This is a genomic window from Mesorhizobium sp. J18 (genome assembly GCF_007829525.1).
Lineage (GTDB): Bacteria > Pseudomonadota > Alphaproteobacteria > Rhizobiales > Rhizobiaceae > VLJP01.
On the sequence record NZ_VLJP01000015.1, the window covers coordinates 1 to 55,543 of the forward strand.

General features: G+C 61.8%; 57 protein-coding genes (1 of these 57 cut by a window edge). 26 read left to right on the top strand and 31 right to left on the bottom strand.

Annotated features, from left to right (window positions below; genetic code table 11):
- The 9 genes from L598_RS21590 to hemF form a co-directional block, all read right to left on the bottom strand.
- Positions 1 to 203, bottom strand: a 203-nt coding sequence (locus L598_RS21590; RefSeq protein ID WP_210244976.1) for a hypothetical protein, incomplete at its 3' end; no start/stop codon positions are given.
- A 102-nt stretch (positions 204 to 305) separates the two neighbouring features.
- A complete protein-coding gene (locus L598_RS07890; RefSeq protein ID WP_144861433.1) occupies positions 306 to 851 on the bottom strand; it encodes an adenine phosphoribosyltransferase in 546 nt (181 codons plus the stop codon).
- Between the two features lie 106 nt (positions 852 to 957).
- Entirely contained in the window at positions 958 to 1,755 is a 798-nt protein-coding gene (locus L598_RS07895) for a cytochrome c1 (RefSeq protein WP_246658678.1), read from the bottom strand.
- Between the two features lie 79 nt (positions 1,756 to 1,834).
- The gene (locus L598_RS07900; protein ID WP_144861435.1) at positions 1,835 to 3,136 is read right to left on the bottom strand and encodes a cytochrome b N-terminal domain-containing protein; all 1,302 of its coding nucleotides are present in this window, start codon (positions 3,134 to 3,136) and stop codon (positions 1,835 to 1,837) included.
- 13 nt (positions 3,137 to 3,149) lie between these two features.
- Complete coding sequence (petA, locus tag L598_RS07905; RefSeq protein ID WP_144861436.1) at positions 3,150 to 3,713, bottom strand: ubiquinol-cytochrome c reductase iron-sulfur subunit; 564 nt, start codon at positions 3,711 to 3,713, stop codon at positions 3,150 to 3,152.
- A gap of 309 nt (positions 3,714 to 4,022) precedes the next feature.
- Positions 4,023 to 4,331, bottom strand: coding sequence for a DUF6665 family protein (locus L598_RS07910; RefSeq protein WP_144861437.1), 309 nt, complete (start codon positions 4,329 to 4,331; stop codon positions 4,023 to 4,025).
- Between the two features lies 1 nt (position 4,332).
- On the bottom strand, positions 4,333 to 4,707 hold the full coding sequence (locus L598_RS07915) for a helix-turn-helix domain-containing protein (RefSeq protein ID WP_348642741.1): 375 nt from the start codon (positions 4,705 to 4,707) through the stop codon (positions 4,333 to 4,335).
- Entirely contained in the window at positions 4,595 to 4,861 is a 267-nt protein-coding gene (locus L598_RS07920) for a BrnT family toxin (RefSeq protein WP_144861439.1), read from the bottom strand. The genes L598_RS07915 and L598_RS07920 overlap by 113 nt, the downstream gene beginning before the upstream one ends.
- A gap of 53 nt (positions 4,862 to 4,914) precedes the next feature.
- Complete coding sequence (gene hemF, locus L598_RS07925) at positions 4,915 to 5,829, bottom strand: oxygen-dependent coproporphyrinogen oxidase (RefSeq protein WP_144861440.1); 915 nt, start codon at positions 5,827 to 5,829, stop codon at positions 4,915 to 4,917.
- Positions 5,830 to 5,955: 126 nt separating this feature from the next.
- Here hemF and L598_RS07930 point away from each other — a divergent pair, with 126 nt between their 5' ends.
- Entirely contained in the window at positions 5,956 to 6,213 is a 258-nt protein-coding gene (locus tag L598_RS07930; protein WP_144861441.1) for a hypothetical protein, read from the top strand.
- A gap of 33 nt (positions 6,214 to 6,246) precedes the next feature.
- On the opposite strand, the gene L598_RS07935 is transcribed toward L598_RS07930, so the two are convergent.
- Entirely contained in the window at positions 6,247 to 7,176 is a 930-nt protein-coding gene (locus L598_RS07935; RefSeq protein WP_144861442.1) for a transcriptional regulator GcvA, read from the bottom strand.
- Positions 7,177 to 7,388: 212 nt separating this feature from the next.
- On the opposite strand from L598_RS07935, the gene L598_RS07940 reads away from it, so the two are divergent.
- Complete coding sequence (locus tag L598_RS07940) at positions 7,389 to 7,562, top strand: DUF1127 domain-containing protein (RefSeq protein WP_144861488.1); 174 nt, start codon at positions 7,389 to 7,391, stop codon at positions 7,560 to 7,562.
- A gap of 110 nt (positions 7,563 to 7,672) precedes the next feature.
- On the opposite strand, the gene L598_RS07945 is transcribed toward L598_RS07940, so the two are convergent.
- A complete protein-coding gene (locus tag L598_RS07945; RefSeq protein WP_144861443.1) occupies positions 7,673 to 8,140 on the bottom strand; it encodes a tRNA (cytidine(34)-2'-O)-methyltransferase in 468 nt (155 codons plus the stop codon).
- 592 nt (positions 8,141 to 8,732) lie between these two features.
- On the opposite strand from L598_RS07945, the gene L598_RS07950 reads away from it, so the two are divergent.
- From L598_RS07950 to L598_RS07960, 3 genes are all read left to right on the top strand, one after another.
- Complete coding sequence (locus L598_RS07950; RefSeq protein WP_144861444.1) at positions 8,733 to 10,580, top strand: ABC transporter ATP-binding protein; 1,848 nt, start codon at positions 8,733 to 8,735, stop codon at positions 10,578 to 10,580.
- Positions 10,577 to 12,448, top strand: coding sequence for an ABC transporter ATP-binding protein (locus L598_RS07955; protein WP_144861445.1), 1,872 nt, complete (start codon positions 10,577 to 10,579; stop codon positions 12,446 to 12,448). The genes L598_RS07950 and L598_RS07955 overlap by 4 nt, the downstream gene beginning before the upstream one ends.
- 96 nt (positions 12,449 to 12,544) lie before the next feature.
- Complete coding sequence (locus tag L598_RS07960) at positions 12,545 to 12,730, top strand: DUF1059 domain-containing protein (protein ID WP_144861446.1); 186 nt, start codon at positions 12,545 to 12,547, stop codon at positions 12,728 to 12,730.
- A 2-nt stretch (positions 12,731 to 12,732) separates the two neighbouring features.
- On the opposite strand, the gene L598_RS07965 is transcribed toward L598_RS07960, so the two are convergent.
- The 3 genes from L598_RS07965 to L598_RS07975 are packed head-to-tail and all read right to left on the bottom strand — an operon-like array spanning position 12,733 to position 15,261.
- Positions 12,733 to 13,998: a CCA tRNA nucleotidyltransferase gene (locus L598_RS07965; RefSeq protein ID WP_144861447.1), complete on the bottom strand. Its 1,266-nt coding sequence runs from the start codon at positions 13,996 to 13,998 to the stop codon at positions 12,733 to 12,735.
- Positions 13,998 to 14,630, bottom strand: a complete 633-nt coding sequence (locus L598_RS07970) for a CoA pyrophosphatase (protein ID WP_144861448.1) — start codon at positions 14,628 to 14,630, stop codon at positions 13,998 to 14,000. The genes L598_RS07965 and L598_RS07970 overlap by 1 nt, the downstream gene beginning before the upstream one ends.
- Position 14,631: 1 nt before the next feature.
- Positions 14,632 to 15,261, bottom strand: coding sequence for a DUF1285 domain-containing protein (locus tag L598_RS07975; protein ID WP_144861489.1), 630 nt, complete (start codon positions 15,259 to 15,261; stop codon positions 14,632 to 14,634).
- Positions 15,262 to 15,428: 167 nt separating this feature from the next.
- Here L598_RS07975 and L598_RS07980 point away from each other — a divergent pair, with 167 nt between their 5' ends.
- Genes L598_RS07980 through L598_RS07995 form a run of 4 tightly spaced genes read left to right on the top strand, consistent with a single transcriptional unit; the run spans position 15,429 to position 22,281 of the window.
- Positions 15,429 to 16,436, top strand: coding sequence for a MoxR family ATPase (locus tag L598_RS07980; protein WP_144861449.1), 1,008 nt, complete (start codon positions 15,429 to 15,431; stop codon positions 16,434 to 16,436).
- Between the two features lie 22 nt (positions 16,437 to 16,458).
- Entirely contained in the window at positions 16,459 to 17,388 is a 930-nt protein-coding gene (locus L598_RS07985) for a DUF58 domain-containing protein (protein ID WP_144861450.1), read from the top strand.
- Positions 17,385 to 20,210: a DUF4159 domain-containing protein gene (locus L598_RS07990; RefSeq protein ID WP_144861451.1), complete on the top strand. Its 2,826-nt coding sequence runs from the start codon at positions 17,385 to 17,387 to the stop codon at positions 20,208 to 20,210. The genes L598_RS07985 and L598_RS07990 overlap by 4 nt, the downstream gene beginning before the upstream one ends.
- A gap of 1 nt (position 20,211) precedes the next feature.
- Positions 20,212 to 22,281 carry a glutamine amidotransferase gene (locus L598_RS07995; protein ID WP_144861452.1) on the top strand — a complete coding sequence of 690 codons (2,070 nt, stop codon included), beginning with the start codon at positions 20,212 to 20,214 and terminating at the stop codon, positions 22,279 to 22,281.
- Between the two features lie 23 nt (positions 22,282 to 22,304).
- On the opposite strand, the gene L598_RS08000 is transcribed toward L598_RS07995, so the two are convergent.
- Positions 22,305 to 22,823, bottom strand: coding sequence for an N-acetyltransferase (locus L598_RS08000; protein WP_144861453.1), 519 nt, complete (start codon positions 22,821 to 22,823; stop codon positions 22,305 to 22,307).
- A 286-nt stretch (positions 22,824 to 23,109) separates the two neighbouring features.
- Between L598_RS08000 and L598_RS08005 the strand changes: the two genes are divergently transcribed.
- Positions 23,110 to 24,099, top strand: a complete 990-nt coding sequence (locus tag L598_RS08005) for a glutathione S-transferase family protein (protein ID WP_144861454.1) — start codon at positions 23,110 to 23,112, stop codon at positions 24,097 to 24,099.
- A gap of 24 nt (positions 24,100 to 24,123) precedes the next feature.
- Here the strand turns inward: L598_RS08005 and L598_RS08010 are convergent, their stop codons facing one another.
- A complete protein-coding gene (locus L598_RS08010) occupies positions 24,124 to 24,528 on the bottom strand; it encodes an NUDIX domain-containing protein (protein ID WP_144861455.1) in 405 nt (134 codons plus the stop codon).
- A 146-nt stretch (positions 24,529 to 24,674) separates the two neighbouring features.
- On the opposite strand from L598_RS08010, the gene L598_RS08015 reads away from it, so the two are divergent.
- A complete protein-coding gene (locus L598_RS08015) occupies positions 24,675 to 25,595 on the top strand; it encodes a metallophosphoesterase (protein WP_144861490.1) in 921 nt (306 codons plus the stop codon).
- Positions 25,596 to 25,615: 20 nt separating this feature from the next.
- On the opposite strand, the gene L598_RS08020 is transcribed toward L598_RS08015, so the two are convergent.
- From L598_RS08020 to L598_RS08035, 4 genes are all read right to left on the bottom strand, one after another.
- Positions 25,616 to 26,215 carry a hypothetical protein gene (locus L598_RS08020; protein WP_144861456.1) on the bottom strand — a complete coding sequence of 200 codons (600 nt, stop codon included), beginning with the start codon at positions 26,213 to 26,215 and terminating at the stop codon, positions 25,616 to 25,618.
- 63 nt (positions 26,216 to 26,278) lie between these two features.
- Positions 26,279 to 27,046 carry an alpha/beta fold hydrolase gene (locus L598_RS08025; RefSeq protein ID WP_144861457.1) on the bottom strand — a complete coding sequence of 256 codons (768 nt, stop codon included), beginning with the start codon at positions 27,044 to 27,046 and terminating at the stop codon, positions 26,279 to 26,281.
- A complete protein-coding gene (gene leuA, locus L598_RS08030; protein ID WP_186444964.1) occupies positions 27,043 to 28,707 on the bottom strand; it encodes a 2-isopropylmalate synthase in 1,665 nt (554 codons plus the stop codon). Before leuA ends, L598_RS08025 begins: the two co-directional genes overlap by 4 nt.
- Positions 28,708 to 29,108: 401 nt before the next feature.
- Positions 29,109 to 29,714 carry a helix-turn-helix domain-containing protein gene (locus tag L598_RS08035; protein WP_144861459.1) on the bottom strand — a complete coding sequence of 202 codons (606 nt, stop codon included), beginning with the start codon at positions 29,712 to 29,714 and terminating at the stop codon, positions 29,109 to 29,111.
- Positions 29,715 to 29,881: 167 nt separating this feature from the next.
- Between L598_RS08035 and L598_RS08040 the strand changes: the two genes are divergently transcribed.
- The 3 genes from L598_RS08040 to L598_RS08050 all read left to right on the top strand — a co-directional run bounded on the left by L598_RS08040 (position 29,882) and on the right by L598_RS08050 (position 31,922).
- Positions 29,882 to 30,412 (top strand): dihydrofolate reductase family protein, encoded by a 531-nt coding sequence (locus L598_RS08040; protein ID WP_144861460.1) that lies wholly within the window; start codon positions 29,882 to 29,884, stop codon positions 30,410 to 30,412.
- Between the two features lie 112 nt (positions 30,413 to 30,524).
- Entirely contained in the window at positions 30,525 to 31,076 is a 552-nt protein-coding gene (locus L598_RS08045; RefSeq protein ID WP_144861461.1) for a dihydrofolate reductase family protein, read from the top strand.
- 171 nt (positions 31,077 to 31,247) lie between these two features.
- Positions 31,248 to 31,922, top strand: a complete 675-nt coding sequence (locus L598_RS08050; protein ID WP_144861462.1) for a glutathione S-transferase family protein — start codon at positions 31,248 to 31,250, stop codon at positions 31,920 to 31,922.
- Here the strand turns inward: L598_RS08050 and L598_RS08055 are convergent.
- The 4 genes from L598_RS08055 to L598_RS08070 all read right to left on the bottom strand — a co-directional run bounded on the left by L598_RS08055 (position 31,915) and on the right by L598_RS08070 (position 36,982).
- A complete protein-coding gene (locus L598_RS08055; RefSeq protein ID WP_144861463.1) occupies positions 31,915 to 32,790 on the bottom strand; it encodes a cation diffusion facilitator family transporter in 876 nt (291 codons plus the stop codon). The genes L598_RS08050 and L598_RS08055 overlap by 8 nt on opposite strands.
- A 59-nt stretch (positions 32,791 to 32,849) precedes the next feature.
- The gene (locus L598_RS08060; RefSeq protein WP_144861464.1) at positions 32,850 to 35,039 is read right to left on the bottom strand and encodes an anthranilate synthase; all 2,190 of its coding nucleotides are present in this window, start codon (positions 35,037 to 35,039) and stop codon (positions 32,850 to 32,852) included.
- Positions 35,040 to 35,247: 208 nt separating this feature from the next.
- Positions 35,248 to 36,183 (bottom strand): helix-turn-helix domain-containing GNAT family N-acetyltransferase, encoded by a 936-nt coding sequence (locus L598_RS08065; protein ID WP_246658676.1) that lies wholly within the window; start codon positions 36,181 to 36,183, stop codon positions 35,248 to 35,250.
- A gap of 55 nt (positions 36,184 to 36,238) precedes the next feature.
- Positions 36,239 to 36,982 (bottom strand): phosphatase PAP2 family protein, encoded by a 744-nt coding sequence (locus tag L598_RS08070; protein ID WP_144861466.1) that lies wholly within the window; start codon positions 36,980 to 36,982, stop codon positions 36,239 to 36,241.
- Positions 36,983 to 37,119: 137 nt separating this feature from the next.
- On the opposite strand from L598_RS08070, the gene L598_RS08075 reads away from it, so the two are divergent.
- Complete coding sequence (locus L598_RS08075) at positions 37,120 to 38,250, top strand: site-2 protease family protein (RefSeq protein ID WP_144861467.1); 1,131 nt, start codon at positions 37,120 to 37,122, stop codon at positions 38,248 to 38,250.
- Between the two features lie 8 nt (positions 38,251 to 38,258).
- Here L598_RS08075 and L598_RS08080 read toward each other — a convergent pair whose 3' ends face one another.
- The 3 genes from L598_RS08080 to L598_RS08090 form a co-directional block, all read right to left on the bottom strand.
- Complete coding sequence (locus L598_RS08080; RefSeq protein ID WP_144861468.1) at positions 38,259 to 39,938, bottom strand: formate--tetrahydrofolate ligase; 1,680 nt, start codon at positions 39,936 to 39,938, stop codon at positions 38,259 to 38,261.
- A gap of 251 nt (positions 39,939 to 40,189) precedes the next feature.
- Positions 40,190 to 41,302 carry a DUF2333 family protein gene (locus L598_RS08085; protein WP_144861469.1) on the bottom strand — a complete coding sequence of 371 codons (1,113 nt, stop codon included), beginning with the start codon at positions 41,300 to 41,302 and terminating at the stop codon, positions 40,190 to 40,192.
- Positions 41,303 to 41,403: 101 nt separating this feature from the next.
- Positions 41,404 to 42,015: a thymidine kinase gene (locus L598_RS08090; protein WP_144861470.1), complete on the bottom strand. Its 612-nt coding sequence runs from the start codon at positions 42,013 to 42,015 to the stop codon at positions 41,404 to 41,406.
- Between the two features lie 223 nt (positions 42,016 to 42,238).
- On the opposite strand from L598_RS08090, the gene L598_RS08095 reads away from it, so the two are divergent.
- The 4 genes from L598_RS08095 (at position 42,239) to L598_RS08110 (ending at position 45,928) form a co-directional block, all read left to right on the top strand.
- The gene (locus L598_RS08095; RefSeq protein ID WP_144861471.1) at positions 42,239 to 43,186 is read left to right on the top strand and encodes a choline ABC transporter substrate-binding protein; all 948 of its coding nucleotides are present in this window, start codon (positions 42,239 to 42,241) and stop codon (positions 43,184 to 43,186) included.
- Positions 43,187 to 43,306: 120 nt separating this feature from the next.
- Positions 43,307 to 44,161, top strand: a complete 855-nt coding sequence (choW, locus tag L598_RS08100; RefSeq protein WP_144861472.1) for a choline ABC transporter permease subunit — start codon at positions 43,307 to 43,309, stop codon at positions 44,159 to 44,161.
- Positions 44,158 to 45,345, top strand: a complete 1,188-nt coding sequence (gene choV / locus L598_RS08105) for a choline ABC transporter ATP-binding protein (RefSeq protein WP_144861473.1) — start codon at positions 44,158 to 44,160, stop codon at positions 45,343 to 45,345. The genes choW and choV overlap by 4 nt, the downstream gene beginning before the upstream one ends.
- A 157-nt stretch (positions 45,346 to 45,502) precedes the next feature.
- Complete coding sequence (locus L598_RS08110) at positions 45,503 to 45,928, top strand: response regulator (RefSeq protein ID WP_144861474.1); 426 nt, start codon at positions 45,503 to 45,505, stop codon at positions 45,926 to 45,928.
- A gap of 53 nt (positions 45,929 to 45,981) precedes the next feature.
- Here L598_RS08110 and L598_RS08115 read toward each other — a convergent pair whose 3' ends face one another.
- The gene (locus L598_RS08115) at positions 45,982 to 47,010 is read right to left on the bottom strand and encodes an HWE histidine kinase domain-containing protein (RefSeq protein ID WP_144861475.1); all 1,029 of its coding nucleotides are present in this window, start codon (positions 47,008 to 47,010) and stop codon (positions 45,982 to 45,984) included.
- A 153-nt stretch (positions 47,011 to 47,163) separates the two neighbouring features.
- Here L598_RS08115 and L598_RS08120 point away from each other — a divergent pair, with 153 nt between their 5' ends.
- The 5 genes from L598_RS08120 (at position 47,164) to L598_RS08140 (ending at position 51,204) form a co-directional block, all read left to right on the top strand.
- A complete protein-coding gene (locus L598_RS08120; RefSeq protein ID WP_144861476.1) occupies positions 47,164 to 47,925 on the top strand; it encodes a 3-hydroxyacyl-CoA dehydrogenase in 762 nt (253 codons plus the stop codon).
- A 14-nt stretch (positions 47,926 to 47,939) separates the two neighbouring features.
- Complete coding sequence (locus tag L598_RS08125; RefSeq protein WP_144861477.1) at positions 47,940 to 49,106, top strand: CaiB/BaiF CoA-transferase family protein; 1,167 nt, start codon at positions 47,940 to 47,942, stop codon at positions 49,104 to 49,106.
- Positions 49,107 to 49,146: 40 nt separating this feature from the next.
- Complete coding sequence (locus L598_RS08130; RefSeq protein ID WP_144861478.1) at positions 49,147 to 49,908, top strand: HugZ family protein; 762 nt, start codon at positions 49,147 to 49,149, stop codon at positions 49,906 to 49,908.
- Positions 49,909 to 50,059: 151 nt separating this feature from the next.
- The gene (locus L598_RS08135; RefSeq protein ID WP_144861491.1) at positions 50,060 to 50,359 is read left to right on the top strand and encodes a metalloregulator ArsR/SmtB family transcription factor; all 300 of its coding nucleotides are present in this window, start codon (positions 50,060 to 50,062) and stop codon (positions 50,357 to 50,359) included.
- The gene (locus L598_RS08140; protein WP_246658677.1) at positions 50,356 to 51,204 is read left to right on the top strand and encodes an RNA methyltransferase; all 849 of its coding nucleotides are present in this window, start codon (positions 50,356 to 50,358) and stop codon (positions 51,202 to 51,204) included. Before L598_RS08135 ends, L598_RS08140 begins: the two co-directional genes overlap by 4 nt.
- Here the strand turns inward: L598_RS08140 and L598_RS08145 are convergent.
- Entirely contained in the window at positions 51,192 to 52,199 is a 1,008-nt protein-coding gene (locus tag L598_RS08145) for a hypothetical protein (RefSeq protein WP_144861479.1), read from the bottom strand. The genes L598_RS08140 and L598_RS08145 overlap by 13 nt on opposite strands.
- Positions 52,200 to 52,327: 128 nt before the next feature.
- On the bottom strand, positions 52,328 to 52,912 hold the full coding sequence (locus L598_RS08150) for an EipA family protein (protein ID WP_144861480.1): 585 nt from the start codon (positions 52,910 to 52,912) through the stop codon (positions 52,328 to 52,330).
- A 323-nt stretch (positions 52,913 to 53,235) separates the two neighbouring features.
- Between L598_RS08150 and L598_RS08155 the strand changes: the two genes are divergently transcribed.
- Positions 53,236 to 53,865 carry a histidine phosphotransferase family protein gene (locus L598_RS08155; protein ID WP_144861481.1) on the top strand — a complete coding sequence of 210 codons (630 nt, stop codon included), beginning with the start codon at positions 53,236 to 53,238 and terminating at the stop codon, positions 53,863 to 53,865.
- 164 nt (positions 53,866 to 54,029) lie between these two features.
- Here L598_RS08155 and ctrA read toward each other — a convergent pair whose 3' ends face one another.
- Positions 54,030 to 54,725 carry a cell cycle two-component system response regulator CtrA gene (ctrA, locus tag L598_RS08160; protein ID WP_144861482.1) on the bottom strand — a complete coding sequence of 232 codons (696 nt, stop codon included), beginning with the start codon at positions 54,723 to 54,725 and terminating at the stop codon, positions 54,030 to 54,032.
- A gap of 448 nt (positions 54,726 to 55,173) precedes the next feature.
- On the opposite strand from ctrA, the gene L598_RS08165 reads away from it, so the two are divergent.
- Positions 55,174 to 55,543, top strand: the 5' portion of a protein-coding gene (locus L598_RS08165) for a flagellar export protein FliJ (protein WP_144861483.1). The gene runs 2 nt beyond the window's last position; 370 of the gene's 372 nt are visible here — the first part of the coding sequence; it begins with the start codon at positions 55,174 to 55,176; its stop codon straddles the right edge of the window (only 1 of its three bases is visible, at position 55,543).

The following is a 55,543-nucleotide window of genomic DNA, read 5'->3' on the forward strand; positions in this document are numbered from 1 at the left end:
GGGGGTATAAAGCATCCGGCAACGATCATGGAATGGAAAGGATGAGGACTGGTGCGATACTGCCTCAGCCAATCGCGAAGGTCGGCGATCTGCCGATACCGCCCCACCCTCGTCGTCCTCGACCTCGAAGCAAAGCGGAGAGTGTTGGGGACCCAGGTCTCGGCGGCCAATGACGCGTGCCAGCGGCGGGACGAAGCAGCCATGTGCAGCCGTTCCGCAACGCCGCCGGCTCAGGCATGGAACCGCAGGTCAGGCTGGAGAATGACGAAGCATGACATTCCACGAAGAACCGATCCCGGACCCGCTCAGTGCCCTTCATAGGCAATCAGCGTCCGCACCGGCGCGCCCAATGCCTCCAGCTTCGCCCGCCCTCCGAGATCAGGCAGATCGATGACGAAGCAAGCCGCAACGATCTCGCCGCCCATCTGGCGGATGAGCTTGACCGCTCCCTCGGCAGTGCCGCCGGTGGCGATCAGATCATCTACCAGGATGACCTTCTCGCCTTCCGCGATCGCGTCGCGATGCATCTCCATCTCGTCTATGCCGTATTCGAGACTGTAGGCGACGCGCACCGTGTCATGCGGCAGCTTGCCTTTCTTGCGGATGGGAACGAAGCCGGACGAAAGCTGATGGGCAATGGCGCCGCCAAGAATGAAGCCCCGCGCCTCGATGCCGGCCACCTTGTCGATCTTCGAGCCGGCATAGGGATGGACAAGCTCGTCCACCGCGCGGCGGAAGGCACGTGCATTGCCGAGCAGGGTCGTGATGTCGCGGAAAAGGATTCCCGGCTTCGGATAGTCCGGAATCGTACGGATCGCCGAAAGAAGCGTCTCTTCGAGAGTTGATTTCATGGCTTCCGCGTTCCCCTTCGTGCGGCCCATTCATGCAGCTTTCCGGCCGAATGAAAAGGGCGCCTTTCGGCGCCCGGCTCATTTACGGGTCGTCGGACCTGCACGATCAGTGCGGTACCTCGGCCCAGATCTTGCGCTTGGTCAGATAGACCAGTCCGCCGAAAAGGACGAGGAAGACCATTACGGTGAAGCCGGTGGCCTTGCGCTCCTCCAGATGGGGCTCGGCAGCCCACATCAGGAAAGCCGAAACATCACGCGAGTACTGGTCCAGCGTCTCCGGCGCGCCATCGTCATAAGTCACCTGACCGTCCGCCAGCGGGGGCGGCATGGCGAGCGCCGAGGCGTTCAGGAAGTATGGGTTGTAATACGCGCCGTCAGGCACCTCCGTGCCCTCGGGCGGATCCTCATAGCCGGTCAGCAGGGCATGAATATAGTCCGGTCCGGCTTCGGCATATTGGGTGAATATGTCGAAGACGAAAGTCGGAAAACCGCGCTCCACCGCGCGCGCTTTGGCGATCAGCGAAAGGTCGGGCGGTGCTGCGCCATTGTTCGAAGCAGCGGCCTGCTCGGGATTGGCATAAGGCGACGGGAAGTGATCGGAAGGCTTTCCAGGGCGCGTGAACATCTCACCCGCCTCGTCCGGCCCGTCCTCGACTTCATATTCGCTGGCGATCGTCTGAATCTGCGCTTCCGAATAGCCGAGATCCTCAAGCGTGCGGAAGGAGACGAGACTAAGCCCATGACATGCCGCGCAGACCTCGCGATAGACCTTGAACCCGCGCTGAAGCTGGCCCTTGTCATAGGTGCCGAAGGGGCCGGCAAAGCTCCAGTTCTCCTGAGCGGGCTTCTTGAGCGGATAGTGCGGCGTCTCGCCTTCCTCGGCGGCCTGGGCCGAGATCGCCATGGCAAGCCCGAAGCCGAGCACCGCCAATCCATGGAGGATCTTCTTCATTCTCAAAATCCCTTTCGAGCTTTCCGTTCGCTCAACCATTGGTTTCCGGTGCGGCGGCAGCGCCGGCAGGTGTGGCGTCAGCGCCCTTTTTCTTCGCAAGCACCGCTTCGGTGATCGAATTGGGCGTCCGTCGCGGCGTCTCGATCAGGCCGAGCAGCGGCATCAGGATCAGGAAGAAGGCGAAGTAGTAGAGAGTAGCGATCTGGGCCATGGCGACATAGGCGCCTTCCGCCGGCCGCGAGCCGAGCCATCCGAGGAAGATCGAATCGAGCACGAAGAGCCAGAAGAACAGCTTGTACCATGGGCGGTAGACCGCCGAGCGCACCTTGGAGGTATCGAGCCATGGCACCACGAAAAGCACCGCGATCGCGCCGAACATGGCGATCACTCCGCCCAGCTTGGAGTCGATCGGTCCGATATTGAAGGTGATGGCGCGCAGGATCGCGTAGAAGGGCAGGAAGTACCATTCAGGAACGATATGCGCTGGCGTCTTCAGCGGGTTCGCCTCGACATAGTTGTCGGGATGGCCGAGATAGTTGGGAATGTAGAAGACGAAATAGGCAAAGACGAGCAGGAAGACGACCATGGCGAAGCCATCCTTGACCGTCGCATAGGGCGTAAAGGGAACGGTGTCGGTCTTCGACTTTACTTCGATGCCTGTCGGGTTCGTCTGGCCGGTGACGTGCAGAGCCCACACATGCAGCACCACCACGCCCGCGATCATGAAAGGTAGGAGGTAATGCAGAGAGAAGAACCGGTTGAGGGTAGGATTGTCGACCGCGAAACCGCCAAGCAGAAGCTGCTGGATCCAGTCGCCGACAAGCGGGATGGCGGTGAAGAAGCCGGTGATGACGGTCGCGCCCCAGAAGCTCATCTGGCCCCAGGGAAGCACATAGCCCATGAAGGCCGTCGCCATCATCAGGAGATAGATGATGCAGCCGAGGATCCACAGCAACTCGCGCGGCGCCTTGTAGGAGCCGTAATAGAGCCCGCGGAAGATATGGACATAGACGGCCACGAAGAAGAACGATGCGCCGTTTGCATGCAGGTAGCGCAAGAGCCAGCCAGAATTCACGTCACGCATGATCTTCTCGACGGAATTGAAGGCGAGTTCGGTGCTCACCGAATAATGCATGGCCAGCACGACGCCGGTGAGGATCTGGGCCGCCAGCATCAGGGTCAGTATTCCGCCGAAGGTGTAGGCGTAGTTCAGATTGCGCGGCACCGGATAGGCAACGAAGGAATCATAGACCAGGCGCGGCAGCGGGAGACGCGCGTCGAACCAGCGGCCGATGCCGGTCTTGGGTGAATAGGTGGAGTGTCCAGCGCTCATAGAAGTTCCTCCCTCACCCGATCTGGATCGTCGTGTCGGAAACGAATTGGAAAATCGGAATATGCAGGTTCTCTGGCGCCGGTCCTTTGCGGATGCGGCCCGCAGTATCGTAATGCGAACCGTGGCAAGGGCAGAACCAGCCGCCGAAATCGCCGGACTGGCCGAGCGGCACACAGCCCAGATGAGTACAGGAGCCGACCATCACGATCCAGTTTTCCTTGCCCTCGCCTGCCGAGCGCGCCAGATCGGTCGCCTGCTCGTCGGCGGGAAGGTTTTCGTTGCGGGCGGCCGGGTCCTTGAGATCTGCCAGCGGCACTTCCCTGGCCTGTTCGACTTCCTGATCCGTCCGGTTGCGGATGAAGACCGGCTTGCCGCGCCACTTCACCGTTACCGACATGCCGGGCTCGATCGCGGACACATCGACCTGGACAGACGCCAGGGCCAGGGTGGAAGCGTCCGGGCGCATCTGGTCGATGAAGGGCCAGGCCACTCCGGCAGCACCTACGACACCGGCCATGCCGGTTGCCACATAGAGAAAGTCGCGGCGGGTGTGTTCGGTGGATTCGTTTGCGCTCACGGAACCAAGATCCTTTCGCCTCATGCCTGCCGGAGAGACGGAGATGTCATCCGCTCAATGCTGAAGGCCCGCTTCGCTCTCGCGACGGACCATTCCATTCCCCCGGCATTTGGCGATGGTTTCTATGCGTCACATATCCGCTTGTCCAGAGTCACATGGGGGCGATGGGCAGTTTGTCGCGGGCAAAAAACACAGCCCCTGCCGATGCTTCCTCGTCAGCCTGCGCAACAGCCCTCAGGATGAGCGTATCGGACGGCCCTAGGGCGCGAATCAGTACTGGCTGCAGCATTCCAGCGGCAGACGCCACGCCTATCTCGCGCCAAGACGCACCAGCACCTCGCGCGGAATGCGCCATTCCCTGACGATGTCGTCATGGCGGCGCAACCCGCAAAGCTCGCGCTGGATGAAATAGGCATAGACCGCCTCCGCCGCCTCGCGTAGCAGGCGGGGGCGTTGCGCATCGTCAGGAGCGGTCCGGTTGAGATGCGCCACGCAGGATTCGGCCTTGCTGCCGGCCCGTCCGAGCGCGGCTGCCTTTTCGCCCAGTATCTCGTAGTCGAGCGGATTCTGCCCGGCCGTATAGGCGCCGCCGGTAAATTTCCGTGGCACCGTAGGCAATTTAAGCCGCAGTCCTGCGCGCCATGCGGTCGCGCATTCCTTGTGGGTCATCATAGATAAGATCGATGAGCGTCTTGGCCACCGCATCGGGCTCAGTGCGGCGCTGCTCCCAATTGCGCAAGGTGGCCACCGGAATACCAAGCAGGCCGGCGAAATCGCGTTGACTCAAATCGAGCAAAGCACGCGCCAGCACCAGCTTGGCGCTGGCATCAAGCGGGCGGGTGTTGCCTCCATGCCATTCCGGACTGTCATCGAAGTCGAAATCATCTTCGACCATATCTTGCAATCTCCCGATCGTTCGCCTTGCGGACTGAGATGATGTGAAACGTCGTGTCGCGCATGGTGAAGACACAAACGAACAGACGCTCACCCACATATCCGAATGAAATGAAACGGTCTTCGCCGTAATCGTGCCTGTCATCCAAAACGGTATGCACCCGGTTCCGAATGATTTCGGCCCCCAGGGCTAAAGAGAGACCTCGTTCGTGTTTCGTCTTTTCATCCTTGGCCGGATCGAAGGATATCCTCATGGGCTGGATTGGATATACGCTAAAAGCGTATATATTTCAATTTCAATATGGCCTCACGGCCACTTCACTTCCGGCGGCAGGCTGGAAAGGATGGAGGCTACATTGCCGCCGGTCTTCAATCCAAAAATGGTACCACGGTCGTACAGGAGATTGAACTCCACATAGCGGCCACGCCGTACCAGCTGTTCCTCGCGGTCGGCTTCGGTCCAGTTCTTGTTGAAGTTCTGGCGCACGAGAAACGGGTAAAGGACGAGGAAGGCCCGGCCGACATCCTGGGTAAAGGCGAAATCGGCCTCCCAGCCGCCCTTTTCCTCCGGCGAGTTCAGCCAATCATAGAAGATGCCGCCGGTACCGCGCGGCTCGCCACGGTGCGGCAGGTAGAAATATTCGTCGCACCATTCCTTGTAGCGCGCGTAGTCGGCCACCCCCGCATGCTTCTCGCAGACGAAGCGCATCGCCTTGTGGAATGCAATCGTATCGGGATCGTCCTGGCTGCGCCTTCGGTCGAGGACGGGTGTCAGATCGGCGCCGCCGCCGAACCACTGCCGGGTGGTGACAACCATGCGCGTATTCATGTGCACGGCGGGCACATGAGGATTCTGCGGATGAGCGATGAGCGAGATGCCGGAAGCCCAGAAGGCCGGATCTTCCTCCGCGCCAGGGATCTGCTTGCGGAACTCGGGCGAGAATTCGCCATAGACCGTGGATGTATGGACGCCGACTTTCTCGAAGACGCGCCCGTGCATGAGGGACATGACGCCTCCCCCGCCCGCGCCCTCGTCTCGCTTCCAGGGTGCGCGCTCGAACCGTCCCGGGGAGCGCGAGGACAAGGGGCCGCTCACCTCGTCCTCGATCTGCTCGAAGGCAGTGCAGATGCGGTCGCGCAGCTCTTCGAACCAGGCCTTGGCTCTCGCCTTTTTCTCTTCGATCGCCTCCGGCAGACCGGCGGGGATGTCGGGACGTTCCATATTGCTCTTCCAGACGCTGCGGGTGCCCGGCGCGCGGGCGAGCGCCGCGGTCATCCATGACAAATGACTCGTAATTTTCCTTCGCGATCCCTAATCTCCTGACCTGACGGGTCAAGGAGTTCTTTTGTGCGTGTGCCCGCGAAACCACCGCTGGAAAGCCTGAGGCGCAACCTCGAAAAGCAGCGTACCCGCGGCAAGCGCATGCCGCGCGACGGTTTCCTGCGCGAGACCTTCTCCCTGCCGCGCGAAGAGGCGCGGGCCAAGGCGCGCGAATGGTTCGACCGGTGGCCGAAGCAGGCTTACTGGACCGAGATCGAAAGCTGGTGCGAGCGTCCGGGCGACGTGATCGAATTCACCATGCGCCGTCTGCCGAGCGCGGACTGAATGCCGCAGGGTAACTGGTTCTTGCACATGCTTCTAGGCTTCTTCGGGCCGGTCGCCAAAATCGCGTGCAATCTCGTCCTGTAGCCATCGCCGGAACGCATGAACCTTGGGGTGCTCGACGTTTGAGGGCGCACAGACGAAATACCACGAAAACCGTGTTGGCATTTCGGGGCCGAATGGACAGACTAGAATGCCGGCCTTGAGATCGTCCCCCACAAGGGACCGCCGGGCCAAAGCGATGCCCTGACCGGCAGTGGCCGCCTGAAGCGCCATGGCCGTATCGTTGTAGGATGGCCCCTTTTCGGCATCGATGCCCGTCACCTGGGCGCGGTTCAGCCAGTCGCGCCAGTTTGGGCCGTCCCCGTCGCGCGAGACCGAGAAATCGTGCAACAGCACATGGTGGCCGAGATCGGCTGGCCGGCGAAGAGGCTTCGGCCCATCGAGGAGGCGCGGCGAGCAAACCGGGAAGGCCAGATCATCCATCAGCAGCACCGCATGAAGATTGGGATAGTTGCCGCGTCCCGCACGGATGGCGACATCGACCTCTTCCGCCTCAAGCTCGACGAGACGTTGGGAGGTGGAGATCATGGGGTCGATATCAGGGTGCCGCTCGTGGAAGCGCGCCAGGCGCGGGATGAGCCATTTGGTCGCGAAGGATTGCAGCGTGCTGACTTTGAGCTGACCGGATCCGGTGTCTGGCCGCAGTCGGCGCGTGGCAACAGCCATCATGTCAAAAGCGTCACGCAGCGGCGGCAGATAATGTTGGCCAGCCTGCGTCAGTTCGAGCCGGCGATTGTACCGCCGGAACAACCGGACCCCCAGCGTCTCCTCCAAAGACTTGATCTGGTGGCTTACGGCCGCCTGCGTAACGAAAAGCTCTTCCGCTGCCTTGGTGAAGGACAGGTGACGCGCGGCCGCCTCGAAGGCCCGCAGGGCGTTGAGCGGAGGAAGTCGTCTGGTCATTTCCTCTTTCGCATAAATTTACCTCATCTGAATTCTGAGAAATAGTCGTTTGTGATGCAAGCCCTGTTCGGTCAAACTTCAGCGCATGAACAGCTTTGACCCTTTTTCAAGGCTGAAAAGGAGGCTGAATCATGGCCTATTTTGCGTTGAAAGCTTCAGAAACAAAAGTTTTCGAGAGTGACCGATCATCAGAGGATAGATTAGGTTCTCTCATGTTTATCCGGTCCATACTGAGCTGGTCCCGGCGATGGCGGCAACGCGCGCAGGACCGGCGGTACCTTTCCGAACTCGACGATCACGTTCTCTCCGACATCGGCTTGACGCGATGGGATGTCACCCGCGAAACGGCAAGACCGTTTTGGCAGCCGTTGAATCTGCGTTCTTAGGGCCGTCGCTATCCGGACCTGAGAGCCTATCAGATTGTCCTTGCCGCTTCGACGAGGACGACAATGATATTTCAATTCCGGATATTTCAATCCCGCCGGCTCATCGACAGTCACCCGCTCTGCCGCAGTGCCTCACCGGCAGCCATTGCCGCTGCAAGGGCGAGATTGAGACTGCGGCCGCCACCCTTCATTGGGATCAGAAGCCGCGCATCGGCGGCATCATGCACGAAATCCGGGGCGCCGGCCGATTCCCGTCCGAAAAGCAGAATGTCGCCGTCGGCGAAGGAGAAATCCGTGTAGGCGCGCTCCGCTTTCGTGGAAAAAAGGATGGCGCGGCGCCCTTCCTCCTGGCGCCAGGCCTCGAAGGCCTCCCAGGACGGATGCCGGGCAAGCGCGGCGATTTCGATATAGTCCATGCCCGCGCGCCTCAGCGCCCGGTCCGACATGTCGAAGCCGGCAGGCTCGATGATATCCACCACAAGACCGAGACAGGCGGCAAGCCGAAGGATCGCGCCGGTATTGCCGGGTATGTCCGGCTGGAAAAGCGCGATGCGGATTCCCGCCGCATGCTGGTTCATGAAAGATCCGATCTCTGCGTGAAAGCCCCGCGGCCGATGCGTACCGAAAAAACCGGCCATGACCTATGGCCAGAAACGAAGAATCTGGTTATAAGCACCGCCCTGTCAATGCAACTGACGGAGGCTGATATGGATATCCGGATGCTCGCATCCTCCATCTGCCTGCGCCCTTGGCTTTCAGCCGGGCCAGCAGCCTGACGGCGGTTTTCGTCACGACGCTTTCCACCATTCTCCGAAGCCTCGCCTGAGCGGATCCCGCTGGAACCTTTCTCCGGAATTCCAAGGATTCGTTCCATGCATGCGAAATCACAGAAAGGACGTGGATCTGCGTCCTCCATTATCGACGCAGTGACAAGACACGCCGCCACCCTGGCGGCCGGCTCCGATTCCGCCGTCGCTATGTCAGCAGCGTTCAGATCCGCGCTTGGCGCGGGCAACAGCAAATCCCATCTTGCGGCTTTGGCGGACACGCACGCACAACTTTCGAAAAGGCTTTGAAGGCTGACCGGCCCGAGAAACCGATCCAGACCAGGCCTGTACGAAACACGGTCCCGGGACCGCGACAGGGCCACAAATAAGAGAGAAGACGACCATGTTCGCCTGGTTTGAGAAGAGACTGGACCCCTTTCCGCCCGAGGAGCCCGTCGAACCACCGAAATCGCTGGTAGCCTTCTGTCTGCACTACACGAAAGGCGCCTGGCCCTACATCGCTGTGGATGTAGTGTTGGTGGCGGCAATCGCCATCACCGAAGTCTGGATGTTCTCCTTCCTCGGCAACATCGTCGACTGGCTGTCGGTCCAGAACCGCGAGACCTTCCTCTCCACTGAGGGGTGGAAGCTCGCTGCGATGGCGGCAATCGTGCTGGTCGCGCTGCCGCTGACGGTGCTCTTGCAGTCGCTGGTGCACACGCAGACGCTCATGGGCAACTATCCCATGCGCATCCGCTGGCAGGTCCATCGCTACCTGCTGAAGCAGTCCATGAGCTTCTATCAGGACGAGTTTGCCGGCCGCATCGCCACAAAGCTGATGCAGACGGCGCTCGCCGTGCGCGAATGCGTCATCAAGCTCATAGACGTGCTGAACTATGTCTTCGTCTATTTCCTGGGCGTGCTGTTCATCGTCGGCTCCGCGGATCTGCGACTGGCAGCACCCCTCGGCATCTGGCTCCTGCTCTATATCGGCCTGCTTTGCTATTTCGTGCCGCGGCTCGGCAAGGTCGCGGCGGAGCAGGCCGATGCGCGCTCGACCATGACCGGCCGCGTAGTCGACAGCTACACCAATATCCAGACGGTGAAGCTGTTCAGCCATGCGCGCCGCGAGGCCGCCTATGCCAGGGAAGGCATGGCCGACTTCATGGATACGGTCTACCGCTCCATGCGGCTGGTCACCGGTCTCTATGGCCTGCTTTATCTTCTGAATTCCATGCTCCTGGTCACGGTGGCCGGTCTTGCCATATGGCTCTGGCTCGGCGGCCTCATCTCCATCGGCGCAGTCGCCGTGGCGCTCGGCCTCGTGCTGCGGCTCTGGGGCATGTCGCAATGGATCATGTGGGAGGTTTCGGCCCTGTTCGAAAACATCGGCACGGTGCGCGACGGCATCAACTCGATCTCGCTGCCACGGCTCGTCGAAGACAAGCCGGGAGCCAGTGAAATCACGGTGGAACGGGGCGAGATCGCTTTCGAGAACATCCGCTTCCATTACGGCAAGCGGGGCGGCGTCATCGACAACCTGTCGCTTGTCATCAAGCCCGGCGAGAAGGTCGGGCTCGTCGGCCGCTCCGGTGCGGGCAAATCGACGCTCGTCAACCTGCTCCTGCGCTTCTACGATCTGGAAGCAGGCCGCATCCTGATCGACGGGCAGGACATCGCCGAAGTCCGCCAGGACAGTCTCCGCGCGCAGATCGGCATGGTCACGCAGGATACCTCGCTCCTGCACCGGTCCGTCAGGGACAACATCCTCTACGGCCGGCCGGATGCCGACGAGGCCATGACCGTGGAGGCGGCCCGGCGCGCCCAGGCGCTCGATTTCATCGCCGGACTGACCGACCCCAAGGGCCGCAAAGGCTTCGACGCCCATGTGGGCGAGCGCGGGGTGAAGCTTTCCGGAGGTCAGCGGCAACGTATCGCCATCGCGCGTGTTATGCTGAAAGATGCTCCGATTCTGATTCTGGACGAGGCGACCTCGGCGCTGGATTCGGAGGTGGAGGCGGCCATACAGGAAAACCTCTACAGGCTGATGGAGGGCAAGACCGTGATTGCAATTGCCCATCGTCTTTCGACAATCGCCGCCATGGACAGGCTTGTGGTGATGGATCAGGGACGCATTGTGGAAGAAGGCGCGCACGAGGACCTGATCAGGCGCAAGGGCCTGTATGCGCAGCTCTGGCAACGACAGTCCGGCGGCTTCCTCGACCTGGCAGCCGCGGAGGCAGCCGAGTGAGAAGCGAGGCAGGTTTCCGCGAACGCCTCTGGCGCAGCGCCGAGGAGGTGATCGACCCTTTCGGCGATACCGAACGGGACGTTCTCCCGAAGACAGCGCATGAATTCATCCTGTTCTTCGCCGGACAGGCGAAATGGCCGTTCGCACTGCTCCTTATCGCCGGCGGCCTGTCCGGTGCGGTGGATGCCGCGCTCTACTGGTCGCTGGGCTGGCTGATCGACCTGCTCGACGCCTCCTCCCCGGCCACGCTCCTGGCTGATCACTGGCCGGAACTGGCCGCCCTGCTCGCCCTCATCCTGGTCGTGCGGACCGTGGTGATGATCGGCAATGCGGTCGTCGAGCAGCAGATCATTGTTCCGCATTTCTATCAGCTCGTGCGCTGGCAGGCCTTTCGCAGGGTCATCGAGCAGCCTTACGAATTCTACCAGAACGACTTCGCCGGCCGCATCGCCACCAAGATCCTGCAAGGCGGAGAAGCGACGGGCGACTTCATCATCTCGTCGCTGCAAACGCTCTGGAGCTTCCTGACTTTCCTCATCCTGGCCGCCACGATCCTGAGCGCGCTCGACCCGATGATGGGGGCCGTGCTCGCCATCTGGCTTGCCGCCTATCTTGCGGCCGCGCGTTATCTCCTCCCGCCCCTGCGCCGCGCCGGCCGGCGCACCGCCGACGAGCGTTCGGTGCTTAATGGACGGCTTGTGGACGCCTTCACCAACATCATGGCGGTCAAGCTGTTCGACAGCGGACGCCGTGAGCACGCTTTCGTGCGCGACGGCATGAGCCGTTTCCTCGATGCGGTGAAAACCTTGACCCGTGCCATCACGCGCGTGCGTGCCGCCGTCGCCATCATCAATGGACTTATGATGAGCGCCGTCATCGCGCTCGCGGTGAACCGCTGGATGCAGGGCGCGGCCACCACCGGGGAAATCGCGGCCGCGATCGGCCTCGTCTTTCGGCTGAACCAGATGTCGAGCTACATGATGTTCAACATCAATGGCCTGATCCGCTCTTACGCGACCGTCCAGGACGCCACGGGCACGATCTCGGTCGAACCCGCCATCCGCGATGCCGCGGATGCCGACGTGCTGCAGCGCGTCCATGGGGACATCCGCTTCGAGAACGTGTCGTTCCATTATGGCAAGGAAGGCGGGATCATCGAGAATCTCGACCTGCATATCAGCCCCGGCGAGCGGGTTGCCCTCGTCGGCCCTTCGGGTGCGGGCAAGACGACCATCGTCAACCTGATGCTGAGGCTCTTCGATGTCGAATCGGGCCGCATCCTGCTCGACGGGCGGGATATCCGCTCCGTCACCCAAGGCTCCCTGCGCGCCCAGTTCGGCGTCGTTAGCCAGGAGCCGATCCTAATGCATCGCTCGATCCGCGACAATATCGGCTACGGCCGGCCCGGCGCGACGGAGGAGGAAATCATCCAGGCGGCTAAGCGCGCCTCCGCCCACGATTTCATCATGGGCGTCGAGGATCTGAAGGGCCGCAAGGGCTATGACGCCTTTGTCGGAGAGCGCGGCGTGAAGCTTTCCGGCGGCCAGCGGCAACGCATCGCGATCGCCCGCATGATCCTCAAGGACGCCCCGATCCTGATCCTGGACGAGGCCACCTCAGCGCTCGATTCGGAGATCGAAGCAGCCATCCAGGAGAACCTGGAGCAGTTGATGGAAGGCAAGACAGTGATCGCCGTAGCGCACAGGCTTTCCACCATCGCCGCGCTCGACCGGCTGATCGTGCTCGACCATGGCCGCATCGTCGAGGAAGGCAGCCATGCCGAGCTCGCGTCCCGCGACGGCCTCTATGCGCAGCTCTGGAAACGTCAGTCCGGCGGCTTCCTCGGCGGCCGGCTGGCGGCGGAATGAGCGCTCCCGCAAAATTCCGGCAACCTCTGGCCCCATTTCTGCGTTACACTCTTTCCCGCATCTGACGGAACATGGATCGATGAGGAGGACTGAAGGATGAAGGAATTTCATTGCGGTTCGCTGGTTCCCGGCTGCGACTGGCATACCCGCCATGAGGAGGAAGCCGAGGTGATGCGCCGGGCGGTCGAGCATCTGCGCACCACCCATGGCGAGGACACGATCCGCGAATCCATGATCGAGGCGATCCGCTCCCGTATCGTGGAGGCGAAGGACGCGGCCTGACTTTATCTGCCGATCATTTGCGCGGCGCGTTCCAGAAGCGCGTCGCGTGACATGGTGAAACCGGAATCCACCCATTCCGCTTCGAGCTTTCGCAAGGTTTCACCAAGCTTCTTTCCGGGCTTGGCCCCGATTGCCGTCAGATCGTCGCCGCCGATCGGAAAGCGCGGCTTTTCCCATTTCGCCAATATGTCCAGAAGACGCGAATAGCCGGCCGCCTGGGCCAAGGCTTCGCCGTCGCTGACAGCGCGCGAACGGGCCGAGACCAAGGCCAGCCGCAGACGGTCCTCGACCGCTTTTTCTTCCGCGTGATAGAGTAATTTCACGAATTCCCGTTCCGCCATCTGCGGCTCGGGAACCACGGCGAATGCCCATTGCCGCAATCTTTCGGCTTCGGCCTTTGAGAGTTTCAGCCGTTGTGACAGCGCTATCATTCTCGCCGCGTCGGGCGGAACGATGGCCTCCAGCCGCAGCAAAGTGTCGGGTTTCCAGCCGAGAGCCTGCTCCGTCGCCATGAGACCGTGCACGCTGTCGATGCCCCATTTCTCCGTCTCGGGAAGAACGAAGGTCAGCACCCCGGTCTGGCGCATCCACAGAAGAGCGCGCGCCGGATCGGGGGCGGAAAGCAGCTTCTTGAGTTCTCCCCATACGCGTTCGGCCGAAAGCCTTGCGACCCCGTCCTTCAGCCTCGCGCAGGCCTTCACGCCGGCAGCGTCGGGCCGCCCTCTCCCATACCAGGCGAAGAAACGGAAAAAGCGCAGGATTCTCAGGTAATCCTCGCGGATCCGGTCTTCCGGATCGCCAATGAAGCGCAAGGTACGGCTTTCCAGGTCGGCCAGCCCGCCGACGAGATCGACAACCGTGCCATCGGCCTCGGCATAAAGCGCGTTGATCGTGAAATCGCGCCGCGCGGCGTCCTGCTCCCAGTCCTTCCCGAATCTCACTCTCGCCCGGCGTCCGTCAGTCTCGACATCGGCGCGCAGGGTGGTCACCTCATGGCCCCTGCCCTTGACGACGACCGTTATCGTTCCGTGCTCATAGCCGGTGGGGACGGTCTTGAAGCCGGCCGCCTGCGCCCGCCTGACCGTCTCGTCCGGCAGCGTCGTGGTGGCAATATCGATATCCGTGACCGGCTGGCCGAGAAGAGCATTGCGCACCGCCCCCCCGGCAATCCGCGCCAGTTCCCCTTCGGCTGAAAGGGCTGCCAGCAGCTTCTGCAGGCCGGCATCGGCCAGCCATTTTGCGTGACCGGCAATGGAGGCTGCGGCCATCAGGCGTAAAGCCTTTCATAGAGGGTGCGGATGATTCCGGCGGTGACGCCCCAGATAAGGCGATCGCCGAAAGGCATGGTGTAGTAGAAACGCTCGTTTTCCTGCCAGAGGCGGCTCTCGCGCCGATGATTGGCCGGATTCATCAGAAAGGCGAGCGGCACTTCGAAGGCCGCATCGACCTCCGCCGGGTTCAGAGCCAGCCTGAAGCCCGGACGCACGATCGAAAGCACCGGAGCGATCCGATAGCCGCTGCCGGTGACGTAGTCGGGTATCCTGCCGACGATCTCGATGCGGTCCCGCTCAAGGCCGATCTCTTCCCAGGTCTCGCGCAGCGCGGCTTCTTCCGGCGTCCTGTCCGTGGGGTCGATGCGTCCGCCCGGAAAGGCGACCTGCCCGGAATGGCGGCGCAAGGCCTCTGTCCGCTTGGTCAGGATGACGGTGGCGCCTTCCTCGTGATCCACCACCGGTACGAGCACCGCCGCATCGCGCAGGCCTTCGCGGACGATCAGGTGCCTCAGATCCGGATTCATGCGGTGGTCGCCATATTCGTCGCCGCCGAAAGGACCGCTTTCGAGAGCGGCGCGGCGGCGGAAATCCGCGGCAGAAAAATCCGTTACTGCGCGGGCGTCCATGTCAGGCGCTCAAATGCTTGAGCCGGTCGGCCGACATGATGGAAAAGACCGCTCCCCTTGAGCGTATGGCGAACATAATCCGTCCATCCACCTCGATTTCCTCGCCGATTTCCACCAGTTCATACATGACGGAGCGCGCGACAAGGGCCTCCAGCCGTCCGCGCACATGAAGATAGGGCTTAAGGCCGTCCGTGCCCTCCTTGTCGACAAATCTGATTGGATGATCCGGCCCGGCCTCGACGACGTCACCGACATTCGTCCGAAAGGTGAGCTTCTGCTCGCAACCCTTTCCTTCAACTGCCATTTCGACTGCGACGAAAGGAGCATCCTCGACACGGATGCCGACCTTTTCCACCGGCGTGACCAGATAGGTCCTGCCGTCCTCGTCCTTGCGCAGCACGGAGGAGAAGAGTTGTACCAGTGGCATGCGGCCGATCGGTGTGCCGAGATAGAACCAGGTTCCGTCTGCCTTGATCTCCATATCGAGATCGCCGCAGAAGGGCGGATTCCAGCGCTCTACGGGGGCCGCGCCCTTGCCGGCGCGCGCCGCCCGCGAGATCAGCGCCTCCAGCCCGCCGGCGTCGCGGACGGCGGTCAGACCGCTTTTTCTCACAGTGCTTTGATCGTTCATGGTCACGAAATAGTCACTGTTGTTGCGCTTGTCAGCAAGGTTCAGTGTTTTAAGTTTCACTGGCAGCGTGACGATGGCACGATGACAGTGCGGCAATGGCACGATTCGTTGTTCGCAAAAATCGTCGCCGGCAAGCGTGTCATGCAAAGCACAAGGATCGAGGCGGCATGAGCATCATCGTGAAGGAGAAGGCGGGCAGCGAAAAGGAGATGATTGCTGAGGCCGAACGTGCCCTTGGCGACATTTCGAAGGTCCGCGAAGGCGTCGGCAAGGTTATCTTCGGCCAGGAAGCCGTGGTCGAGCGGGCGCTTGTGGCCATCATGGCCGGTGGCCATGCCTTGCTCGTCGGCGTTCCGGGCCTTGCCAAGACCAAGCTCGTCGAAACATTGGGGACCGTGCTCGGCCTCGATGCGCGCCGCATCCAGTTCACGCCCGACCTCATGCCTTCCGACATTCTGGGTTCGGAAGTGATGGAACAGGATGCCAAGGGCAAGCGCTCCTTCCGTTTCATTCCCGGCCCGATCTTCGCCCAGCTCCTGATGGCGGACGAGATCAACCGCGCCAGCCCGCGCACCCAGTCCGCCCTGCTCCAGTCCATGCAGGAATATCACGTCACGGTCGCCGGCGCCCGGCACGATCTTCCGGCTCCCTTCCATGTGCTGGCGACGCAGAATCCGCTTGAACAGGAAGGCACCTATCCCCTGCCGGAAGCCCAGCTCGACCGCTTCCTCATGCAGATCGACATCCTCTATCCCGAGATAGAAGCAGAACGCCGCATCCTGCTGGAAACGACCGGCGTGGACGAAGCGCAGGCGACCAATGTCCTGTCGCCCGAACGCCTGCGCGAGATCCAGTCGCTCATCCGCCGTATGCCGGTGCCGGAGAGTGTCGTGGAAGCCATCCTCAACCTCGTGCGCTCGGCGCGTCCGGGCGTTGGCAATGCCGAGACCGACAAGCATATCGCCTGGGGTCCCGGCCCGAGAGCCAGCCAGGCGCTGACGCTTTGCGCCCGCGCCCGCGCCCTTTACGACGGCCGGCTGGCGCCATCGGTCGACGATGTCTACGCCTTGGCCGAGCCTGTCCTGCAGCATCGCATGGCGTTGACCTTCGCCGCCCGCGCCGAGGGCATGGGCGTGCGCGACGTGATCGCGCGGCTTGTCAAGGCCGCGGGCTGATGGCAGGGCGGATTCCGATCTGATGGCACGCATCGGCGAAGTCACAACATCCGTCGCGACCACTGATGCACTTGCACGCGCTCGGATTCGGGCTTCGCTCATCCCCGACCTCCTGGTGGAGGCCCGGCGGGTGGTCAACAATGTCATTGCAGGCTGGCATGGACGCCGCAAACGCGGCATTGGCGAGAATTTCTGGCAGTTCCGTCCCTATGTCGAAGGCGAGGCCTATTCTCGCATCGACTGGCGCCGCTCAGCGCGCGAAGAGCACCTCTACGTACGCGACCGCGAATGGGAAGCGGCCCACACCGTATGGCTATGGGCCGATCCGTCACCCTCCATGCTTTATAAATCGAGCTATGCGTCCGTCTCCAAGGAGGCGCGCGCACTGGTGCTGATCCTGGCGCTGGCCGAACTGCTGTCGCGCAGCGGCGAGCGCATCGCCTGGCCCGGACTCACCGACCCTTTCGCGGCGCGCAACGGAGCGGAGCGGCTGGCCTCCCATCTCGCCCACGCGCCGGCCCTGCCCGCCCGTCCCGACCTGGTCCATGTCAGCCGCTTCTCCGATGTCGTCATCGCCAGCGACTTTCTCGACCCAGCCGAGGAAGTGATGGAATGGCTCGACATACTCGCCCGGCAAGGCGCGCGGGCGCATCTGATCGAGGTGGCCGATCCGGCCGAGGAAAGCTTTCCCTATTCAGGCCGTACCGAATTCCGTGATCCCGAGACCGGCGACAAGCTCACCGCCGGCCGGGCAGAAACCCTGGCCGATGATTATCAACGGCTTTACATCGCAAGGCGCGAGGCGCTCGCCGCCTGGTGCAAGCGGCTCGGCTGGAGCTATACGGTGAACCATACGGACCGCCTCGCCTCCGAGGCGCTTGTCCGCATCCATATGGCGATGACGGTCGAGACGGACAATCTCGCTGGAGGATGGGCCGGAGGGGTCGCATGAGCTGGTTCCCCATCGCTTTCGGCGCGCCGATGGTCCTCTGGGGCCTCATTGCCCTGCCGGTCATCTGGTGGCTCTTGCGGCTGACGCCGCCGCGGCCGCAGACGGAGACATTCCCGCCGCTGCGCATCCTCGCCAATGTTCTGAAGAAGGAGGAGACGCCGCATCAAAGCCCATGGTGGCTGACGCTTCTGCGCCTGCTCATGGCAGCGCTGATCATCCTCGCGCTTGCCGCCCCCGTCTTTAATCCGCGCGAGAAGCTTGCCGTATCCGGCAGCGCTCTGGCGCTCGTCATCGACAATGGCTGGGCGAGTGCGCCCGACTGGGAGCGCCGCGCCGCGACCGCCGAGCGGCTGATCACCGATGCCCGCGACAGAGGCGTTCCCGTCCTGCTGGCGCTGACGGCGGAAAAGGAAAATGCCGATATCGGTCCCTTCGACGCCGAAACGGCGCTACAGAGATTGAACGCGGTGGAGCCGCGCCCGGTGCCGACCGACCGGCCGGCCATTTACCAGCGCGTCGCGACCGCGTTACAGGATCTGCCGGGCGCGAGCGTCGCAGTCCTGGCCGACGGCCTGGCGGCGGAAGGCGACGAGCAGGCCTTTGCCAACCTCTTCCGCAACGCCCCATCCAACATCGTCTGGATCGAGCCGGAACGGCTTTCCGCCATTGCCGTCACCAATGGCCAGAACGAGCCAAATTCCTTCATCGTCACGGCGGTGCGAACCAATGACGATCCGGCGCCGAGACAGGTCACCGCCTACGCCTCCGACGACAGGGGCCGCCGCATCGCGGAGACGATACTGAATTTCGGCCCCGGCGAAACGGAGGCGCAGGCCGAGATGAACGTGCCCTTCGAGCTTCGCAACGACTTCACCTCGGTAGGCATCGACGGCGAGAGACATGCCGGCGCCGTGCGCATGCTGGACGAGAACTCCAAGCGCCGCCGTGTCGGCCTCATCTCGCAGGGAGAAGCCGACCAGGCACAGCCGCTGCTTTCGCCGCTCTATTATATCCGCCGGGCGCTCGGCCCCTATGCCGATCTGGTCGAGCCTTCGACCGCCGATCTCAGCGAGGCGATCCCGCAGATCATCGAACGCAAGCCGGCGGTCATCGTGATGGCCGATGTCGGCACGCTGCCGGAGGCAGCGCGGCAGCAACTCGTGGAATGGGTGCGCGACGGCGGCACGCTCCTGCGCTTCGCAGGACCGCGCCTGGCAGCCGCAGGCAATGACGAGGATTTGTTGCCGGTTCGCCTGCGTGTCGGCGAGCGGTCGCTTGGAGGCACACTGTCATGGACGGAACCCCAGGCGGTCGCGGAATTTCCGCAAAGCGGCCCCTTCGGCGACCTGACGCCACCGCGGGAAGTCACCGTCAGCCGGCAGATCCTGGCCGAGCCCTCCCCCGACATCGTGGAGCGCACCTGGGCGAGCCTCGCCGACGGCACACCGCTGGTCACCAGCGCCCCGCGCGGAGACGGCACGGTGGTTCTGTTCCACATCACGCCAGAGGCCACCTGGTCGAATCTGCCGATTTCCGGCAGTTTCGTGGAGATGCTGCGGCGGGTGGTGCAGCTTTCGCGCAATCAGGGAAGCGTGGAGACCAATCAGGAAGAAAATGGCGGCGGCCTTGCGCCATACCGTATGATCTCGGCCACCGGCGAACTCGTCCCGCCACCGCCCGATGCCCGGCCGCTGCCGGCATCGGGAGCGGCCGAGGTAAATATAGACAATCCGCCCGGCCTCTATGGCAGCGAGGACGGTGTGGTAGCGCATAATCTTTTCGATCCAGGCGACGCGCTTGCGCCGCTTCAGCGGCCCGAAGCCCCGGTGGCGATGGCGCAGGCGAGCTACGCCTATGACGAATCGCGCGACCTGAAAGGCCCATTGATGGCGGCTGCTCTTCTCCTGATGCTCCTCGACACGCTGGCGGTGCTCTGGATGGGCGGGCTCTTCACCCGCCGTCCGAGACGGGCGACGGCAGCGGCGACAACCGTCATTGCCATCGTCGCGGCCGGTTGCGTATTCCTGTTGGCCTCGCAGCCCGCTTCCGCCCAGGAGCAGCAGGTGGCCGACGCGGATGCGATCGACGCCATCTCCGTCACACGCATCGCCTATGTGATCACCGGCGATTCCTCGGTCGATTCGGTCAGCCGCGCAGGCATCGAGGGCCTGTCACGCTTCCTTGCCGAAAAGACGGCGCTGGAGCCGGGTGAACCGGCCGGCGTCGATCTCGCGGAGGACGAGCTCTCCTTCTATCCGCTGATCTACTGGCCCATAGACGAAAGCGCTCCCATGCCTTCGGAGCAGGCGATCGCACGGCTCGACGCCTATATGAGGCAGGGCGGAACGGTTCTTTTCGACACGCGGGATCAGTACTCCTCCGATTTCGGTTCGCAGGGCTCGGCCAGCCCGACCACCATGCGCCTGCGCGAGATCCTTGCCGATCTCAACGTGCCGCCGCTGGAGCCTGTGCCGGAGGATCACGTCCTGACGAAATCCTTCTACATCATGACGGAGTTCCCGGGCCTCTATCGGGGCGGTCCGCTCTGGGTGGAAGCTTCGATGAATGCCGAGACCCGCTCCGACCGGCCGGTGCGGACCGGCGACGGGGTGACACCGATCATGATCACCGGCAACGACTTCGCCGGCGCCTGGGCCGTGGATGCCAATGGCGAGCCCCTGCTGCCGACCGTTCCCGCCGATCCGATGCAACGGGTCTATGCCTACCGCGCCGGGGTCAACATCATGATGTATATGCTGACCGGCAACTACAAGTCGGACCAGGTGCATGTGCCGGTCCTGCTCGAGCGCCTGGGGCAGTAACATGAACTGGTCCATCAGCCTCGAACCGCTCCTGTCCTGGCCGCTGCTTGCCCTGTTCCTCGTGCCGGTGGCATTGCTTGCGATTGCAGGGCTGTGGTTGCGCCAGCGCGGCGCATGGCTGCGGCTGGCCGCTTTCGCCGCCCTCGCCGTCGCGCTTCTCAATCCCGTGCTACTCGACGAGGAGCGCGAGCCGCTGAAAAGCGTCGTGGCGCTGATCGTCGACCGCAGCCAGAGCCAGGAGATTGACGACCGCACCGAGACCACCGAAAGAACCGCAGAGGCATTGAAGGAGCGGCTGTCCCGCTTCCGGCAGTTCGACCTGCGCGAGGTGGAGGCCGGCAGGGCCAATGCGGCCGACGAGCGCACCGAGACGCGCCTGTTCGAGGCACTGGAAAGCGCCTTCCGCGACGTGCCGCCATCCCGCATTGCCGGCGCCATCATGATCACCGATGGGCAGGTCCATGACGTGCCGCAGAATGCGGCCTCGTTCCATGCGCCGCTGCATGCCCTGATTACCGGCAATGAGGACGAGCAGGATCGGCGGATCCGCTTCGAGCGCGCGCCGCGCTTCGGTCTGGTCGGCAAGCCGCTCGAAATGACCTACCGCGTCATCGCCACCAATCAGGAAACGGGCACGGTGGATGTGCGCGTCAATGTGAATGGCGAGCAAGTGGCCGTGGAGCAGGCGATCATCGGGGAGGAAACCCCGCTTCAGATCACCATTCCCAATGCCGGGCGCAATATCATCGAACTGGCGATCGATCCGGTCGAGGGGGAACTCACCGAGACCAACAACCGCGCGATCGCCATGGTTGACGGTATCCGCGAGAACCTGCGCGTGCTCCTTGTCTCAGGCGAACCGCATGCCGGCGAGCGCACCTGGCGCAACCTCCTGAAATCGGACGCCTCTGTCGATCTCGTCCATTTCACCATCCTGCGGCCGCCGGAAAAACAGGACGGAACGCCGATCAATGAATTGTCGCTGATCGCCTTTCCGACGCGCGAGCTTTTCGTCGAGAGGATCGACGACTTCGACCTGATTATCTTCGACCGCTACCAGCATCGCGACGTGCTGCCGATCCTCTACTACGACTACATCGCCGAATATGTCGAAAAGGGCGGCGCGCTTCTTATCGCGGCGGGACCGGAATATGCCGGAGTGCAGTCGATCGCCAACACCCCGCTGATCTCTGCCCTGCCCGGCATGCCGAGCGGCGACGTGATCGAGGAAGGCTATCTGCCGCGCCTGACGGAAACCGGCGAGAGGCATCCGGTCACGCGCGGACTCGAAGGCTCGGCTGCGGAACCGCCGCGCTGGAGCCGCTGGTTCCGACTGGTCGGCATCGACAATCCGCAGGGCGAAGTGGTGATGAAGGGCGCGCAGGAACAGCCGCTGCTCATCCTCAACCGCCATGGCGAGGGCCGCGTCGGCATGTTCCTTTCCGACCAGGGCTGGCTGTGGGCACGCGGCTTCGAGGGCGGAGGGCCGCATGTCGACCTCTACCGCCGCATCGCCCATTGGCTGATGAAGGAGCCGGAACTCGAGGAAGAGCGCCTGACGGCCGAGGGCCGCGGCATGGTGCTGGACATCAGGCGCCAGACCATGAGCGACGAAGCGGGGCCGGCCCGCGTCATCACCCCGACCGGCGAGACGCGCAATGTTGAGCTCACGCAATCGGAGCCCGGTCTTTTTACGGGCAGCATGGAGACCGACGAGATCGGTCTTTACCAGATCGCCAATGGCGACCTTACCGCGCTCGCCCATGTCGGGCCGGTGAATGCGCCGGAATTCGCTGATGTCGTTTCCACGACCGAGGTGCTGCAGCCCTTCGCGGACGAAACCGGCGGCAGCGTGCGGCGGCTTGCCGGGTCGGGCGGAGGACTGGACGTTCCCGACATCCTGCCGGTGCGCGGAACGGCTGCCACTTCGGGGAATGACTGGCTGGGTCTCAGGACCACCGATGACAGCATCCTGAAGTCCGTCAACCGTGTGCCGCTCTTCGCCGGCTTCTTCGGCCTTGCCCTGCTTCTTCTGGCGCTGGGCTCCATGTGGTACCGCGAGGGCCGGTAGGCTGAGCTACCCCAAAAAGGAATCTACGCGCCTTCCCTGACAAGGTTCTCGTGGACGACTTCGCCCCTGAATTTCTCCAATGCCCCTTCGATCAGTTCGGCGGCGAGCAACCTGTTCGGATCGACCGGCCGCGGCATGGATAGCTGGCCATATGGAATGCGGCTGAAACCGAGCGGGCCGTAATAGGGCTCATCGCCGACGAGCACGACCAGGCCAAAGCCTTTGTCGCGGGCTGCCTCCAGCGCGATTTTCACCAGCTTGCGGCCGATGCCGATATTCTTGTAGGCGGGCCGGACCGCGAGCGGGCCGAGAAGCAGTGCCCTGCCTTCGCCTGCCGCAATCCGCGTCATGCGGACGGAGGCGATGACCTTTTCGCCATTGGTCGCCACGAAGGAGAGATCGCGCTCATGCGGCCCGCCCTCGCGGATCTTGTAGGCAGCACGGGTGAAGCGGCCTGGCCCGAAGGCTTCTTCGTTGATGAGTTCGATTTCAGCGTCGTGGGCCTGCTCTTCCGGCAGGTAGGCGATATCGGCAAGTGACATGGTGTCGGCAAATCCGGTGCGAGTGGAAAGCGGTTTTCAGGCGCGCGCATGCGCCGCCCGCGCCTTTCAGGCGCGGCTCCGCTCTCGTCGTCGATCGAACCGGTAAAGTGCCATGATGCCTCCCAGAGGGATTTTCCCGTTACCATCATTCGCTGCCGCCGTCTACGGGAATTCGCTCGCACCTACACTTTCCAATGACGGACTGTTCATGCCCTCCAGGATTGGGCAAAAGCCTCGATGCGCCTACATTGCCCAAGGGCGGGGCGGACAAGAAGAAAGGACGATCATGGGTTTGCTTGTCGAAGGCGTGTGGCGCGACCAGTGGTACGATACGAAGAAATCCGGCGGGCGCTTCGTGCGCTCCGAATCCGGCTTCCGCAACTGGATCACGAAGGACGGCTCCCCGGGCCCCAGCGGCAAGGGCGGCTTCAAGGCCGAGCCGGGGCGTTATCATCTCTATGTCTCGCTCGCCTGCCCCTGGGCACACCGGACCCTGATCTTCCGCAAGCTGAAGAAGCTCGACGACCTGATCTCGGTCAATGTCGTGCACCACTTCATGGGAGAGAACGGCTGGACCTTCCTCGCCGAGGACGGCGCCACCGGCGACGAACTCTACGGCTCGGATTTCCTGCACCAAATCTACACCAAGGCGGACCCTAAATATTCCGGCCGCGTGACCGTGCCCGTGCTGTGGGACAAGCACAACGAGACGATCGTCTCGAACGAGTCCGCCGAGATCATCCGCATGTTCAATTCGGCCTTCGACGAATGGGGCGATGCCTCGCTCGACTTTTGCCCCGAGAACCTGCGGGCCGAGATCGACGCCATGAACGATTTCGTTTATCCGGCGATCAATAACGGCGTCTATCGCGCCGGTTTCGCCACCACGCAGGACGCCTATGTGGAAGCCTTCGGCGAGCTCTTCGGCGCTCTCGACAAGGTGGAGGACCGCCTGTCATGCCAGCGCTATCTCATCGGAAACCGGCTGACCGAGGCCGACTGGCGGCTCTTCACGACGCTGGTGCGCTTCGATGCGGTCTACTATTCGCACTTCAAGTGCAATCTGCGCCAGATCGCCGATTATCTTAACATTTCCAATTACCTGCGCGATCTTTATCAGGTGCCGGGCGTGGCCGAAACCGTGAACATGCACCACATCAAGTGGCACTATTACGGCAGCCATACGACGATCAATCCGACACGTATCGTGCCGGTTGGCCCGGAGCTCGATTTTGACGCTCCGCATGATCGGGACCGCTTCGCCAAGGCGGCTTGATGGAGCATGCCGGAACGGCCGCCGTCACCACTCCGCCGCCACTTCTGCTCCCTCGAAGACTTCGGCCAGCCGCCGGCGCGTGGCGGACGTGATCTCCGGCGGCAGAGCCTCAAGAGGGAAGAACCTCGCCTCTGCGATTTCCCGGTCAGGCACATGCTCCCCGATCCGGCGAAAGTTTTTCACCAGATAGAGTGCGACATGGTCACGGCTGGTGGCAGCCTTGTTGAAATGCAGGGAACGCAGTTCCGGCCGTCCAAGAAGCTCGATATTGCCTTCTTCCAGCACCTCCCGTCTGAGCGCGTCCTCGACGGTTTCGCCCGCCTCGACGCCGCCGCCCGGCAACTGCCAGCCGGGCACATAGGTATGACGTACCAGAAGGACGGCATTTTGAGCTTCGTCGAAGACAATGGCCCGCGCGCCGAGGGTCATCGGCCTCCGCAGCAGGAACCAGAGGTGAAAAAGCCTGATGACAAGGCGCGAAGGCCGGCGGGAAGCCGCGGACGACGAAGACGGATTGCTCACGCCGGATTACCGAAAAGGTGGAAACCCGGTTCCGCGTGGACTACAGAGATTCCATGTTCAGGCTCGCGCATTTCTCCGATATCCATCTTGGCCCTCTACCCCGCATATCCTATCGCCAACTGATCTCGAAGCGTATCACGGGCTATATCAACTGGCACCGCAGGCGCCGTATCAAGCTCGACAATGGCATCATAGACCGGCTGACGGACGACATGGTGGCGGCCGCACCCGACCACATCGCCTTGACCGGGGACCTTGTGAACCTGGCCCTCGACAGCGAGATCGAGATGGCGCGCCTGTGGCTCGAGGGGTTGGGCGAGCCGGACCGGATCTCGGTCGTTCCAGGCAATCACGATGCCTATGTTCCCGGCGCTCTCGACAAGGCCTGTCGCGCCTGGGGCCCATGGATGAGAGGCGACGGTCATAACGGCCCGATCGACCGCCATTCCTTTCCCTATATGCGCGTGCGCGGGCCGGTCGCGCTGATCGGCATATCCTCGGCGCGCGCCACGGCTCCCTTTCTCGCCAGCGGCTATTTCCAGGAAGAACAGGCCGAACGCACGGCTGCCTTCCTCAAGGAGGCCGGCGAACGCTCGCTTTTTCGCGTGATCATGATCCATCATCCGCCGATCCGCGGCGCAACCAGCCCGCACAAGCGCCTGCTCGGCATTTCCCGCTTCAAGAAGATGCTGAAGGCCTATGGCGCGGAACTCGTCCTCCACGGACACACGCATCTGGCCACGGTGCACTGGCTCGACGGCCTCGAAGGCAGCGTCCCGGTCGTTGGCGTGGCCGCTGCCGGACAGAGCCACGGCAGCCGCAAACCGGCCGGCCACTACAATCTTTTCGAGATCGTCGGCGCACCCGGCGCCTGGCAGGTGCGGCTGACCCGGCGCGGAAGCAATGGAAAATCGCCCGAGATTTGCGAACTGTCCTCGCAGCTCCTTGTATCCGGCGACCGCATCCCGGCTTGAGCAGCGATCGTGAGCGGCGGTCAGAAGCCGATCCCGAGCTCCGGATATTTCAGCGACAGGTAGAAAAGCATCGCCACCACGCCGACCGCTCCGCCCGCTATCACCAGCACGAGCCCGGAGAAGAACGCGCCCAGCGCGCTCGAACGCGAATTTGCCGGAGTCACATAGCCCAGCAGTTCATTGCGGATATGGCTTTCCAGATCCCCTTCGAGGAAGCGCTCGCGCTCCACGATGCGCTCAGCTATGTAACGGGTGACCTGCTCGGCCACCGCGTGGAGATCGGTCGATTCCGCCAGCACGATCCGGCCGAGACGGGTGTCGCGCAGGAAGCGATAGGTGCGACGGTCGCGCCCCATGGTGACATGGCTGACGGCATCGATCCACAGTCTGGGCTGTTCGCCGGAGGAAATGGCAAAATCGAAATTCGGATTGTCCTCGGGCACCTCGGCGAAGACGGGCGCCAGTTCCTGCGCCAGAAGTTCCAGCCGTGTGCGCTGCGCCTCGCGCAGATCGACCACCACGTCGTCGCGATCCGCCGTCGCGACACGCACCTCGCGTATCGCATCGGAGAGCCGTTGTGGCTGCTCCCCAATATTTGGACTCGGAATCGGATCACTCATCGAAGGGTACCCCACGCACAAGCGGCAACCTTTATTAGCATGATCGTGGGGCCAATGCCACGCTTACGAGGCGCCTCGGACCGTGCCGCGGATGACGGTCGTCACGAGCTTGCGCGCCTCCACGGGCAGCATGTGCCCGGCATCCGGCACCACATGCAGCTTGAAGCCGGCCGGCAATCCAGCGGATTGCGTGAAGGGCAATACAGGGTCCTCAGTACCCCAGATCACCGAAACGGGCATCTCAAGGCCGGCAAGGCTTTCGCGCGAGATTTCCCCCTGCCGGCTGTCCTTGGCGATGACGGCGACGATCTCCTCAAGCTTCTCCCTCTGGCCGGGAAGCGAGCGGACGGCGGCAACCGCCGCCACGTTTTTGGTCGGCATGGAGAAATCAGGCGCCGTCATGTCGTTCATCGCCGCCCGCAATTCATCGGCACTGGCAGGAGAGGCAAAGCGGCGCAGCAGCGGCTCGCTGATTTCCGGCCCGAAGCCGCCAGGCGCGATCAATGTGAGGGAGGCAACCGTGTCCGGCGCTCTCAACGCGATAAGGGCGGCAACGGCGCCGCCCATCGAAAACCCCGCAATATGCGCGCGGGCAATGCCGCGCCGGGCAAGATCGGCAAGCACCGCCTTGGCCGCTGCCGTGGCGGAGCCGGCTCCCGGAACGCCGAGAGAACGGCCATGCCCCGGAAGGTCATAGGCGAGCACCAGCCCGTCCCGCGCCAGATTGGGCTGGATGTCGGTCCATTCGGAGTGATCTCCGCCGAAGCCGTGCAGGAGGACGATCGTCTGACCGCCCTTCCCCTTTTCCCGCGCGTAAAGGACGTCGCTCACGCGATGATCCGATTGGCCGCCGATACCACCGCCTCGAGCGAGGCAGTGACGATATTGGTGTTGATGCCGACGCCGAAAAGCCGGCCGCCAGGATGCTCGATCTCGACATAGGAGATGGCCGCGGCATTGGAGCCGCGCTGGATGGAATGCTCGGAATAGTCGTGCACGGTCATCTCCTTGCCGATGTGGCGGGAAAGCGCGTCGACGAAGCCGTCGATCGGCCCGGTGCCGGTGCCGGTCACCGTGATCTCCTTGCCATTGTCGGTGATGGTCGCCTCCACCACCCGCCGGCCCTTCACCTCGGCATCAGGATAGGTGCGGTGATCGACGAATTTCAGGCGTGCGCCAGGCTGATCGACATAGAGTTCGAGGAAGCGGTCATAGATCTGCTTCGACGGCAGTTCCCTGCCCTCTGTGTCGGTGATCGCCTGGATGTCCTCGCGGAACTCGATCTGCAGGTTGCGCGGCAGATTCAGCCCGTAATCGGCCTGCATGATATAGGCGATGCCGCCTTTGCCCGACTGCGAGTTGATGCGGATGATCGCCTCGTAGCTGCGGCCGACATCCTTCGGGTCGATGGGCAGATAGGGAACTTCCCACAATGTCTTGTTCGCCCTGGAAAGAGCCTTCATGCCCTTGTTGATGGCGTCCTGATGCGAGCCGGAAAAGGCGGTGTAGACCAGTTCGCCCACATAGGGGTGCCGTTCCGGTATGCGGAGCTGGTTGGAGTATTCGAAGACATCCTTCATGCGATTGATGTCGGAGCAGTCCAGTTCGGGATCGACGCCCTGCGTATACATATTGAGCGCCAGCGTGACCACATCGACATTGCCGGTGCGCTCGCCATTGCCGAACAAGGTGCCCTCGACGCGATCGGCGCCGGCCATCAGGCCCAGTTCCGTCGCCGCCACGCCGGTGCCGCGATCGTTGTGAGGATGCAGGGAGACGATCAGGCTGTCGCGCCGGTCGAGATTGCGGCACATCCATTCGATCTGGTCGGCATAGATGTTCGGCGTGGCCATCTCGACGGTCGAAGGCAGGTTTATGATCAGCTTGTCCTGCGGCGTCGGATTGACGATCTCGATGACGGCATTGCAGATTTCCAACGCCACCTCGAGTTCCGTGCCGGTGAAGCTTTCCGGCGAATATTCGAAACGGTAGCCGCCGCCCGCCTTCGCCGCCATGTCGGTGATCATCTTGGCCGCGTCGGTCGCGATCTGCTTGATGCCTGCCACGTCCTTCTCGAACACCACGCGCCGCTGCAGTTCGCTTGTCGAATTGTAGAAATGCACAATCGGGTGGTGAGCGCCTTCCAGCGCCTCGAAGGTACGCGCGATCAGCTCCGGTCGGCACTGCACCAGCACCTGCAGCGAAACGTCGTCGGGGACATTGCCTTCGGTGATCGCCCAGCGCGCAAAGTCGAAATCGGTCTGCGAGGCGGAAGGAAAGCCGATCTCAATCTCCTTGAAGCCCATCTCCAACAGAAGCTGAAACATGCGCGCCTTGCGGTCATGTCCCATGGGATCGATCAGGGCCTGGTTGCCATCACGCAGGTCCACGGAACACCAGATCGGGGCCTTTTCGATGCGTTTGGATGGCCAGGTGCGGTCGTCCAGTCCGACGAGGGGATACGGGCTGTATTTGCGGGCCGCATCCGGCATGCCCTTGCGCTGCATAGTCCGCGGAGCGTCCGATCGGTCTTGAGGTTCGATATTTGCGTCCATCTGCTCTTTCTCCCGGCGCCTGGCGCATCACACGAGCCGGCTGCCTTTCAGGTCATCAATCGGATGTGTTCGGGAAGGAGCATTCCGCTGCCGCGGCGACATCGATCGCCGGGCGCCCCTTCAACGGACCCGGCGATCGCCGCTAAGGCCGAGAAGAAGGAGCGAGGAAAGCGCATGCGCCGGCGCGCCCTTGGCGGCGGTGCGGCAAATGAACTGCATGCGCTGGTCGATCGTCATGGGCGCAACTGATAGCCGAGCCTCGGCTTAGAGGCAAGAGGCAGGATCTTCCTTGCAGGTTTCATCATGTCTTGTGACTTCTTGCGGAGGCGAGCCCGGACTCAGATTGCTGCCTTCCGACGCATCACTTCCTCATAAGCCGCCTGCAGCCGCTCGCGGACCGAAGATGGCATGCCGAGATGCTCCTCGCGCAGATCGGCNCAGATTGCTGCCTTCCGACGCATCACTTCCTCATAGACCGCCGGCTGCCCCTCCGGGCGGGAAGATGGCATGCCGAGATGCTCCTCGCGCAGATCGGCCATGAAATCCTCCCACAAAGCCGGCCCGCCCTCCTCCAACAGCTGCGCGCGAATCGACAATTCCTCGCTGACCGGCAGCCATTTGCGCCCCCAGGCGCCGATGGCTGCGAATACGGGAACAAGCTCGATCCCCATCTCCGTCAGGCTGTAGATCGCCTTCTGCTTGTGGCTGGGATCGTCCTGTTTAGTGATGACGCCCTCTGCCATGAGGCGACGCAGGCGATCGGCGAGAATATTGGAGGCAATACCTTCCTCGTTCTGCGAAAGCAGCTCGCGAAAATGCCTGCGGTTCCCAAACATCATATCGCGCACGACGATGAGGGACCATTTGTCCCCCAGCACCTCGAGCGTGAGGTTGATCGGGCAGCCCGAGCGATGGGCTTCCGCGTTTTCCGTTTTAGCGGCCAAATCCCATTCTCCAAAAAACCAGTTGCAAAATAAAATCAGTTCACTTATGGTTCAACCAGTTGCAAAATGCAATCACATTTTCAGGCGGCCATTCAAGCCGCGCTGGAACTGTTTGAAAGATCTCGCCGAGCCGAGGGAGCGCCAGCGGGACTCGCATGGAGGAGCACATGGCCAAGCTTGTCTTCGGAATGAACCTGTCCCTGGACGGCTATGTCGATCACGAGAAATTCGCGCCGGGGCCTCAGCTCTTTCGTCACTGGATAGAATATGAGCGCGGCCTTGCCGGCTCCGTGTACGGGAGCCGTATGTATGAGATCATGCGTTACTGGGATGACGATCATCCTGAATGGACTGCGGAGGAACGCGAGTTCGCAGCAGAATGGCGGCGCCAACCGAAGTGGGTCGCATCGCGCACATTGAAATCGGTCGGCCCCAACGCCACCCTCATCGGGGAAAACGTCGAGACGGTGATACGGGACCTCAAGAACCGGCTCGCAGGCGAAATCGCCGTTGCCGGGCCGAATCTTGCGGGGGGCCTCGCCGGTCTCGGCTTGATCGATGAATACCGCCTTTACTTCCACCCCGTCGTGGTTGGCCAGGGCCAGCGATTCTTCGCCGGAGCGCGCCCGAAACTGCGTCTCGCGGCCAGCGATCTTATCTGCGAGGGCACGGTCAGGCTGACCTACGTTCCCGCCTGAGTGGGCTCCATAGGGACCTCAATGCCGTGGTGACCGGAGGGGCGGCAACCGGCAGCTCCGGCCGACCAGATGAAAGAGTACGGCAAACCATTCCAACAAGGGAGACAAAGGGATGAGACGATTGGTGGCTTGGAACGTGATGACGCTCGATGGCTATTTCGAGGGCGGGAGCCCGTGGGACCTCGGCTTCCACGAGACGGTCTGGGGAGATGAATTGCAGGAGTTCTCGCTCGAGCAGGGCAAGGAGATCGGCACGTTGCTTTTCGGGCGGCGCACTTATGAGGGCATGGCCGACTACTGGACCAAGGAGACCGGGGATATTGCCGACATGATGAATTCGATCGAGAAGGCGGTGGCGACCCGCACGCTCGAGGAGGCGACATGGAACAATACCCGGCTTCTGAAGGGCGATGCCGTGGAGGCGGTCAGGGAGTTGAAGGCGCAGGAGGGGAAGGACGTCTATGTGTTCGGCAGCGCCGACCTGCTCGCTTCCCTCCTCAAGGCCGGGCTCGTCGACGAATACCGGATCTGCCTCGCGCCGGTGGTGCTGGGCGGAGGCAATCCGCTGTTCAAGACGCGCGACCGGCAGATCAAGATGCGCCTCGAAGATACGCGCGCGCTCAAGACCGGCGGGGTGGTGCTGACCTATGCGGTGGGCGGGTAAGCCGACGGATGACCCAACTTTGGCCCATGGTGTGAGCGAAAATCATCTGGCTTCAGGGGCAGGACCGCAGAAAAAGCCGCCCCTGCAAGCCTGCAAGCCGAAATGGGGCGATTTTTGCTATCCTTGCAGCCAAAAGTAACCGCCTCCCACATCAACCACAGGAAAAGAGCCATGCCGCTCGAGCTCTACTTTCATCCACTAGCCTCGTTCTGCCATAAGGTGCTGATCGCCTTCTACGAGAACGAAATCCCGTTCGAGCCGGTTATTGTCGATCTGGCCGACGAGGCGTCCACAGCCGCCTTCAAGCGCGTCTGGCCGATGGCCAAGATGCCGGTGCTGCGTGACGGAGAGCGTGGCGCCACGGTGGCGGAATCCACGATTGTCATCGAATATCTCGACGCCTTCCATCCCGGCACGATCCGCTTCGTCCCTGCCACCCCCGAAGCAGCATGGCAGACCCGCATGTGGGATCGTTTCTTCGACCAATATGTCCAGGAGCCCATGCAGAAGATCGTCACCGACCGCATCCGTCCCGAGGGCAAGAGCGACCCCTTCGGCGTCGAGCAGGCCAAGGCGCTATTGCTGCAGTCCTACGATCTGCTGGAGGAGCACATGACCGGCAGGCAATGGGCGATCGGCGAGGATTTCACCCTGGCCGATTGCGCGGCCACGCCTGCCCTCTTCTATGCCAATGCAGTGGTGCCGATCGGAGACCGTCCGGCGCTCAGGGCTTATGCCGCCCGTCTGATGGCACGCCCCTCGTTCCAGCGTATCTATGAAGAGACCACACCCTATTTCCGCTTCTTCCCCATGCCCGACAAGCCGGTGATCGTGACCGCTAGTTGAACTTCGCCTTATGGGCCGGCTCCACGTGAATGGTGACGCGGAGCCCCGGCATGGCGGATATCAGTGCATCCTCGATGCGGTCGCAGATTTCATGCGAGGTCTCCACTGTCATGTCGGAAGGGACGACGAGATGGAATTCGAGGAAGCGCGCCCTGCCCGCCTCGCGTGATTTCACGTCATGGAATTCCAGCGCCTCGCCGGAATTCTCCTCCACGATGCGCCTGATCCTGGTCAGATCATTATCGTCGAGGGCGACATCCATCAGCCCTTGCACGGAAGAACGCACGAGAAGCCAACCCTGCCAAAGGATGTTGGCCGCCACCACGATGGCGAGCGCCGGATCGAGCCAGAACCAGCCCGTGGAGAGCGCCAGCACAAGGCCGGCGAAGACGCCGGCGGAAGTGACCACATCAGACCACAGATGCTTTCCATCCGCGACCAGCGCGGGCGAGCGCTCGCGCCGTCCGGTGGAAACCAGCAGCCATGCCCAAACCGCATTGAGGGCCGTGGCCACCATATTGACAGCAAGGCCGAGCGCTGGAGCATCGAGCGGCTGCGGTTCGATCAGAGCAAGTGCAGCCTCGCGGAAGATCAGGAGCGCGGCCACGACGATCAGCACACCTTCGGTGACGGCGGAAAAATACTCCGCCTTATGATGACCGAAGGGATGGTTGGCATCCGGCGGCAGTTGCGACACGCCGATCGCATAGAAGGCGACGGTGGAGGCGACGACATTGACGATCGATTCGAGCGCGTCGGAGAACAATGCGACCGAACCCGTCAGCCACCAGGCCGCGAATTTCAGACCGAGAACGGCAAATGCCACGATGATCGACCAGAAGGCGAGCCGCCGGACCTTGTCCTGCATCACGTGTCCCGAAAGTGGCGGTGTCAGAGCGAAATGAACCCGGATGGAATCATCTCGCCCTAAGCAGCCTTTACCTTGGTGCGGCGCTGCAGATGAGCCACCACATTCTCGATCATCCGCATGCCGGCATTCTGGCCAAGGGTCATGATCGATTCAGGATGGAACTGGACCGCCGCCACCGGCTCCTTGCGGTGCTCGAAGGCCATGACCACACCGTCCTCGGTCTCCGCCGTCACGTCGAATTCTGCCGGCAGACGCACCGGATCGGCGAATATCGAATGATAGCGGCCGACGGTAACCTCCTTCGGCAGGCCGGAGAAGATGATGCCTTCATTATTGACGCGGATGCGCGACGGCTTGCCATGCACCGGCTCATGAAGCTGGCGCAACTCGCCGCCATAGGCTTCGGCCAGAGCCTGCAGGCCGAGGCAGACGCCGAAGATCGGCAATTCGCGCTGCCGCGCACGCCTGACCGTCGCCGCACAGTCGAAATCTTTCGGCAGACCGGGGCCGGGCGACAGCACGACCAGATCCGGGCGCACATGCTCGAACACATCGTCCAGAACCGGACTGCGCACAGTCGTCACATGAGCGCCGGTCTGGCGGAAATAATTGGCGAGCGTATGGACGAAGGAATCCTCGTGATCGACGAGCAGGATGCGAGTCCCCTCGCCCACCCGCGCCGCCGGGCGCGCCTCTGCGGAAGAATTCTTCGCGCCAGCCTCGCGGATCGCCGACAGCATGGCGGCGGCCTTCAGCTCGGTTTCGGCTTCCTCCTCATTCGGATCGGAATCGTATAGAAGCGTCGCACCGGCACGCACTGAGGCTATGCCGTCCTTGATGCGGATGGTGCGCAGCGTCAGCCCGGTATTCATGTCGCCGTTGAAATGCACCATGCCGATCGCACCGCCATACCAGGCGCGCGGGCTTTTCTCGTGATTTTCGATGAAGCGCATGGCCCATAGCTTGGGCGCGCCAGTCACCGTCACAGCCCAGGCATGGCTGAGGAAGGCGTCGAAAGCATCCATGCCCTCGCGCAGACGCCCCTCGATATGATCGACGGTGTGGATCAGCCGGGAATACATCTCGATCTGCCGCCGACCGATGACACGCACCGACCCTGGCTCGCAGACCCGGCTCTTGTCGTTGCGGTCGACATCGGAGCACATGGTGAGCTCCGACTCATCCTTCTTTGAATTCAACAGCTTGAGGATTTGTTCTGAATCGGAAATCGCATCGTCGCCGCGTTTGATCGTGCCGGAGATCGGGCAAGTCTCCACCCGCCTTCCATTCACCCGCACAAACATTTCCGGCGAGGCGCCGATGAGATACTCGCTCTCGCCGAGATTGATGAAGAAGGAATAAGGCGACGGGTTGATCTGCTTCAGCCGGCGCGAAATGTCCGACGGCCGGCTCTCGCAGCGCTCGAAGAACATCTGGCCCGGAACCACCTCGAAGAGATCACCGCGCCGGAAGCTTTCCTTGGCTTTCTCTACCAGCTTGGCATATTCACCGGGCTCGTGATCGGCCCGCGGCGGAATCTGACCGGAAGGCACGAAAGGCTCGTCGACCCCTTCGCGAAGCAGCCCATTGGTAGAAAAGCCCGCACCGGAATAGTCGTAACGGTCATGCCAGGCCTTGGCCTGATGATGGTCGACCACGAGGATCTCATCCGGGAGGTAGAGCACCAGGTCACGCTGGCTGGCGGGGCGCTCGAGCTTCAGTTCGACCGGATCGAACTGGAAAGCGAGATCATAGCCGAAAGCGCCGTAGAGGCCGAGATTGGAATCGTTCTCGGTGTGGAAGAGATGGATTATCGCCCGCAAAACTGTGAAGACGGAGGGGACGCGTGACCGCTCCTCCTCGGAAAAGACATGATCCGGTTCCGCCACCTGGAGAGCCACAAGGCGCGAATTGCTTTCCGTTATAGTCACTTCGGCAAGCTTTTCGACAGCCGCGGCGAGGACCGGCATCAGCATCTCGCCGCGCGTATTCAGCGCCTCGATCCGCATGGCCCTTCCATGCGAGGAAATCACGAGCGGCGGATTGACGATGGCCGTATCCCAGCGCGTGTAGCGGCCCGGATATTCGTAATTGGAGGAGAATACCGCGCCGCGCCGGGAATCCAGAGCGTCGATATATGCTTCGATCGCGCCTTCATAAGCCGTCTCGTGGCGCTCGCGGGTAATCGCGATGCCGCCCGCCGTAACGAACCTCTCGGCTCCGTTCTCCAGAACTTCCACGCTCATTTCCTGCTTCCCTCTCTTTCCAGGCTTTGCCGGGAAGCCGAAAGCAAAAATGGCCGCCCGGTCTTCACCTGCGGCCATCCTCGAACTTTCGCGCAAACGCACCCGTGGCCGCTGTCAGCGAGCCCACCACCAGAGATTTGCGGTCGAAACGATCTTCATGGTGCTTTCAATAAGCGAGATAAGGAGAAGGAGCAAGCAGGATTCCAAGTCACAGGCTCAGTTCCCAGTTCTGCCCCACCAGATCCTTGCCGAAGGAATGGTGCTTTTCCTCCTCGACCAGCCTGAACCCTGCAGCCTGATAGATACGGCGCGCCGAAACCAGCACGTCGTTGGTCCACAGTGTCAGTGTCTTGTAGCCCCGTTGCCTCGAGAACCGGATGCATTCGTCCACCAGACGCCGGCCGATCCCGAGGCCGCGCGCCGCCGGCTCCACAAAGAGAAGCCGCAGCTTCGCCACCTCATGCGACTGCCGGACCACGAAGACGGAGCCCACGATCTCCCCTTCCCGCTCAGCGATCCAGGCGTTTTCATATTTCGGATCGAAGTTTTTCAGGAAGTTGCCGAGGATTTCCGATATGAGCGCCTCATAGCCTTCGTCCCAGCCATACTCGCTGTTGTAGAGGACCATCTGTCTATGGATGATCCAGCCCATATCGCCGGGCCTGTGCGAACGGAGAATGTAGGGAACGGCGGCGTCCGGGGCCTTGCCGAGCAGCCGCTCGATCGTTTCCATCGAATTGGTGAGCTTCCGCCGCTGCTCTGGCCTCAGCGCCTCGAGCATCCCGGCAACCTGCTCCACGCTTCCACGATCAAGCGGACCGAAAGCGGCGCGGCCTGCCTCCGTGATCGTCAGAACGGACTGCCGCCCATCCTGCGGCGACGGCGCTCGGCTCAAAAGGCCCTGATGCTCGAACCGTTTTAAGATCCGGCTGAGATATCCCGGGTCGAGGCCGAGATCCTTCACGAGTTCGGACGCAGTGACGCCGTCGCGATTTGCGAGTTCATAGAGGATGCGCGCCTCCGTGAGGGAGAAGGCACTTTTCAGAAGCTTGCTTTCCAGCAGGCCGATCTGGCGCGTGTAGAAACGGGTGAAACGCCTGACGGTCGCGATCTGGCTGTCGAGGGTAGCGGAGTCCGGTTTCATGGCCGACATCATAATTGACTTTAGCAACTAAATTATTGTCTAAATCAACTATCTGTCAATCGGCAATCCGATGTTTCTTGTCAGGAGATTGTTGTCTCCTGCGGCGTTGGAATTGCAGCATCGAGACCACCAGCCAGGACAAGCTCGCCCATGCCACGCCGAGCGCCCATCCGGCCGCGACGTCGCTCGGCCAGTGCACGCCGAGATAGACGCGGCTGATCCCGACCGCCMGKGCCMTCAGCACCGCCACGGCCACCACATAAACGCGCACGCGGAACTCATCCACCAGCCGGATGACCAGGGAGGCGAGCGTCAGATAGACGACCGTGCTCATGGTCGCGTGGCCGCTCGGGAAACTCGCGGTATGGATGGAGACCAGGTGGTCCACGACATCGGGACGCGGACGCTCGTAGTGCAGCTTGAGCAGGTGGCTTGCCAGCGCGCCGGTCGAAGTCGACAGGAGCACGAACAGCGCCGGCCCGTATTTCCGCGACACCAGCAGGAAACCGATGACGACACTCACCACGACGACCACGATGGGATAGCCGCCAAGCGCGGTTATCTCGGTGACGGTTTCCTCCAGCCAGGGCGGCCCGACCGGTTGCGACGGGTCAGACGGATCACGGAAGAGAAGCAGGAGATAAGTATCGAAGCCGGCAATCTCGTTCTCGCCCACCTCGTCGGCGATGGCAAGGAAGGCATAGATGCCAAAGGCCAGGACGGCGAAGATCGCCGCAGGCAATATAGCCTCTCGCCTATGTTTTATTCCCTGCACGAGATCGGTGATCATGAAGGCCATTTCGCTCCTTTTACCCCTTTCTGCTGGTCGGGCGAGCAGCAGCCCGCGAATGACGGCCTTGAAAATGGGGCGTCACGGCGCAAATGTCATCCTAAGGTATCTGTGCCGTTTTCGAATGGGCGGAGGGTTTCAGTCGCATGACCTGGTCTTTCAATATCGGCAAGATCGGCGGAACAGTGGTGAAGGTGCATGTCACCTTCGTGCTTCTGCTCGTATGGATCTGGTTCATGCACTACCGCATCGGCGGAACAACCGCCGCCTGGGAGGGCGTCGCATTCGTTGTCGCCGTCTTTGCATGCGTCGTCCTGCACGAGTTCGGCCATGTGTTCGCCGCGCGCCGCTACGGCATCCGCACGCCCGACATCACGCTGCTGCCGATCGGCGGGCTGGCGCGGCTGGAGCGTATGCCGGAGGAGCCCGGCAAGGAATTCGTCATCGCCATCGCCGGGCCGCTGGTCAATGTCGTGATCGCGGCGCTCATATTCCTGGCCCTGGGCGGCGTGACGGGTATCGATCAGATGGCCGCGATCGAGAACCCGCGCGCGGATTTCCTGGTCCGGCTGGCGGGTGTCAACGTCTTCCTCGTGCTCTTCAATCTCATCCCGGCCTTTCCCATGGACGGCGGTCGCGTCCTGCGCGCCCTGCTTGCCACACGGCTGTCATGGTCCAGGGCGACGCAGATCGCTGCCTCCATCGGGCAGGGCCTCGCCTTTCTCTTCGGTTTTCTCGGGCTTCTCTACAATCCGATCCTCATCTTCATCGCCATCTTCGTCTATCTGGCCGCCGCGTCGGAAGCCCAGAGCGCGCAGATACGCGACATTTCCGCCAGCGTCCTCGTGAGCGACGTGATGGTAACGGAATTCGCCCGGCTTGACCGTTCGGCAAGCATAGCGGATGCGATCGACAAGCTCCTTGCCACGACACAGAACGAATTCCCTGTCGTCGACCCTGCGGGGCAGATCGAAGGCCTTTTGATGCGCAACGACATGATACGCGCCCTGAAGGAAAGCGGGCCGGATGCGTCGGTCGTGAGCGCCATGCGCACCGACATTCCGGTCATCCACAAACGCAACTCGCTGGCGGAGGCCTTTCGCGCCATGCAGCAGAAGACCGTCCCTGCCGTTGCCGTCCTCGACAGCAGCGAGCGCCTGGTGGGCCTGATCACCCACGAGAACATAGGCGAGATGATGATGGTGCGCGCGGCCATGCCGGAAGGCTTCCGTTTCGGCCGTTTCCGCGCACGTGGTCCCTGGTCTAGGCGGATCTGAGAAGAAGGCTAAAAGAGCCCTTCTATCTGCCCCTGCTCATTGAGGAAAATCCGTTCCGAGGCTGGCGACTTCGGCAGGCCGGGCATGGTCATGATCTCGCCGCAGACCGCCACCACGAAGCCGGCCCCGGCAGACAGGCGCACCTCGCGCACCGGCACCACGTGATCGACTGGCGCGCCGCGCAGGTTCGGGTCGGTCGAGAAGGAATATTGGGTCTTGGCCATGCAGACGGGGAGATTGCCGTAGCCTTGCGCCTCCCATTGGTGGAGCTGATCGCGCACCGATTTGTCTGCGATCGCCTCCGAGCCGCGATAGATGCGCTTGACGATGGTGTTGATCTTCTCGAAGAGCGGCATGTCGTCGGGATAGAGGGGCGCAAATTGCGAGCTGCCGGATTCGGCAAGCCCCACCACCTTGTGCGCCAGTTCCTCTATGCCGGCGGAACCCTCCGCCCAATGCCGGCACAGCACCGCTTCCTCGCCCAAGGAGGCCACATATTCCTTGACGGCCCGGATTTCAGCCTCGGTATCGGAATGGAAATGGTTGATGGCGACCACGGCCGGCACACCGAACTGGCGGACGTTCTCGATGTGGCGGCCGAGATTGGCGCAGCCCTTTTTCAGGGCAGCCAGATCCTCCTTGCCGAGCTCCTCCTTCTTGACGCCGCCATTCATCTTCAGAGCGCGCACGGTGGCCACGATGACCGCCGCCGCTGGCTTCAGCCCCGCCTTGCGGCACTTGATGTCGAAGAACTTCTCCGCTCCCAGATCGGCACCGAAGCCTGCCTCGGTCACCACATAGTCGGCAAGCCTGAGCGCCGTGGTGGTGGCGACCACCGAATTGCAGCCATGGGCGATATTGGCGAAGGGGCCGCCATGGACGAAGGCCGGGTTGTTCTCGAGCGTCTGCACCAGGTTGGGCTGCATGGCCTCCTTGAGCAAAACCGCCATCGCGCCGTCGGCCTTGATGTCGCGGGCATGGACGGGCGACCTGTCGCGGCGATAGCCGATGATGATGTCCCCGAGGCGCTTTTCCAGATCACGAAGATCGCTGGCAAGGCACAGGATCGCCATCACCTCGGAAGCGACCGTGATGTCGAAGCCGGCCTCGCGCGGAAAGCCGTTGGCGACGCCGCCGAGCGACACGACGACGTGCCGGAGCGCCCGGTCGTTCATGTCCATGACACGGCGCCAGGAGATGCGGCGTATGTCGATGCCCTGCTCGTTGCCCCAATAAATGTGGTTGTCGATCAGCGCGGCGAGCAGGTTGTGCGCCGTGGTGATGGCGTGGAAATCGCCGGTGAAGTGGAGGTTCATGTCCTCCATCGGCACCACCTGCGCCCGGCCGCCGCCGGCAGCGCCGCCTTTCATGCCGAAATTGGGACCCAGAGAGGCTTCGCGAATGCAGATGACAGCCTTTTTGCCGATGCGGTTGAGCCCATCACCCAGGCCGACCGTGGTCGTCGTCTTGCCCTCGCCCGCCGGCGTCGGATTGATGGCCGTGACGAGGATGAGCTTGCCTTCCCGGTTGCCCCGGACCTGCTTGATATACCCGGCCGAAACCTTCGCCTTGTCATGGCCGTATGGCAGAAGATGCTCGGGAGGAATTCCGAGCCTGGCACCGATCTCCTGGATCGGCTTCTTGTCGGCGGCGCGGGCGATCTCGATGTCAGATTTGAATTCGGCCATGTTTCCGTTCCCCGGATTGTCTGAATGCGACGCGGAAGCGTCCGGACGGCGCGCATAGAAGCGCGCGACAGTCGCCCCGTGCCGTCTCAAAACAGCCACTGAATGCACGGATTGCGACAGGGAGACGGTCGGTATTCGGCAAGAGGCAATCGGCAGTCGGAAACTGTTGGCGCATGTTCCCTCAGCCTGAGATATCGCTTCCGGCTATCCGATTGCCTGTTGCCTACTGACGATTGCCGACTGCCTATTGCCTACCGGTCCAACACCTGCCTCAGCTCCACCAGATTGGAGCGGGCGCGCAGGATATAGAATCCCATGGTCGCCAGATGCGTCGGCATGATCCAGCCGTCCTCGCGGCCATTGGAGATGATGGCGGGCTGGATACGCAAGGCGGCGCGGAACTGCTCTTCGGTCTGATCCCAAAGCGGGCCAAGCGCGCGCTGACGGATGACCTCGTGGAAATCGGCGCTTGCCGCATGCAGGATGCCGTAATAGCCGTAAAGCTGGCCATAGGCGAACCAGAAGCGGTCGTCGCCGCGCGTATCGAACCAGCCGCCATTGTGATGCTCCGAACGCTCCCGCAGGATGGCGGAGGTCGAGCCGAGATCGCTGGCGATCCGGTCAAGGAACTGGATGAGGTTGTCGGCCCGCGCATCGAAAGTGGCATTGCAGGCCGCGAGACGGTCGTTGAAGCTTTTCAGCTTGCGCGCCGCATCGCGATAGAAGGCGGGTGTCGGCGTCTTGGGGCCGAACGGCGACAGCTCGAAATACCAGGTCGTCTCGCTGAACTGCAGGCTTTCACGCGCGCTTTGCAGGTCGGAATCGATCTGCGACGTGCCGCGCACCCGGCCGAGCGTGTCGACCAGTTCGACGGCGGTGCGGCGCACCGCCTGGTTCACGCCGCGCTGAAACGAGGCCTTGTTGTCGAAGAAAGGCGTGCGGTCCCAATCGAGCCCGAAGAAGCCGAGCTTGTAGAGGATCATGGACGAAATCCATGCATTCTCGTCGACATTGAAGGTCGTCAGGTCGGCCGCGACATCGGCAATGGCCGAACGCCCGCAGCTTTCGGCCGTCTGTGCGCCTTGCGTTGCCGCGACCTGCGCGCCGGCCGAAAGGTTGCGGCTTTCGAGATTGTAGGCCGCGACATAGTCGGGATTGAAATTCGTCCAGAGCTGCGTCTGCCAGAAGAAATAACCGTAGAGCCCGATCAGCCCAAGCACCACCAATGTGAAAACGCCGCGCAGGATCCATCCGCGTCGCGTGAACCACCGCCCGACGGCCCGGAAAGGCGAAAGGAGCCAGAAGAAGAACCTGCCTATGCCGCGGCCGATCGCGCGGAAGAAATCGGAGATCGCGTATAGCACTCAACGTCCCTTAAGGTTGTGCGGCGCGGCAAGCGGCCCGTGGAGCCGTGAAATAAGGGCTTTCGGCAATGTCCACAATAGCGGACGGCCCCGAACCCCTATCAGCCCTTCATGAAACCGATGAAGTCGTCCGGGTCTATCCGCCCCATTTCCTCCTCCCAGTGACGGCGGCACAGGGAAACGTAGACATCCTTGCCGATCGCCACCTGAGCGCCCTGCTTCGCCACCCTGCCGTCCGGCCCGAGGCGCACGACCATGGTCGCCTTGCGGCCGCAGCGGCATATGGTGCGCACCTCGCGCAATTCGTCGGCGATCGCCAGCAGCGCCTGCGAGCCCGAGAACAGCCTGCCCTGAAAATCGGTCCTGAGCCCGTAGCACATGACCGGTATTTCCAGCCGGTCCGCCACCCTTGCAAGCTGCCAGACCTGTTCTTCCTCAAGGAACTGGGCCTCATCGACGAAGACATAGTGAACCGTGTTGCGTGCATGCTGCTCGCCGACGCGTGCGAACAGATCGTCGCCGGCGCGGAAAATCTCCGCATCCGCATCGAGGCCGATTCGGGAGGAGATGTAGCCGCTCATGCCCTTCCGGTAGTGGCCGGCAACGAAGAGTACCGTGTGCATGCCGCGCTCGCGGTAATTGTAGGACGCCTGCAGGAGCATGGTCGATTTGCCCGCATTCATCGTCGCGTAATGGAAGTAGAGCTTGGCCATCCCGGTGTTCCGATTGGTGTATGAACCTTCCCTTAGCCGAGATCGGCCCGCAGCCGGAAACGGAATGCATCCGCATCCACCGAAAAGCCATTAGACCGAAACAAATCCGTCCGGCCATTCCGCTTGAAACCTCGCGGAAATGGTGTTTGGTTCTTGGCGATCCTACCGGCGCCGCCGGAACGGCGGCACCTCGCGCAAAAGAATGGAACAATGGGAGATCGTCATGTCGCGCATCGTCAAGCTCGCACTCACCCTGGGTATGGCAACGGCCGTATCTTCTGGCATCGCCCTCGCCACCGAACCTGAAAGTTGCCAGAACGTCACCTTCTCCGATGTGGGCTGGACCGACATCACCGCGACGACGGCGACGGCCTCGGTGATCCTGGAAGCGCTCGGCTATACGCCCGAGACACAGGTGCTTTCGGTCCCGGTGACTTATGCCTCCCTGAAGAACGGCGATATCGACGTCTTTCTCGGCAACTGGATGCCGACCATGGAAGCCGACATCGCGCCCTATCGCGAGGACGGGTCGGTCGAGACGGTCGTGACCAATCTCGAAGGAGCGAAATATACGCTTGCCGTGCCAGCCTACACCTATGAGGCCGGCCTGAAGAGCTTCGAGGATATCGCGAAGTTCCAGGACAAGCTCGACGGCAAGATCTATGGCATCGAGCCGGGCAATGACGGCAACCGGCTGATCCTCGACATGATCGAGAACGACAAGTTCGGCCTCAAGGATTTCGAGCTTGTCGAAAGTTCCGAGGCCGGCATGCTGTCGCAGGTGCGCCGCGCGGTGCAGTCCAAGGAGGATGTGGTGTTCCTGGGCTGGGAGCCGCACCCGATGAACGCGAACATCGAGATGGAATATCTGTCGGGCGGCGATGAGGTCTTCGGGCCCAATTTCGGCGGTGCAACCGTTCACACCAATGTCCGCAAGGGTTTCACAGAGGAATGTCCCAACCTGGGCAAGCTCCTCAACAATCTCGTCTTTTCGCTGGAAATGGAAAACGAGATCATGGGCGCGATCCTCGATGAAGGCAAGGAACCGGCAACCGCCGCAGCCGACTGGCTGAAGGCCAATCCCGACGCCGTCAGCCCCTGGCTCGAAGGCGTCACGACCTTCGACGGCGGTGATGCGCTGGCGGCCGTGCAGGAAAAACTCGGAATGTAGACGGAGCCGTGGACGATGTTCGGCAGGCGGCCACTCTTGGAGATTGGCCGCCTTTGCTTTTTCATGATCCTTGCCGGTGAACGCATCCGGCACTGAGCAAAGCCATTTTGGAGGGCAATAATGGACTGGGTTTCGGAGTGGATTTCAGCGTGGAAAATTCCCATCGGCCGCTGGGGCCGGGATTTCTTCGATTTCCTGACAACGAACTTCACCTGGCTCTTCGATACCCTGGCCGACTGGCTCGCAACCATCCTCGGTGGCCTGACGCAGGCGATCTTCTGGCTGCCGCCGTTCATCGTGGTCTTGCTGATCGCAGGCCTGGCATGGTGGCTGCAGAAATCCTGGAAGCTCGCCATCGGCGTGGTGCTCGGCCTCGCCTTCATCATCAATCAGGGTCTGTGGCAGGAAACAGTGGAAACACTGGTGCTCGTCGTGGCGGCGGCAACCGTATCCATGGCCATCGGCGTGCCAATCGGCATCTGGGCCGCGCACAATGAGCGCGTCTACCGGGTGCTGAGGCCGATCCTCGACCTCATGCAAACCCTTCCGACTTTCGTCTATCTGATTCCGGTTCTGATCCTTTTCGGGCTCGGAGCAGCCCCCGGCCTCATCGTCACCGTGATCTTCGCCATGCCGGCCCCGATACGGCTGACCTATCTCGGCATAACCTCGGTGCCAAAGCCGATGATCGAGGCGGGACAGGCCTTCGGAGCCACCAAGGGTCAGCTCCTGTGGAAGGTCGAACTGCCCTCCGCCCTGCCGACAATCATGGCCGGCCTCACCCAATGCATCATGCTGTCGCTCTCCATGGTCGTGATTGCGGCACTGATCGGCGCCAACGGTCTCGGCAAGCCGGTGGTGCGCGCGCTGAACTCGGTCAACATCCCGCTCGGGCTCGAGGCCGGCCTCGCCATCGTTGTGCTGGCCATCATACTCGACCGCATGGCCCGCATCGGCAGGGAGCAGGAACGATGAGCGCCGCGGTCGATTTCCGCAAGGTCGACATCATCTTCGGCAAGGAGAAGAACACGGTCGAGGCGCTGAAACTTCTCGATGCAGGCGCCGGGCGCGCCGAAATCCTGGACAAGACCGGTGCAATACTTGGCTGCGCGGGCTGCGACCTGACCGTCGAGAAAGGTGAAATATCCGTGCTTATGGGCCTTTCCGGCTCGGGGAAATCGACCCTGCTGCGCGCGGTGAACCGGCTGAACAAGGTCACGCGCGGCGAGGTGATCGTGCATGACGGCGACTGGTCGGCCGATGTCGTTTCCTGTTCCGAGCAGGAATTGCGCAAGATCCGCCGCGAATGCGTCGCCATGGTGTTCCAGCAATTCGCCCTCCTGCCCTGGCGCACCGTAGCCGAGAATGTCGGCTTCGGCCTCGAGCTTGCCGGCGTGCCGCCAAAGGAGCGGCAGGAGCGCGTGAGGCGGCAACTGGAGCTCGTCCATTTGCAGGAATGGTCGGGCAAATATGCCCATGAGCTTTCCGGCGGCATGCAGCAGCGCGTCGGCCTTGCCCGCGCCTTCGCAACGGAAGCGCCCATCCTGCTCATGGATGAGCCATTCTCCGCGCTCGACCCGTTGATCCGCACAAAACTGCAGGACGAGCTGCTCGAGCTCCAGGAGCGGCTGAAAAAGACGATCCTGTTTGTCAGCCACGATCTCGAGGAAGCTCTCAAGATCGGCAACAGGATTTCGATCATGGAAGGTGGCCGCATCGTGCAGACGGGAACGCCGGAGGACATCGTTCTCAGGCCCGCCAACGCCTATGTCGGCGACTTCATCTCCAACGTGAATCCTCTGTCCGTTCTGACCGCCTGGAACGTCATGCGCGACTGGCGCGACCTGGAGCCGGCGGGGGAAGGCTGGCTCTGGCTCGACCGGCGCCAGACGACGCGCTTCAAATTCGACGAGAACATGCTGGTCATCGATGCCGAGAGCAATGGCCAGCCAGCCATCTGGACCTCCTGCGACGATATCGAGGAGCTTCCTCCGGACAAGCCGAGGGTCTTCTGGGCGCGCGCGGGAACACCCCTAAAGACAGTCATGCACGCCATGCACCAGTCCCACACGGCGCCTGTCGCCCTGTTCGACGAGCGGTCGCGTTTTGTCGGCGCCATCGGCGTCAGGGATGTGCTGAAAGCTGTCGTTCGGCGGTGAAATGTGGCTGCAGCGCCACTCCGGCCCAAATTTTTCCAAATTTGGAACAATTTCGGGAACTGAATCGCTTTTGGATCATTGTGCGGCGAAGGTTGGACGCCGCGCACGGTGCCGCAGCCAATTAACAAAAACCAAAACAATGGCTTGAAGTCCGAAAATGAAAAATACGGAATTCGCGGATCTTCGCATCCTCATCGTCGAGGATGATGTGCTTCTGGCGATGGAGCTGGAGGATTTCCTGCGCGATCTGGGCTGCGAGGTCATCGGCCCCTATGCCCGGTTGGACAAAGGCATGGAGGCGGCCGAGCATGAAAAGCTCGATGGAGCGATTCTCGACCTCAATCTGCGCGGCGAGCTATCCTTCCCGCTGATCGACCGTCTGCAAGAGCATTCCGTACCGCTGGTTCTGTGCAGCGGCTATGCGGACCTGCCGGGCATGAAGGAAAGGCTCGACGGCATGCCCAGCCTTGCCAAGCCTTACAGTTTCGACAGCCTGCTGGCGCTTCTGCACTGCAATCTTGTGAGAGGGACAAGAAGCGACATGGCCGTCGCAATGCAACGAGCGTACCGGCCGGTACAGTAGGAAATCCCTATCCTCAAACCCCTCGAGCAGCATGGCGTACCGAACGGTACGGTTCAGCCCGCTGCTCCTGCAGCAAAGCTGAGATTGCAGACAAACCCCGTCTCCGGAAATTCCAGGCAGGCCTCACCGTCCAACTCGTATCGGGCACTGCGCTCCAGAAGAAGCATTCCAAACCCGTTTCCGGCCGGGGCAATAACCTGCGGACCGTCCTGCTCGCGCCAGACAAGAGTAACGTTCCCGGCGTTGCCTGGGTTCTTTTTGGCACTCCACTTGACAGTCACGGAACCTGCTTCCGAGGACAGCGCGCCATGTTTGATGGCATTGGTCACCAGTTCGTGAAAGACGAGGGTCAAGGCCAGTACCGCCCGGGGCTGCACCTCCACCGTGGGACCGGACGCCATCACCCTGGGGCGGATCTGTGGAAAGGGCTGCAAGGCGCGTTCCAGAACGCGATCGAGATGAGCCTCCCGCCAGTTTGCCTCCAGGACAAGGGCATGGGCATTGGCCAGAGCATTGAGCCGGCCAAGCAAAGCATCCTGAAACTCATCAACGCCGACGCTCTTCCTTGCCGTCTGACGCACGATGGATATGACGGTCGCAAGGGTGTTCTTGACCCGGTGGCTCAGTTCCGCGACCAGAAGCTCCGTCCGCTGCTCCGCCTTACGGAGTTCCTGCCGCTTGCGCGCTTCGGCAAGTGCCCTTTCGATGGCGGCAGGCAAGCGGGACAGACGCTGCTTCAGTACATAGTCCGTTGCGCCTCTCTTGACAGATTCGATGGCAATTTCCTCACCCAGAACACCGGAAACGAAGATGAAGGGAATGTCGGGAGCGCGTTCGGAGGCCAGCGTGAGAGCGCTTACTCCTTCGAAATCCGGCACGGAATAGTCTGCCAGGATCACATCGAAATCCGCCTGACCAAGAGCATCGAGGTACTCCTTGCGGCTAGCGGCACGGACCACGATGGGATTGGGATCGAAATCCGCAAGATGCGCCAGGATCAATTCGGCATCGAAGCGGCTGTCCTCCAGCATGAGGATACGCAGGGACTCTGAATCCTCCCGCCTTTTGATCCTGTCAGTCATGAATTCGTCTCTGAAAACCCCTCACCTCTCTTGTTTCGAGGGCAACGATTTTCACCACCAGAGGTTCCAGAAGGATGGTTGCGCCCCTGATGTGGGGCCCGCTAAGATGATCCCCGAATATGTTACACTATAACAATTGCTGGAGGTAGATTCATGAATCCATCGGGTCAGGTTGCGATAGTCACCGGCGGCGGTTCGGGGCTGGGCGAGGCGACCGCAAGGGTGCTCGCCGCCAAGGGCGCCAAAGTCGCTCTTCTCGACGTCGGCATGGACCGGGCGGAAACGGTCGCGGCGGATATCGGCGGCCTGGCGATCAAATGCGATGTCTCCAGCGCCGAAGGCGGCGAGGCCGCCATTGCCGAAGCGGCCGAAAAGCTCGGTGCGCCGAGGATTTTGGTCAATTGCGCCGGTATAGCCATCGCCATGAAGACGGTCGGCAAGGACGGACCGCACCCGCTGGATCTTTATCGCAAAGTGCTCGAGGTCAATCTCATCGGCACCTTCAACATGATCAGGCTGTTTGCGGCGCGCGCCCAGGACAATGAGCCTCTGGACGGCGGCGAGCGCGGCGTCATCATCAACACGGCCTCCGTCGCCGCCTTTGACGGGCAGATCGGGCAGGTTGCCTATTCTTCCTCGAAGGGCGGCGTGGTCGGCCTGACGCTCCCCGTCGCACGCGACCTGTCGCGTTCGGGCATCCGCGTCTGCACCATCGCTCCCGGCATCTTCAAGACGCCGATGATGGCGGGACTTCCCGAAGAAGCCCAGAAGTCTCTCGGCCAGCAGGTACCCTTCCCGCCGCGTCTCGGCGAGCCTTCCGAATATGCCTCGCTTGCGTGCCATATCGTGGAGAACCAGATGCTGAACGGCGAGACGATCCGCCTCGACGGCGCCATCCGCATGGCGCCCAGATAAAGGGCAGCCGGATGATGGCTAAGGCGGCCGGCAGCGCGGACGGGACCGGAGCCGGTCCCCTCGCCGGTCTCAAGGTGATCGAGATGGCGGGGCTCGGTCCCGTGCCGCTGGCCGGACTCCTGTTGGCAGAAATGGGTGCCGAGGTGCTGCGCATAGAGCGGAAATCGAAAACGCAGCCTTTCCTGCAGGTACCTCCGGAGTTCGATCTCGACCGGCATGGGCGCGAAATCCTGAAGATTGACCTCAAGCATTCCGAAGGGGCGGAATTGTTGTTGCGTCTCGCGGATAAAGCGGATGTGTTGATCGAGGGCTTCCGGCCAGGTGTCATGGAGCGCCTCGGCGCTGGCCCGGAAAAGGTTCTGGCGCGCAACCCGGCTCTCGTTTACGGCCGCATGACCGGTTTCGGCCAGGACGGACCGCTGGCAGACCGCGCAGGCCACGACCTGACCTATCTTGCCTATTCAGGCGTGTTGCACGCCATTGGGCCGAAGGACGGCAAGCCGGTGCCGCCCCTCAATCTCGTCGCCGATTATGGCGGCGGGACGATGTTCCTGATCGCCGGCATTCTGGCGGCGCTGTTCGAACGCTCCCGTTCCGGCAAGGGGCAAGTGGTCGATGCTGCCATGATCGATGGCGCCTCCATGCTGGCTGCGCCCTTCTTCTCCTTCCTGGCGACCGGCTTCTGGCGCGACAGTCGAGGTTCGAACCTGCTCGATTCCGGCGCCCCGTTCTACGACACCTATGAAACGTCCGATGGCCGGCACGTTGCCGTCGCCTGTCTGGAGCCGCAATTCTTCGCCGAATTCGCGCGACTCCTGCCGCTGGAGGAGCGCTTTGCAAAGGCGCAATATGACCAGAGCCTGTGGGGGGAAATGCGTGACGCCATAGCAGCGCGTCTGAAGCAGAAGAGCCGGGACGAATGGGCAACCCTGTTCAAAGAGACCGATGCATGCGTTGCACCAGTGCTTTCGCTGACGGAGGCGCCGCTGCATCCGCATAACCGCGCCCGCAAGACGCATATCGCGGCAGACAGGCTCACCCGTCCGGCCCCTGCCCCGCGCTTTTCACGCACGCCCGGCATCGTCTCAGGCGAGGCACGACCTGCTGCTTCGCTGGAACGATACGGGATCGACCGGGAAGAAACCGAAAGACTTGCCGCCTCAGGCGTGATCGGCGAATAGACGATCCTGATTGAGTTCTTGTGACCAAGGAGCATCCCTCGTGACCGAGGAGAAGAAAGACGTCATCCAGGAGACAGACGAACAGGCGATCACGCTGGCACGATCGCTGATCCGTTCCGCGCGATATGGTGCGCTGGCGACGCTCGACCCTGAAACGGGTGCGCCGATGGCAACCCGCGTGGCGGTTGCGACCGATCTCGACGCCGCCCCCCTGATCCTGGTATCGGCGCTTTCGGCGCACACCGCCGCTCTGCTTGCCGACCCACGCTGTTCCCTGCTTCTTGGCGAGCCCGGCCGTGGCGACCCGCTTGCCCATCCGCGCATCACCCTGCATTGCCGGGCCGAGAAGCTGGAACGCGGCACGCCGGAGCATATCCGCGCAGAACGGCGATATCTCAACCGGCAGCCGAAGGCGAAGCTTTATGCCAGTTTCAACGATTTCTCCTTTTTCCGGCTCGAACCAACGGGCGCCAGCCTCAATGGCGGCTTCGCCAGGGCATACCTTCTCAAGCGCTCCGACCTTGTGAGCGACAGCCCCGCCCTTGCGGGATTGGAAGAGAGCGAGCAGCGCGCCATCGATCACATGAATTCCGATCATAGCGACGCAGTGGCGGCCTATGCCCGTCATTTCGCCAAGGCAAAGCACGGCGACTGGAAGCTGACGGGAATCGATCCCGAAGGCATCGACATAGCTTCGGGCGACGAGGTGAAACGCATAGATTTTGCCGAAGCTTTGCAGGATGCGGCAGACGTAAGGAAAAAACTTGTAGAAATGGCCCGCCAGGCACGAGATTCCGCGTAATACGCTGTCAGCAATATTCTGTCACAACCCGCAAAGTGTTGTGATTTGAAGGCTCAAGACAAATTCACATAACGTTTCAGCAAGGAAACGCTCGGGTGGCGGCTGCCTTCAGGTGGCAGCCGGAACGAGGACATGCGGCGGCGTATTTTTCATGTATTCTGCTGGTTTGATCGAGAGAGCCGATGAATGTGCGGCGTTGCTTGCAGCGCTGGGCAACAGAAATCGTCTGGCCATCATGTGCCACCTTCTGGATTCGGAGCTCCCGGTAGGTGAGATCGCGCAGAAAGTTGGTCTGAGCCAGTCGGCACTCTCCCAGCATCTGGCCAAATTGAGAGCAATGGAACTGGTCAACACCCGGCGCGACCGGCAGATGATCTACTATTCCTGTTCGTCGGATCACGTTCGCGCGGTTATGTCGACGCTGGTCGACCTCTATGTGGAAGAGATTTGAACAACGCTTCTTCCGGACTGCGCCAGCCGATCCGTATCGATGATCCCGCCGATCCGCGCATTGCCGCCTATCGCGATATTCGCGAACGGGATCTGGTCGGCCGGCAGGGCCGCTTCGTCGCCGAAGGCAAGGTGGTTCTGAATGTACTCTTCACGGCCCGGCGTTTCGAGGCCGAATCGGTGCTTCTTCTGGAAAACCGCCTTGCCGGCATGGAAAGCTTGCTGGAATTGATACCCGAGGAAGTCCCTGTCTATGTCGCGTCGGCCCCGGTCATTGATGCGATTGCAGGGTTCCACATGCATCGCGGAATCCTGGCTATCGGCATGCGGAGCGAGGAAGAGACGCATGCCGGACTGCTCTCGGCGTTGCCCGAAGAAGCATTGGTCGTGGCGCTGATGGGCATCGCCAATCATGACAATATGGGGGCGATATTCCGCAACGCCGCCGCCTTCGGCGCGGACGCTGTGCTTCTCGATGGTACATGCTGCGATCCGCTTTACCGCAAGGCCATCCGCGTTTCGGTCGGTGCAGCGCTGAAGGTTCCCTTCGCCAGACAGGGCAGCGCAGACGAGCTCGTTTCGACCCTGACGGACAACGGTTTCGAGATCGTCGCGCTCACGCCGGCGGGAAAAACCGAAATTGCCGATGCAGCCCGATCGCGACGGATGGCACTCCTGTTGGGTTCGGAAGGCGAAGGTCTGCCCCGCAATGTTCTCGAACGGCTCAAGACGGTGCGCATCGGCATGGCGGAAGACTTCGACAGCCTGAATGTGGCGGCCGCTTCCGCCATCGCGCTGCATCACATGCGGCATTGCGACCGTCGAAGCGTGAATCAGCTTCCCTGAGCAGCTTTCTGAAGCGCTCGGACACGGTCCGCAAGGCTTGGAAAAGCGGCTTCCTTTGCCTTGCCTTTTGCCGGCTCCTCCATGCCGAGGGCCTTGTAGATCTGCGATTCCGGACCTTCGAGCAAGGCCGTCAGATGAACGACCTCGGCCGCCAGCGTGCTGATCTGGTCGCGAAGCGCCTTGTCGTCCGATCCCTCCCCCTGGCCCGCTGTCGAGCCCGCAGCGGACATAGCCTTTATTTCCTCGCGCAGACGATCGAGTTCCCTCGCCTGCCGTTCCAGCTTCTCCTCGCGATCCGACAGTGTGGTGAACATTCGCTCCAGCTTTGTTTCGAGTTCGGCGGCGCGCTTGCGTTCGGCCTGCAACGCACTTTCGGCCGCCTTCCTGTCGTTTACCGCCTGGCGCATGACCCGATCGGCTTCCTTGCGCGCCGCACGCATTCCTTTGATCTCTTCCGACAGTTTTTCGATCTCGGATTCACGGGCGACAAGCTCGATCTGTCTGCTGCTCGAAGCGAAACTTGCTTCCTCATAAAGCCTTTCGAGCCTTTCCAGCTCTTTGCCGCGTTCTTCGGCCATGCGTTCCGTTCCCGCAAGCTTTTCCGTCAATTCCTCCACGATCCGCGCATGGTCTGCCGCCACAGCTCCAAGCCGCCGGGTTTCGCTGTCGAGGTGCCCGTTTGTATGGGCCTGCTTCTCCAGGTCCTGCGCAAGCCGGTCTGCTTCTTCCCGGAGCCGCACGATTTCCAGGCTCTGGGCCGTTGATTTTTCCGTGAGAGATTTCAGTTTCATCTCCAGCCGGCGCGTCTGCATCGCATGTTCGGCGCGCAGGCGATCCTTTTCCGCCTGCAATTCGGCGGCCGACAGAGGTACGGATGCCTCGATGCGCCGGCGTGTGAGCTCAACGGCACGCCGCCAGAGGGCAGGCGCGACCATCAGGGCGATAAAGGCAGCGCAGAGGAAGCCGAGCGAAAAGAAGAGGATCGATTGGATCACGGGAACATGTCCCTCGGGCGCATGCGGTTTGCGAATTTAGCACATCGCGCGTCGATAGCATTGGCCGCAGACCTTGTCCCGCCAAATCTCCGCCGGCCGGGAGGAAAAACCGGCCGGCAGGGGATGGCTCAGAACGGGTTCCAGGTTGGGGACTGCGTCAACTTCAGATAGCCGACATTGACCCCGAGACGCGCTCCCACACCGGTCCGGATCGGCACCAGAAGAACATCGCCATGCTTCAGGACGTTGAAGCCGACGCCGGCGACCACATAGGCAGAGCCGGCCACGCCGACAAAACGCCGGTAGAGGCTCTCCACCGTATCCAGCTGATAAACGAGAAACATCACACGCGAGCCGCCGCCGCCGAAGTCCCAGCCGATCGATGGTCCCTGCCAGTAGACGTTATGGTCACCGGCATTCTTGGTGTAGAGCATGCCCTCGCCATAGGTCAGCCCGCCGACAATGGCCCCGGAACCTTCCTGGCCCAGTACATAGCCGTTCGGCAGCCCGTAGGAGGCGAAGATCTTCTCGATGACGGTTGCCAGCCCGCCCGTCGTGGCACCAAAAAAGCCATGGCCGGCATCGACGATTTCCTGTGCCGTGTAGCCGGTGTTGGCGCGTGCCGGGACCGGCGAGGCCGTCGCGATCCCGATTACGGTCAGCGCCAACACGGCAAAGCGCAGGACCGCCCTTGGGAAAATTTCGGAAAGCATTTATCCAATCTCCGTTTCGGAGCACTCTGCAACGCCGGAACCGGCGGCTTCTTTTTTCGGCCGCCTGACCCCATTCTCGTTAACCTAACGCCGTAATCCTTTTTCAACCATTAAACTTCGCAGGGAAGTCCCTTCCGAGGGCTTAAAAAGCCGGGATTTTGCCCGGAAACAGGATGTCCTGTATCCGGCAAAGGCGGATTGTTGCGACGCAGGCAAGCCCTGTGTATCCAGATCAGGCCTTTGCGGAGCCTGATTCGCATTGATGTTATGACCGATTCCGGTCGGAATTGAGAATGCCATTTGGAAGCGGGGACCACCAAGACATGGCCGATATCTTCACCCTGTCCGCACCCGACCTTGCCGCACTCCTGTGCAGCCGCGTCTGTCATGATATCATCTCCCCTGTCGGCGCCATCAATAACGGGCTGGAACTGCTCGAGGAAGGCGGTGCGGACGAGGATGCGATGCGGCTCATTCACGCCAGCGCCGCCAACGCCTCGGCACGGCTGCAGTTCGCGCGGATCGCCTTTGGCGCCGCCGGGTCGGCGGGGATGCAGATCGACACCGGCGATGCGCAGAATGTTGCCACCGCGTTCCTGAAGAACGAGAAGCCTGAACTGGAATGGATCGGTGGACGCGCTCTCGTTCCAAAGAACAGGGTCAAGCTGCTCCTGAACCTTCTTCTCGTGGCCAATGCCGCGATTCCGCGCGGCGGCAAGCTCACTGTAACGCTGGAGGATCTGGAGACCAGCCCGAAATTCAGCCTGCTGGCACGGGGGCCGATGGTCAGGGTTCCAGCGAAATTTCTCGAACTGCATTCCGGCCGCGAACCGGAAGAGCCGATCGATGCCCACAGCGTGCAATTCTACTACACGCTGCTTCTGGCACGCGAGACGGGCATGACCATCTCCATTCGCGCCACCGCCGAGGATATCCTGCTGACCGCAAGCTGATCGGCAGCATGTCCACGGGATCACCAAGCATCCTGCGCGGGCTTCCGGAATGCGTTCTGCCAGGCCGCGGAATTCAGATCGCCGCCTGCGCGGGCTGACAAATCGGAAGTTCGACAAAAAACCCGGCAACCGCCGGGCTTTTCGTCGATAGACAATTTAACGGATCAGGCGCTTTCGCGAACCTCTTCGGGCTCGCGAAGCACATAGCCTCGCCCCCAGACCGTTTCGATGAAATTCTGTCCGCCCGAAGCCGCGTCGAGCTTCTTCCTGAGCTTACAGATAAAGACGTCGATGATCTTCAGCTCCGGCTCGTCCATCCCGCCATAGAGATGGTTGAGGAACATTTCCTTGGTCAGCGTCGTGCCCTTGCGCAGCGAAAGCAGCTCCAGCATCTGATATTCCTTGCCCGTCAGATGCACCCGCTGCCCGGCAACCTCGACGGTTTTGGCGTCAAGATTGACGATCAGATCGCCTGTGGTGATGACCGACTGGGCATGTCCCTTCGAACGGCGAACGATCGCATGTATGCGCGCCACCAGTTCGTCCTTATGGAAGGGCTTGGTCATATAATCGTCAGCGCCAAAGCCCAGTCCGCGCACCTTGTCCTCTATGCCCGCCATGCCGGACAGAATGAGGATCGGCGTCTTGACCTTCGAAAGTCGCAGCGTCCTCAGAACCTCGTAACCCGACATATCAGGCAGGTTAAGGTCGAGCAGAATGATGTCGTAATCGTAAAGCTTACCAAGATCCACGCCTTCTTCGCCAAGATCGGTCGTGTAAACGTTGAAGCTTTCCGATTTAAGCATCAACTCGATACTTTGTGCCGTCGCACTGTCGTCTTCTATCAGCAGAACGCGCATCCTAGTCCCCTTTCCGCCGCCGTCCCGGCAGGCAGGTATCCGGCACCAAGCGGTCAATACCGTGAATCGGACCCTGCCATCCAATGGTTAACAAAATCTGATTCACTCTTGCAAGTGCCCAAAAACTCTTTTCAACATTTCAGACTAGATACTTGAATTCACACACGAATCCTGATCGTAAAATCGCGATCGGATACATGAAGAATCGGCTGTAAGCGACTCCACCGACTCGCAATATTCGGGTTCTGAACGTCGCCATATTTTTACCACGCCTTAAGTCCTCGCCAGTATGATTAACAACGCACGTAAACGAATGGTTACCAATGGCGGGGAATTTTAGGATTTTGTTTCCAAAGCCGTCGGGCCGCTCGCTTGCAAAGGTTTTTCTATGGATTTTCACGCCGGCAGGGAGTCGGCAAAGCATTCGCGTTTCCGGGAGTATCGGATCATGAAGTCACGGGAGAATCTTGTTCGGCTGAAGCAATTTCAGGTGAATGAGAAGCGACGGCAGATCATGCAGCTCGATATGATGATTGCCGAATTCGATCGCATGGCCGCCGAGCTCGATGCGCAGGTCGCGAATGAAGAAAAGAAAAGCGGCATCACCGATGTGAACCACTTCGCTTATCCGACCTTTGCCAAGGCGGCACGCCTCCGTCGCGATAATCTTCGAAACTCGCAGAACGACCTGCGGCAGCAAAGGGAACAGGCCAACGCTGCCCTCTCCGAGGCCGAGGCCGAGCTTGCCAGGGCCGAAGCTCTGGAATCCCGAGACGCCAGGGGACGCGAAGCAGAACCCGGACGCGCCCTCACTGGCT

Bases quoted from the DNA above. Each gene is read 5' to 3' on its own strand.
- L598_RS07890 (WP_144861433.1), bottom strand. From the start codon at position 851: ATGAAATCAACTCTCGAAGAGACGCTTCTTTCGGCGATCCGTACGATT.
- L598_RS07895 (WP_246658678.1), bottom strand. From the start codon at position 1,755: ATGGCGATCTCGGCCCAGGCCGCCGAGGAAGGCGAGACGCCGCACTAT.
- L598_RS07900 (WP_144861435.1), bottom strand. From the start codon at position 3,136: ATGAGCGCTGGACACTCCACCTATTCACCCAAGACCGGCATCGGCCGC.
- L598_RS07915 (WP_348642741.1), bottom strand. From the start codon at position 4,707: ATGTGGGTGAGCGTCTGTTCGTTTGTGTCTTCACCATGCGCGACACGA.
- L598_RS07920 (WP_144861439.1), bottom strand. From the start codon at position 4,861: ATGAGGATATCCTTCGATCCGGCCAAGGATGAAAAGACGAAACACGAA.
- hemF (WP_144861440.1), bottom strand. From the start codon at position 5,829: ATGGAACGTCCCGACATCCCCGCCGGTCTGCCGGAGGCGATCGAAGAG.
- L598_RS07935 (WP_144861442.1), bottom strand. From the start codon at position 7,176: ATGACCAGACGACTTCCTCCGCTCAACGCCCTGCGGGCCTTCGAGGCG.
- L598_RS07940 (WP_144861488.1), top strand. From the start codon at position 7,389: ATGTTTATCCGGTCCATACTGAGCTGGTCCCGGCGATGGCGGCAACGC.
- L598_RS07945 (WP_144861443.1), bottom strand. From the start codon at position 8,140: ATGAACCAGCATGCGGCGGGAATCCGCATCGCGCTTTTCCAGCCGGAC.
- L598_RS07950 (WP_144861444.1), top strand. From the start codon at position 8,733: ATGTTCGCCTGGTTTGAGAAGAGACTGGACCCCTTTCCGCCCGAGGAG.
- L598_RS07960 (WP_144861446.1), top strand. From the start codon at position 12,545: ATGAAGGAATTTCATTGCGGTTCGCTGGTTCCCGGCTGCGACTGGCAT.
- L598_RS07965 (WP_144861447.1), bottom strand. From the start codon at position 13,998: ATGGCCGCAGCCTCCATTGCCGGTCACGCAAAATGGCTGGCCGATGCC.
- L598_RS07970 (WP_144861448.1), bottom strand. From the start codon at position 14,630: ATGGACGCCCGCGCAGTAACGGATTTTTCTGCCGCGGATTTCCGCCGC.
- L598_RS07975 (WP_144861489.1), bottom strand. From the start codon at position 15,261: ATGAACGATCAAAGCACTGTGAGAAAAAGCGGTCTGACCGCCGTCCGC.
- L598_RS07980 (WP_144861449.1), top strand. From the start codon at position 15,429: ATGAGCATCATCGTGAAGGAGAAGGCGGGCAGCGAAAAGGAGATGATT.
- L598_RS07985 (WP_144861450.1), top strand. From the start codon at position 16,459: ATGGCACGCATCGGCGAAGTCACAACATCCGTCGCGACCACTGATGCA.
- L598_RS07990 (WP_144861451.1), top strand. From the start codon at position 17,385: ATGAGCTGGTTCCCCATCGCTTTCGGCGCGCCGATGGTCCTCTGGGGC.
- L598_RS07995 (WP_144861452.1), top strand. From the start codon at position 20,212: ATGAACTGGTCCATCAGCCTCGAACCGCTCCTGTCCTGGCCGCTGCTT.
- L598_RS08000 (WP_144861453.1), bottom strand. From the start codon at position 22,823: ATGTCACTTGCCGATATCGCCTACCTGCCGGAAGAGCAGGCCCACGAC.
- L598_RS08005 (WP_144861454.1), top strand. From the start codon at position 23,110: ATGGGTTTGCTTGTCGAAGGCGTGTGGCGCGACCAGTGGTACGATACG.
- L598_RS08010 (WP_144861455.1), bottom strand. From the start codon at position 24,528: ATGACCCTCGGCGCGCGGGCCATTGTCTTCGACGAAGCTCAAAATGCC.
- L598_RS08015 (WP_144861490.1), top strand. From the start codon at position 24,675: ATGTTCAGGCTCGCGCATTTCTCCGATATCCATCTTGGCCCTCTACCC.
- L598_RS08020 (WP_144861456.1), bottom strand. From the start codon at position 26,215: ATGAGTGATCCGATTCCGAGTCCAAATATTGGGGAGCAGCCACAACGG.
- leuA (WP_186444964.1), bottom strand. From the start codon at position 28,707: ATGCCGGATGCGGCCCGCAAATACAGCCCGTATCCCCTCGTCGGACTG.
- L598_RS08040 (WP_144861460.1), top strand. From the start codon at position 29,882: ATGGCCAAGCTTGTCTTCGGAATGAACCTGTCCCTGGACGGCTATGTC.
- L598_RS08045 (WP_144861461.1), top strand. From the start codon at position 30,525: ATGAGACGATTGGTGGCTTGGAACGTGATGACGCTCGATGGCTATTTC.
- L598_RS08050 (WP_144861462.1), top strand. From the start codon at position 31,248: ATGCCGCTCGAGCTCTACTTTCATCCACTAGCCTCGTTCTGCCATAAG.
- L598_RS08055 (WP_144861463.1), bottom strand. From the start codon at position 32,790: ATGCAGGACAAGGTCCGGCGGCTCGCCTTCTGGTCGATCATCGTGGCA.
- L598_RS08060 (WP_144861464.1), bottom strand. From the start codon at position 35,039: ATGAGCGTGGAAGTTCTGGAGAACGGAGCCGAGAGGTTCGTTACGGCG.
- L598_RS08065 (WP_246658676.1), bottom strand. From the start codon at position 36,183: ATGAAACCGGACTCCGCTACCCTCGACAGCCAGATCGCGACCGTCAGG.
- L598_RS08075 (WP_144861467.1), top strand. From the start codon at position 37,120: ATGACCTGGTCTTTCAATATCGGCAAGATCGGCGGAACAGTGGTGAAG.
- L598_RS08080 (WP_144861468.1), bottom strand. From the start codon at position 39,938: ATGGCCGAATTCAAATCTGACATCGAGATCGCCCGCGCCGCCGACAAG.
- L598_RS08090 (WP_144861470.1), bottom strand. From the start codon at position 42,015: ATGGCCAAGCTCTACTTCCATTACGCGACGATGAATGCGGGCAAATCG.
- L598_RS08095 (WP_144861471.1), top strand. From the start codon at position 42,239: ATGTCGCGCATCGTCAAGCTCGCACTCACCCTGGGTATGGCAACGGCC.
- choW (WP_144861472.1), top strand. From the start codon at position 43,307: ATGGACTGGGTTTCGGAGTGGATTTCAGCGTGGAAAATTCCCATCGGC.
- choV (WP_144861473.1), top strand. From the start codon at position 44,158: ATGAGCGCCGCGGTCGATTTCCGCAAGGTCGACATCATCTTCGGCAAG.
- L598_RS08110 (WP_144861474.1), top strand. From the start codon at position 45,503: ATGAAAAATACGGAATTCGCGGATCTTCGCATCCTCATCGTCGAGGAT.
- L598_RS08115 (WP_144861475.1), bottom strand. From the start codon at position 47,010: ATGACTGACAGGATCAAAAGGCGGGAGGATTCAGAGTCCCTGCGTATC.
- L598_RS08120 (WP_144861476.1), top strand. From the start codon at position 47,164: ATGAATCCATCGGGTCAGGTTGCGATAGTCACCGGCGGCGGTTCGGGG.
- L598_RS08125 (WP_144861477.1), top strand. From the start codon at position 47,940: ATGGCTAAGGCGGCCGGCAGCGCGGACGGGACCGGAGCCGGTCCCCTC.
- L598_RS08135 (WP_144861491.1), top strand. From the start codon at position 50,060: ATGTATTCTGCTGGTTTGATCGAGAGAGCCGATGAATGTGCGGCGTTG.
- L598_RS08150 (WP_144861480.1), bottom strand. From the start codon at position 52,912: ATGCTTTCCGAAATTTTCCCAAGGGCGGTCCTGCGCTTTGCCGTGTTG.
- L598_RS08155 (WP_144861481.1), top strand. From the start codon at position 53,236: ATGGCCGATATCTTCACCCTGTCCGCACCCGACCTTGCCGCACTCCTG.
- ctrA (WP_144861482.1), bottom strand. From the start codon at position 54,725: ATGCGCGTTCTGCTGATAGAAGACGACAGTGCGACGGCACAAAGTATC.